At 53.8% G+C, this 46,754-nt stretch carries 37 protein-coding genes and 3 pseudogenes (1 of these 40 cut by a window edge); 16 read left to right on the top strand and 24 right to left on the bottom strand.

Annotation, left to right across the window (positions count from 1 at the left end):
* Positions 1-171: 171 nt before the first annotated feature.
* Positions 172-765: an NAAT family transporter YhgN gene (gene yhgN, locus M987_RS04190; protein ID WP_003861574.1), complete on the bottom strand. Its 594-nt coding sequence runs from the start codon at positions 763-765 to the stop codon at positions 172-174.
* Positions 766-942: 177 nt separating this feature from the next.
* Here yhgN and asd point away from each other — a divergent pair, with 177 nt between their 5' ends.
* The 6 genes from asd to glgP all read left to right on the top strand — a co-directional run bounded on the left by asd (position 943) and on the right by glgP (position 11,649).
* Positions 943-2,046, top strand: coding sequence for an aspartate-semialdehyde dehydrogenase (gene asd, locus M987_RS04180; RefSeq protein ID WP_014072142.1), 1,104 nt, complete (start codon positions 943-945; stop codon positions 2,044-2,046).
* A 234-nt stretch (positions 2,047-2,280) separates the two neighbouring features.
* Entirely contained in the window at positions 2,281-4,467 is a 2,187-nt protein-coding gene (gene glgB / locus M987_RS04175; RefSeq protein ID WP_014072141.1) for a 1,4-alpha-glucan branching enzyme, read from the top strand.
* On the top strand, positions 4,464-6,437 hold the full coding sequence (gene glgX / locus M987_RS04170; protein ID WP_014072140.1) for a glycogen debranching protein GlgX: 1,974 nt from the start codon (positions 4,464-4,466) through the stop codon (positions 6,435-6,437). Before glgB ends, glgX begins: the two co-directional genes overlap by 4 nt.
* A 17-nt stretch (positions 6,438-6,454) precedes the next feature.
* Entirely contained in the window at positions 6,455-7,750 is a 1,296-nt protein-coding gene (gene glgC / locus M987_RS04165; RefSeq protein ID WP_014072139.1) for a glucose-1-phosphate adenylyltransferase, read from the top strand.
* Entirely contained in the window at positions 7,750-9,183 is a 1,434-nt protein-coding gene (gene glgA, locus M987_RS04160) for a glycogen synthase GlgA (RefSeq protein WP_014072138.1), read from the top strand. The genes glgC and glgA overlap by 1 nt, the downstream gene beginning before the upstream one ends.
* A gap of 18 nt (positions 9,184-9,201) precedes the next feature.
* Positions 9,202-11,649 carry a glycogen phosphorylase gene (gene glgP / locus M987_RS04155; protein ID WP_014072137.1) on the top strand — a complete coding sequence of 816 codons (2,448 nt, stop codon included), beginning with the start codon at positions 9,202-9,204 and terminating at the stop codon, positions 11,647-11,649.
* A 91-nt stretch (positions 11,650-11,740) separates the two neighbouring features.
* Here the strand turns inward: glgP and glpD are convergent, their stop codons facing one another.
* Entirely contained in the window at positions 11,741-13,249 is a 1,509-nt protein-coding gene (gene glpD / locus M987_RS04150) for a glycerol-3-phosphate dehydrogenase (protein WP_014072136.1), read from the bottom strand.
* Positions 13,250-13,488: 239 nt separating this feature from the next.
* On the opposite strand from glpD, the gene glpE reads away from it, so the two are divergent.
* The 4 genes from glpE to M987_RS25165 all read left to right on the top strand — a co-directional run bounded on the left by glpE (position 13,489) and on the right by M987_RS25165 (position 15,808).
* Entirely contained in the window at positions 13,489-13,821 is a 333-nt protein-coding gene (gene glpE / locus M987_RS04140) for a thiosulfate sulfurtransferase GlpE (protein ID WP_014072135.1), read from the top strand.
* A 52-nt stretch (positions 13,822-13,873) separates the two neighbouring features.
* Positions 13,874-14,704, top strand: coding sequence for a rhomboid family intramembrane serine protease GlpG (gene glpG, locus M987_RS04135; protein WP_014072134.1), 831 nt, complete (start codon positions 13,874-13,876; stop codon positions 14,702-14,704).
* Positions 14,705-14,720: 16 nt separating this feature from the next.
* Entirely contained in the window at positions 14,721-15,479 is a 759-nt protein-coding gene (locus tag M987_RS04130; protein WP_008503060.1) for a DeoR/GlpR family transcriptional regulator, read from the top strand.
* 200 nt (positions 15,480-15,679) lie between these two features.
* Entirely contained in the window at positions 15,680-15,808 is a 129-nt protein-coding gene (locus M987_RS25165; protein ID WP_254916144.1) for a hypothetical protein, read from the top strand.
* A 40-nt stretch (positions 15,809-15,848) separates the two neighbouring features.
* Here the strand turns inward: M987_RS25165 and M987_RS04125 are convergent, their stop codons facing one another.
* The 13 genes and pseudogenes from M987_RS04125 to malT form a co-directional block, all read right to left on the bottom strand.
* Positions 15,849-16,286, bottom strand: coding sequence for a hypothetical protein (locus tag M987_RS04125; protein WP_014072133.1), 438 nt, complete (start codon positions 16,284-16,286; stop codon positions 15,849-15,851).
* Positions 16,287-16,439: 153 nt separating this feature from the next.
* Complete coding sequence (locus M987_RS04120) at positions 16,440-16,862, bottom strand: hypothetical protein (RefSeq protein ID WP_014072132.1); 423 nt, start codon at positions 16,860-16,862, stop codon at positions 16,440-16,442.
* A gap of 6 nt (positions 16,863-16,868) precedes the next feature.
* The gene (locus tag M987_RS04115) at positions 16,869-17,279 is read right to left on the bottom strand and encodes a hypothetical protein (protein WP_245551558.1); all 411 of its coding nucleotides are present in this window, start codon (positions 17,277-17,279) and stop codon (positions 16,869-16,871) included.
* A gap of 75 nt (positions 17,280-17,354) precedes the next feature.
* A pseudogene (locus tag M987_RS25005) lies at positions 17,355-17,459 on the bottom strand (RHS repeat-associated core domain-containing protein); the annotation flags it as partial.
* Positions 17,460-17,592: 133 nt separating this feature from the next.
* Positions 17,593-17,817: a hypothetical protein gene (locus tag M987_RS04110; RefSeq protein ID WP_014072131.1), complete on the bottom strand. Its 225-nt coding sequence runs from the start codon at positions 17,815-17,817 to the stop codon at positions 17,593-17,595.
* Positions 17,818-17,819: 2 nt separating this feature from the next.
* The gene (locus M987_RS24605; RefSeq protein WP_128738914.1) at positions 17,820-18,185 is read right to left on the bottom strand and encodes a hypothetical protein; all 366 of its coding nucleotides are present in this window, start codon (positions 18,183-18,185) and stop codon (positions 17,820-17,822) included.
* A 99-nt stretch (positions 18,186-18,284) separates the two neighbouring features.
* Positions 18,285-18,437: pseudogene (locus M987_RS24435) on the bottom strand (RHS repeat-associated core domain-containing protein); the annotation flags it as partial.
* A 1-nt stretch (position 18,438) separates the two neighbouring features.
* Positions 18,439-18,912, bottom strand: a complete 474-nt coding sequence (locus tag M987_RS04100; RefSeq protein WP_014072130.1) for a hypothetical protein — start codon at positions 18,910-18,912, stop codon at positions 18,439-18,441.
* Between the two features lie 8 nt (positions 18,913-18,920).
* Positions 18,921-22,247, bottom strand: coding sequence for an RHS repeat-associated core domain-containing protein (locus M987_RS04095; protein ID WP_162271214.1), 3,327 nt, complete (start codon positions 22,245-22,247; stop codon positions 18,921-18,923).
* Between the two features lie 21 nt (positions 22,248-22,268).
* Positions 22,269-22,730: pseudogene (locus M987_RS25250) on the bottom strand (DUF6531 domain-containing protein); the annotation flags it as partial.
* Between the two features lie 18 nt (positions 22,731-22,748).
* On the bottom strand, positions 22,749-23,900 hold the full coding sequence (locus M987_RS04090) for a hypothetical protein (protein ID WP_041162145.1): 1,152 nt from the start codon (positions 23,898-23,900) through the stop codon (positions 22,749-22,751).
* 2 nt (positions 23,901-23,902) lie between these two features.
* Positions 23,903-24,664 (bottom strand): DUF4123 domain-containing protein, encoded by a 762-nt coding sequence (locus tag M987_RS04085; protein WP_014072129.1) that lies wholly within the window; start codon positions 24,662-24,664, stop codon positions 23,903-23,905.
* A 200-nt stretch (positions 24,665-24,864) separates the two neighbouring features.
* Positions 24,865-27,570, bottom strand: a complete 2,706-nt coding sequence (malT, locus tag M987_RS04080) for an HTH-type transcriptional regulator MalT (protein WP_014072128.1) — start codon at positions 27,568-27,570, stop codon at positions 24,865-24,867.
* A gap of 583 nt (positions 27,571-28,153) precedes the next feature.
* Here malT and malP point away from each other — a divergent pair.
* Entirely contained in the window at positions 28,154-30,547 is a 2,394-nt protein-coding gene (malP, locus tag M987_RS04075; RefSeq protein WP_014072127.1) for a maltodextrin phosphorylase, read from the top strand.
* Positions 30,548-30,556: 9 nt separating this feature from the next.
* Positions 30,557-32,641, top strand: a complete 2,085-nt coding sequence (gene malQ / locus M987_RS04070; protein WP_014072126.1) for a 4-alpha-glucanotransferase — start codon at positions 30,557-30,559, stop codon at positions 32,639-32,641.
* Between the two features lie 80 nt (positions 32,642-32,721).
* On the opposite strand, the gene gntT is transcribed toward malQ, so the two are convergent.
* The 3 genes from gntT to gntX all read right to left on the bottom strand — a co-directional run bounded on the left by gntT (position 32,722) and on the right by gntX (position 35,738).
* Complete coding sequence (gntT, locus tag M987_RS04065; RefSeq protein WP_014072125.1) at positions 32,722-34,038, bottom strand: gluconate transporter; 1,317 nt, start codon at positions 34,036-34,038, stop codon at positions 32,722-32,724.
* 379 nt (positions 34,039-34,417) lie between these two features.
* Complete coding sequence (gene nfuA, locus M987_RS04060; protein WP_014072124.1) at positions 34,418-34,993, bottom strand: Fe-S biogenesis protein NfuA; 576 nt, start codon at positions 34,991-34,993, stop codon at positions 34,418-34,420.
* 61 nt (positions 34,994-35,054) lie between these two features.
* Complete coding sequence (gene gntX / locus M987_RS04055; RefSeq protein ID WP_041162143.1) at positions 35,055-35,738, bottom strand: DNA utilization protein GntX; 684 nt, start codon at positions 35,736-35,738, stop codon at positions 35,055-35,057.
* Positions 35,739-35,774: 36 nt separating this feature from the next.
* Between gntX and bioH the strand changes: the two genes are divergently transcribed.
* Positions 35,775-36,548 carry a pimeloyl-ACP methyl ester esterase BioH gene (gene bioH / locus M987_RS04050; RefSeq protein ID WP_014072122.1) on the top strand — a complete coding sequence of 258 codons (774 nt, stop codon included), beginning with the start codon at positions 35,775-35,777 and terminating at the stop codon, positions 36,546-36,548.
* A gap of 112 nt (positions 36,549-36,660) precedes the next feature.
* On the top strand, positions 36,661-36,930 hold the full coding sequence (locus M987_RS04045) for a YdgH/BhsA/McbA-like domain containing protein (protein ID WP_014072121.1): 270 nt from the start codon (positions 36,661-36,663) through the stop codon (positions 36,928-36,930).
* Positions 36,931-36,967: 37 nt separating this feature from the next.
* Here M987_RS04045 and feoC read toward each other — a convergent pair whose 3' ends face one another.
* From feoC to greB, 5 genes are all read right to left on the bottom strand, one after another.
* The gene (gene feoC, locus M987_RS04040; protein WP_014072120.1) at positions 36,968-37,204 is read right to left on the bottom strand and encodes a [Fe-S]-dependent transcriptional repressor FeoC; all 237 of its coding nucleotides are present in this window, start codon (positions 37,202-37,204) and stop codon (positions 36,968-36,970) included.
* 11 nt (positions 37,205-37,215) lie between these two features.
* Positions 37,216-39,534 carry a Fe(2+) transporter permease subunit FeoB gene (feoB, locus tag M987_RS04035; RefSeq protein WP_014072119.1) on the bottom strand — a complete coding sequence of 773 codons (2,319 nt, stop codon included), beginning with the start codon at positions 39,532-39,534 and terminating at the stop codon, positions 37,216-37,218.
* 30 nt (positions 39,535-39,564) lie between these two features.
* Positions 39,565-39,792 (bottom strand): ferrous iron transporter A, encoded by a 228-nt coding sequence (gene feoA / locus M987_RS04030; RefSeq protein ID WP_014072118.1) that lies wholly within the window; start codon positions 39,790-39,792, stop codon positions 39,565-39,567.
* A 301-nt stretch (positions 39,793-40,093) separates the two neighbouring features.
* Positions 40,094-42,424 carry a Tex family protein gene (locus tag M987_RS04025; protein ID WP_014072117.1) on the bottom strand — a complete coding sequence of 777 codons (2,331 nt, stop codon included), beginning with the start codon at positions 42,422-42,424 and terminating at the stop codon, positions 40,094-40,096.
* An 87-nt stretch (positions 42,425-42,511) separates the two neighbouring features.
* On the bottom strand, positions 42,512-42,985 hold the full coding sequence (greB, locus tag M987_RS04020) for a transcription elongation factor GreB (RefSeq protein WP_014072116.1): 474 nt from the start codon (positions 42,983-42,985) through the stop codon (positions 42,512-42,514).
* Positions 42,986-43,218: 233 nt separating this feature from the next.
* Here greB and ompR point away from each other — a divergent pair, with 233 nt between their 5' ends.
* Positions 43,219-43,938 carry an osmolarity response regulator transcription factor OmpR gene (gene ompR, locus M987_RS04015; protein WP_001157751.1) on the top strand — a complete coding sequence of 240 codons (720 nt, stop codon included), beginning with the start codon at positions 43,219-43,221 and terminating at the stop codon, positions 43,936-43,938.
* Positions 43,935-45,281 (top strand): two-component system sensor histidine kinase EnvZ, encoded by a 1,347-nt coding sequence (envZ, locus tag M987_RS04010; protein ID WP_014072115.1) that lies wholly within the window; start codon positions 43,935-43,937, stop codon positions 45,279-45,281. The genes ompR and envZ overlap by 4 nt, the downstream gene beginning before the upstream one ends.
* 86 nt (positions 45,282-45,367) lie before the next feature.
* Here envZ and pckA read toward each other — a convergent pair whose 3' ends face one another.
* Positions 45,368-46,754, bottom strand: partial view of a phosphoenolpyruvate carboxykinase (ATP) gene (gene pckA, locus M987_RS04005; RefSeq protein WP_014072114.1) — the 3' portion only. Its footprint extends 230 nt past the window's final position; 1,387 of the gene's 1,617 nt are visible here — the last part of the coding sequence; its start codon lies off the right edge, out of view; it ends in the stop codon at positions 45,368-45,370.

Raw genomic sequence — 46,754 nt, 5'->3', positions numbered from 1 at the left:
AAACGCTTCGGCGATTTTCAGCCGGACCATGGAGCCGCTAGTAGTCTTTTATTTCAATGGCGTAATGTCATCGCTGAATAAAGACAAAAATTACTGGGGAACCCTCAGCCCACAGGGAGGGGGAGCAAACACTAAAAACGGCAACGTGGTTGCCGTTTTGCTTTTACCTTGCTACCCCTTCATCCACGCCCGGATCCCGTCCAGGAACATCTGGGTCGCCATCATCACCAGAATCAGCCCCATCAAGCGCTCCAGCGCATTCACCCCTTTCTCGCCCAGCAGACGTAAAAACAGCGACGATTGCAGCAAAATAATAAACGTCCCGCCCCAGGCAATCAGCAGGGCAATCACCAGGTGGCTCATCTGGTTCGGATACTGATGCGACAGCAGCATCAGCGTCGCCAGAATCGTCGGCCCGGCGACCAGAGGGATCGCCAGCGGCACGATAAACGGCTCTTCACCCGCAGGCAGCCCGCTGCTGCTCCCTTCCGCGCTCGGGAAAATCATTTTGATGGCGATCAGGAACAGGATAATCCCGCCGGAAATAGAGACCGTTTCTGCGCGTAAATTCAGGAACGCGAGGATTTTTTCGCCCGCGAAAAGGAAGATAAACATCACCAGCAACGCAATCAGAAGCTCGCGGATCATAATTGCCCGGCGGCGCTTCGGCTCGGTGTGTTTAAGCACCGACATGAAGATAGGTAAGTTTCCGAGTGGATCCATAATCAGGATCAATAAAACCGCTGCGGAAATGATTTCACTCATCGTAAGTTATCCCTGATACTTTTTATGGTCATTCTGATAATTAGCTGCTTTTCTGATTGCCGGGCAATCATCGATTAATTTCGCTTGCGACTTTGGCAGCATTTTGTAATGTGAAGCATATCCCAGTTGAATACTGGTTTGCACAAACAGCACACACCTCTCCAGGAAAAAAATGCTATGAAAAACGTTGGTTTTATCGGTTGGCGCGGTATGGTCGGCTCTGTACTCATGCAACGCATGGTTGAAGAGCGCGATTTCGACGCTATCCGCCCGGTCTTCTTCTCCACTTCCCAGCTCGGCCAGGCTGCACCGTCCTTTGGTGGTACCACAGGCACGTTGCAGGATGCTTACGATCTGGAAGCGCTGAAGGCACTCGACATTATTGTCACGTGCCAGGGCGGCGATTATACCAACGAAATCTATCCAAAGCTGCGTGAAAGCGGCTGGCAGGGCTACTGGATTGACGCGGCCTCTTCGCTGCGTATGAAAGACGATGCCATCATCATTCTTGACCCGGTTAACCAGGACGTGATCACCGATGGCCTGAACAACGGCGTGAAAACCTTTGTCGGCGGTAACTGCACCGTCAGCCTGATGCTGATGTCTCTGGGCGGCCTGTTCGCTCAGGATCTGGTTGAGTGGGTATCTGTTGCAACCTATCAGGCGGCTTCCGGTGGCGGCGCGCGCCATATGCGCGAACTGCTGACCCAGATGGGCCAACTGCACCAGAGCGTTGCCAGTGAACTGGCAAACCCGGCGTCTGCGATTCTCGATATCGAGCGTAAAGTGACTCAGCTGACCCGCAGCGGCGAGCTGCCGGTGGATAACTTCGGCGTACCGCTGGCCGGTGGTCTGATCCCATGGATCGACAAACAGCTGGATAACGGCCAGACCCGCGAAGAGTGGAAAGGCCAGGCCGAGACCAACAAAATCCTCGCGACCGCGAACACTATTCCGGTTGACGGTCTGTGCGTGCGTATCGGCGCGCTGCGCTGCCACAGCCAGGCCTTCACCATTAAACTGAAAAAAGATGTGTCTATTCCGACTGTGGAAGAACTGCTGGCTGCGCACAACCCGTGGGCGAAAGTGGTGCCGAACGATCGTGACATCACCATGCGTGAACTGACCCCGGCGGCAGTCACCGGTACGCTGACCACCCCGGTTGGTCGTCTGCGTAAACTGAACATGGGGCCGGAATTCTTGTCCGCGTTCACCGTGGGTGACCAGCTGCTGTGGGGCGCCGCCGAGCCGCTGCGCAGAATGCTTCGCCAGCTGGCGTAATAATTTGTTAAATCTCAGGGGTGCATTGTCACCCCTTTTTTTGCGTACTACATGGAGTAAACGCGTATGTCTTATTTTTTATCAGGAGTCATTTAGAGCGTTGGCTATGCTTTAAGGGAGAGTCTTTCTTACCTGAGGGTAGGACGAAGCAGAGAGGAGCTTCGTTCAGGTCACATTAAAAATCGCACCCGGGCGCTTAAAAAGGGGCGATTACTAAAAAACAGGATGAATACCATGTCTGATCGTGTGGATAGAGACGTGATTAATGCGCTTATTGCGGGTCATTTTGCCGACCCTTTTTCCATTCTGGGAATGCACCGCACAGACGCCGGGCTGGAAGTCCGCGCACTGTTACCGGACGCCACAGAAGTGTGGGTCATTGAACCTAAAACCGGGCGTAAAGTGGGCAATCTGGAATGCCTTGATTCACGCGGCTTTTTTTCGGGCGTAATGCCTCGTCGTAAAAACCCTTTCCGTTATCAACTCGCCGTTATCTGGCACGGCCAGCAAAATCTCATTGATGATCCTTACAGCTTTGGTCCTCTTTTACAGGAGATGGACGCATGGCTGCTGTCTGAAGGGACCCATTTGCGCCCTTACGAAACGCTGGGGGCACATGCAGACACGATGGATGGCATCACGGGAACCCGTTTTTCCGTGTGGGCGCCGAACGCCCGGCGCGTGTCTGTCGTCGGCCAGTTCAACTACTGGGACGGCCGCCGTCATCCGATGCGTCTGCGCCGTGAAACCGGCATCTGGGAGCTGTTTATCCCCGGCGCACACAACGGCCAGCTCTACAAATTCGAGATGATTGACGCGCACGGAAAGCTGCGCATTAAAGCCGACCCGTACGCCTTCGAAGCGCAAATGCGCCCGGACACGGCATCGCTGATTTGCGGCCTGCCGGAAAAAGTTACCCAGAGCGAGGAGCGCAAGCGAGCGAACCGCTTTGATGCGCCTATTTCCGTGTATGAAGTGCATCTTGGATCATGGCGTCGCCACACCGATAACAATTTCTGGCTTAGCTACCGCGAACTGGCCGATCAGCTGGTGCCGTACGCCAAATGGATGGGCTTTACCCATCTGGAGCTTTTGCCGGTTAACGAACATCCTTTCGACGGTAGTTGGGGTTATCAACCCACCGGGCTGTATGCGCCAACACGCCGCTTTGGCACACGCGATGACTTCCGCTATTTCATCAGTGCCGCACACGCGGCCGGGCTGAACGTCATTCTCGACTGGGTGCCTGGCCATTTCCCGTCGGATGATTTTGGTCTGGCTGAATTTGATGGCACCCCTCTGTATGAGCACAGCGACCCGCGTGAAGGGTATCACCAGGACTGGAACACGCTGATCTACAACTACGGTCGCCGTGAAGTCACGAACTATCTGGTGGGTAATGCCCTGTACTGGATCGAACGTTTTGGTATTGATGCCCTGCGTGTCGATGCGGTGGCGTCGATGATCTATCGCGACTACAGCCGTAAAGAAGGGGAGTGGATCCCTAACGAATTTGGCGGACGCGAAAATCTGGAAGCCATTGAGTTCCTGCGCAGCACCAACCGCATTATTGGTGAGCAGGTTGAGGGCGCCGTCACGATGGCGGAAGAGTCGACCGACTTCGCGGGCGTATCTCGCCCTGCGTCAATGGGCGGCCTGGGCTTCTGGTACAAGTGGAACCTGGGCTGGATGCACGACACGCTCGACTACATGAAGCTCGATCCGGTTCATCGCCAGTATCACCACGATAAACTCACCTTCGGGATGCTCTACAACTACACCGAAAACTTCATGCTGCCGCTGTCGCACGACGAAGTGGTGCATGGTAAAAAATCCATTCTCGACCGGATGCCTGGCGACGCATGGCAGAAGTTTGCCAACCTGCGCGCCTACTACGGCTGGCTGTTTGCCTTCCCGGGCAAAAAACTGCTGTTTATGGGCAACGAGTTTGCTCAGGGGCGCGAGTGGAACCACGACGGGAGCCTTGACTGGCATCTGCTCGAAGGCGGAGATAACTGGCACCACGGCGTTCAGCGCCTGGTCCGTGACCTGAACCTGACCTATCGCCATCATAAAGCCCTGCACGAACTCGACTTCGAAGCATACGGTTTTGAGTGGCTGGTGGTGGACGATAACGAACGTTCGGTGCTGGCCTTTGTCCGTCGCGATAAAGCAGGTAATGAAATCATCGTCGTCAGCAACTTTACCCCTGTTCCTCGCCAGCATTACCGCTTCGGCATTAATCAGGCCGGCAAATGGCGCGAAATACTGAACACCGATTCCATGCACTACCACGGCAGTAACGTGGGTAACGGCGGGCTGGTGCAAAGTGATGAGATGGAAAGCCACGGACGCCCGAATTCACTGAGCCTGACGTTGCCGCCGCTGAGCACAATCTGGCTGGTTCGGGAGGGTGAATGACGCAACTCACGGCAGGTAGACCCGAGCCGCTCGGGGCGAGTTTTGACGGAAAGGGCGTGAACTTCACCCTCTTTTCCGCTCATGCGGAGCGGGTGGAACTGTGTGTGTTTGACGGGGAAGGTAACGAGCATCGCTACGACCTGCCCGCACGCACAGGAGATACCTGGCATGGCTACCTGGCCGGAGGGCGGCCAGGAATGCACTACGGTTTTCGCGTTCATGGCCCGTGGGAGCCGGGGCAAGGCCACTGGTTTAACCCGGCGAAGCTGTTGCTCGACCCTTGCGCACACCGCGTAGAAGGCGATCTGATTGACGACCCGGTTTTACACGTTGGCTACGGCGAACCCGACCACCGTGACAGCGCGCCCGTTGCGCCAAAAAGCGTGGTAGTCAACGAGCTCTACGACTGGGAAGGTGACGAACCGCCGCGCACCCCGTGGGGCAAAACCGTGATTTACGAGGCGCACGTCAAGGGGCTGACGTATCTGCACCCGTCGATCCCCAAAGAGATACGCGGTACCTATAAGGCGCTCGCGCATCCGGTGATGATTGCTTACCTGAAGCATCTGGGGATCACCGCGCTGGAGCTGCTGCCTGTAGCGCATTTCGCCAGCGAACCGCGCCTGCAACGGCTGGGGCTGAGCAACTACTGGGGTTACAACCCGCTGGCGATGTTTGCGCTTGAGCCGCGCTATGCGGTGCATCCTGATAAGGCGCGGGATGAATTCCGCGATGCGGTAAAGGCGCTGCATGAGGCGGGCATTGAGGTCATTCTGGATGTGGTGCTGAACCACACTGCTGAAAGCGATCTTGATGGCCCCACGCTCTCCCTGCGCGGAATTGATAACCGTAGCTATTATTGGATAAGGGAAGATGGCGATTACCACAACTGGACCGGTTGCGGTAACACGCTCAATCTCAGCCATCCGGCTGTGACCCACTATGCGTATGAATGCCTGAGGTATTGGGTTGAAACGTTCCATGTTGACGGCTTCCGTTTCGATTTAGCCTCGGTAATGGGGCGGACTCCAGCATTCAGCCAACAGGCGCCGCTGTTTGAGGCGATAAAAAACTGCCCGGTGCTCTCGCAGGTCAAACTGATTGCGGAGCCCTGGGACATTGGCGAAGGCGGTTATCAGGTGGGGAATTTCCCGCCGTTATTTGCCGAGTGGAACGATCATTACCGTGATGCCACGCGCCGCTTCTGGCTGGAACGAAGCGTGTCGCTGGGCGAATTTGCCGGACGCTTTGCGGCGTCCAGCGATCTGTTTAAACGCGATGGAAAAAAACCTTCTGCCACCGTCAACCTGGTGACGGCGCATGACGGTTTCACTCTGCGCGACTGCGTTTGTTTCAATCAGAAACACAATGAGGCAAACGGCGAAGAGAATCGCGATGGCACTAACAATAACCATAGCTTCAATCATGGTATAGAAGGGTTAGGCGGCAGTCAGGACATCATCGAGCGACGCCGCGCCAGCATCCATGCGCTGCTGACAACGCTGTTGCTGTCGCAAGGCACGCCGATGCTGTTGGCCGGTGATGAACATGGTCACAGCCAGCATGGCAACAACAATGCCTATTGCCAGGATAACACTCTCACCTGGCTGGAATGGGAACAGGCGAACAGCGGGCTGGTGCACTTTACGGCGGCACTGATCCATCTTCGCCAGACCATCCCCGCGCTGACGGCAAATCAGTGGTGGGAAGAGGGCGATGGCAATGTTGTCTGGTTAAACAAAGAGGCACAACCGCTGAGCGCACAAGAGTGGCAAAGCGGTGCGCCATGCCTGCAAATCCTGCTTTCGGAGCGCTGGCTTATCACGTTAAACGCCACGCAAGACGTGGTTAATTTTGTATTACCTGATGGGGCGTGGCACGCCATTCCCCCTTTTGCCGGAGAGGATAATCCGGTCGTAATGGCAGTCTGGCATGGGCCTGCGCACGGAGTGTGCGTGTTCCAGAGATGATAAAAAAGGAGTTAGTCATGGTTAGATTAGAGAAGAACGATCCCTTAATGTTGGCACGCCAGCTACCATTAAAAACAGTTGCCCTGATACTGGCTGGTGGCCGCGGTACCCGTCTTAAAGATTTGACCATCAAACGCGCCAAACCGGCCGTTCACTTTGGTGGTAAGTTCCGTATCATCGACTTCGCATTGTCCAACTGCCTTAACTCCGGCATTCGCCGAATTGGCGTCATTACTCAGTACCAGTCGCACACTCTGGTTCAGCATATTCAGCGTGGCTGGTCATTCTTCAGTGAAGAGATGAACGAGTTTGTCGATTTGCTTCCTGCTCAGCAGCGCGTTCACGGTGAAAACTGGTATCGCGGCACGGCGGATGCGGTAACGCAAAACCTCGACATTATTCGTCGCTACAGTGCGGAATACATCGTGATCCTCGCTGGAGACCATATCTACAAACAAGACTACTCCCACATGCTTATCGACCACGTCGAAAAAGGGGCACGTTGCACCGTGGCGTGTCTGCCTGTGCCCGTTGCTGAGGCGACGGCGTTTGGCGTCATGGATGTGGATGAAGATGACAAGATTATCGACTTTGTCGAAAAACCGGCGAATCCGCCGACCATGCCGAACGACCCAACCAAATCGCTCGCCAGTATGGGGATCTATGTCTTTGATGCAGATTATCTTTATGAGTTGCTCGAAGAGGACGATAAAGACGAAAACTCAAGCCATGACTTTGGTAAAGACATCATCCCGAAAATCACCAAAGCTGGCATGGCTTATGCACATCCATTCCCACTGTCCTGCGTCCAGTCTGACCCGAATTCGGAGCCGTACTGGCGCGATGTAGGAACGCTGGAAGCATACTGGAAAGCGAACCTGGATCTGGCATCGGTGACACCTGAGCTGGATATGTACGACCAGAACTGGCCAATTCGTACCCATATGGAATCCCTGCCGCCGGCGAAATTCGTTCAGGATCGCTCCGGCAGCCACGGCATGACGCTGAACTCGCTGGTTTCCGGCGGGTGCATTATCTCCGGCTCTGTGGTGGTGCAGTCCGTGTTGTTCCCGCGTGTGCGCGTGAACTCTTTCTGTAATATCGACTCGGCAGTATTACTGCCAGATGTCTGGGTAGGGCGCTCATGCCGTTTGCGCCGTTGCGTTATCGACCGCGCTTGCGTCATCCCTGAAGGCATGGTGATTGGCGAGAATGCGGAAGAAGATGCGCGTCGCTTCTACCGTTCAGAAGAAGGGATCGTGTTGGTAACACGGGAAATGCTGCGGAAATTGCACGTCAAACAGGAGCGCTAATGCAGGTCTTACATGTATGTTCAGAGATGTTCCCGTTATTAAAGACGGGCGGTCTGGCGGATGTTATTGGTGCATTACCTGCGGCGCAAATTGCCGGTGGTGTGGATGCCCGGGTCCTGTTACCCGCTTTTCCTGACATCCGGCGAGGTATTCCTGATGCTCAGGTCGTGACTCGCCGTGAAACCTTCGCCGGGCGCATCACGCTACTGTTTGGACATTACAATGGTGTGGGAATTTACCTGATTGACGCACCGCATTTATACGACAGACCAGGGAGTCCGTACCACGACACCAATCTGTTTGCTTACCCGGACAACGTGCAGCGCTTTGCGCTGCTCGGCTGGGTGGGGGCGGAGATGGCTATCGGGTTAGATCCTTTCTGGCGCCCGGATGTGGTTCACGCGCACGACTGGCACGCGGGGCTTGCTCCCGCGTACCTCGCCGCGATGGGCCACCCGGCCAAATCGGTCTTTACGGTGCACAACCTGGCGTATCAGGGCATGTATTACGCCCATCATATGAATGACATCGGGCTGCCATGGTCGTTCTATAACATGCACGGGCTGGAATTTGGCGGACAAATTTCCTTCCTGAAAGCGGGGCTGTACTACGCCGATCATATTACGGCGGTTAGCCCAACCTATGCCCGCGAAATCACCGAGGCAGAGTTTGGCTATGGTCTGGAAGGGCTGTTGCGCCAGCGTCATCGGGAAGGACGCTTGTCGGGGATTTTGAACGGCGTTGACGAGAAAATCTGGAGCCCGGAAACCGACCTCCTGCTGGCGTCTCGCTATGATCGTGATTCCGTAGAAGACAAAGCGGAAAACAAACGTCAGCTGCAAATCGCAATGGGGCTGAAGGTGAATGACAAAGTGCCGTTGTTCGCCGTGGTCAGCCGCCTGACCAGTCAGAAAGGGTTGGATCTGGTGCTGGAAGCGTTACCGGGATTACTGGAGCAAGGCGGGCAACTGGCGCTGCTGGGTGCAGGCGATCCGGTATTGCAGGAAGGTTTCCTCGCCGCGGCGGCGGAACACCCGGGCCAGGTAGGCGTGCAAATCGGTTATCACGAGGCGTTTTCGCACCGCATTATGGGCGGCGCGGACGTCATTCTGGTGCCGAGCCGTTTCGAACCTTGCGGCCTGACTCAGCTCTACGGCCTGAAGTATGGCACCTTACCGCTGGTGCGACGCACGGGCGGGCTGGCCGATACGGTGTCCGATAGTTCTCTGGAAAACCTGGCGGACGGAATTGCCAGCGGGTTTGTTTTTGAAGACAGTAATGCCTGGTCGCTTTTAAGGGCGATTCGGCGTGCTTTCGTTTTGTGGTCCCGTCCTTCTTTATGGCGTTACGTTCAACGCCAGGCGATGGCCATGGATTTTAGTTGGCACGTTGCGGCGCAGTCATACCGCGATCTCTATCAACGCTTGATGTAACGAGGCGGAGTCACAGATATGAATGCACCTTTTAGCTACTCTTCACCGACACTCAGCGTCGAGGCGTTAAAGCACTCCATCGCCTATAAGCTGATGTTCACCATTGGGAAAGATCCGGTCATTGCCAACAAGCACGAGTGGCTGAACGCCACGCTGTTTGCGGTGCGTGACCGTCTGGTAGAACGCTGGCTGCGCTCCAACCGCGCCCAGCTCTCACAAGAAACGCGTCAGGTTTACTACCTGTCGATGGAGTTTTTGATTGGCCGCACCCTTTCCAACGCACTGTTGTCGCTCGGTATTTATGACGACGTCAAAAATGCACTGGAAGAGATGGGGCTGGATTTAGAAGAGCTGATTGACGAAGAAAACGACCCAGGGCTTGGTAACGGTGGCCTGGGGCGCCTGGCGGCGTGCTTCCTGGACTCGCTGGCAACGCTGGCGCTGCCGGGGCGAGGCTACGGCATTCGCTATGACTACGGCATGTTCAAACAGAACATCGTTGACGGACGGCAGAAAGAATCCCCGGATTACTGGCTGGAATACGGCAACCCGTGGGAGTTCAAGCGTCACAACACCCGCTATAAAGTGCGCTTTGGCGGACGCATTCAGCAGGAAGGTAAAAAATCCCGCTGGGTTGAAACCGAAGAGATCCTGGCCGTGGCCTATGACCAGATTATCCCGGGCTACGACACCGACGCCACCAACACGCTGCGCCTGTGGAGCGCGCAGGCCAGTAGCGAAATCAACCTCGGTAAATTTAACCAGGGCGACTACTTTGCGGCGGTGGAGGATAAAAACCACTCCGAGAACGTGTCCCGTGTCCTTTACCCGGATGACTCAACCTACTCCGGGCGCGAGCTGCGTCTGCGTCAGGAGTATTTCCTGGTCTCCTCGACGGTTCAGGACATCCTGAGCCGTCACTATCAGCTGCACAAAACGTACAACAACCTGGCCGAAAAAACCGCCATCCACCTGAACGACACCCACCCGGTGTTGTCGATCCCTGAGCTGATGCGTCTGCTGATTGACGAACATAAGTTCAGCTGGGATGACGCGTTTGAAGTCACCTGTCAGGTGTTCTCTTATACCAACCACACGCTGATGAGCGAAGCGCTGGAAACCTGGCCGGTGGACATGCTGGGTAAGATCCTGCCGCGTCACTTGCAGATTATCTTTGAGATCAACGACTACTTCCTGAAAACTCTTCAGGAGCAGTACCCGAATGATACTGGCCTGCTGAGCCGCGCATCGATAATCGATGAGTCAAACGGTCGTCGCGTACGTATGGCCTGGCTGGCGGTGGTGATAAGCCATAAGGTGAACGGTGTGTCTGAGCTGCACTCGAACCTGATGGTGCAGTCGCTGTTTGCTGACTTTGCGAAAATCTTCCCGACACGTTTCTGCAACGTGACCAACGGCGTCACGCCGCGCCGCTGGCTGGCGCTGGCGAACCAGCCGTTGTCTGAGGTGCTGGACACGAACATCGGCCGCACATGGCGTACCGATCTGGGGCAGTTGAGCGAGCTTGAACAGCACATTGATTTCCCGACGGTGAACAAAGCCGTACGTGAAGCTAAGCTGTTGAATAAAAAACGCTTGTCGGTGTGGCTTGCGCTACACCTGAATGTGGTCGCCAACCCGAAAGCGCTGTTCGACGTGCAGATCAAACGTATCCACGAGTACAAGCGTCAGCTGATGAACGTGCTGCATGTGATTACGCACTACAACCGCATCAAGGCCGATCCGACAGCCGAGTGGGTTCCGCGCGTGAAGATCTTTGCCGGTAAGGCGGCTTCCGCTTACTACATGGCGAAACACATTATTCACCTCATCAACGATGTGGCGAAGGTGGTGAACCACGACCCGGATATTGGCGATAAGCTGAAGGTGGTGTTCATCCCGAACTACAGCGTGAGCCTGGCCCAGCTGATTATTCCGGCGGCGGATCTCTCCGAACAGATTTCCACGGCAGGGACGGAAGCCTCCGGGACCAGTAACATGAAGTTTGCCCTGAATGGCGCGTTGACCATCGGTACGCTGGACGGTGCAAACGTCGAAATGCTCGAACACGTGGGCGCGGGTAACATCTTCATCTTCGGTAATACGACGGAAGAGGTGGAGGAGCTGCGTAAGAAGGGTTACAAACCGCGTGAATATTACGAGCAGGACGAAGAGTTACGCCAGGTTCTGACGCAAATCGCGACCGGTTTGTTTAACCCGGAAGAGCCGAGCCGCTACCGTGACCTGGTGGATTCGCTGATTAACTTTGGCGATCACTATCAGGTGCTGGCGGATTACCGCAGCTATGTGGATTGCCAGGACAGGGTGGATGAGCTGTACCGTCAGCAAGAGAAGTGGACCAGTGCCGCGATGTATAACATCGCCAATATGGGATACTTCTCGTCAGACAGGACCATCAAAGAGTATGCCGATTCGATTTGGCATATTGATCCGGTGAGATTGTAAAAAGCAAAACGGCAACTTCGGTTGCCGTTTTTATTTTTTGCACCCTCTCCCTGTGGGAGAGGGCTGGGGTGAGGGCATCAGGCCACACCTGTTACGACGCTAACGACAGCTCACGCTTTCCCGCATGTTGCAGCAGCCACTGCGCCACGCGAGACTGCTGCTCTGCATTCAGCCACATCCCTTCTTTGGTGCGACGCCAGATTGCATCGTCCAGACGGCGAACCCATTCGTGCTCAACCAGATAGCGCAGCTCGGCTTCGTACAGCTCGTGCCCGAAATGTTCGCCCAGATCTGCAAGCTCTTTCGCCTCGCCCAGGATCCACTCGGTGTTGCTGCCGTAAGTACGGGCAAAGTGACGCGCCATCGATTCGGTGATGAACGGGTAACGACGACGCAGTTTCGCCGCAAAGTCATCGCGATTGCCGTCAATATCACCGCCAGGCAATACCGCGCCTTTCGTCCACGCCGGGCCAATGCCTTTGTAGTACGGCACCAGTTTTTCCAGCGCGTGCTCGGCCAGCTTGCGGTAGGTGGTGAGCTTGCCGCCGAACACCGACAGCAGCGGAGCCTGACCGTCTACATCATGGATATCGAGCGTATAGTCGCGGGTGATGGCCTGCGGAGAGTCTGACTCGTCATCGCACAGCGGACGCACGCCGGAGTATGTCCAGACGATATCGTTGCGTGCCAGCTGTTTCTTAAAGTGCGCGTTATAGACCTTCAGCAGGTAGTTGATCTCGCTTTCGTCGATTTCGACATTTTTCGGATCGCCTTTGTACTCTACGTCGGTGGTGCCGATGATGGAGAACTCGTCCATCCACGGGATCACAAACACAATGCGTTTATCTTCGTTTTGCAGGATGTAAGCCTGTTTCTGGGCATGAACGCGAGGCACGACGATATGGCTGCCTTTGATCAGGCGGATGCCGTACGGTGAACGTAAATGCATTCCTTCGTCGAAGAACTGTTTCACCCATGGGCCGGTAGCGTTGACCAGGCCGCGGGCTTTCCAGCTGAATTTCTCGCCGGTATCCACGTCTTCGGCTTCGACAATCCACAGGCCGTTTTCACGGCGGGCGGACGTGGCACGGGTGCGGGTTTTCACCTCACCACCTTTTTTCACCACCATCTGTGCGTTCGCCAGCACAAGACGCGCATCATCCACCCAACAGTCAGAATATTCGAATCCGCGCACGATTTCTGGCTTAAGGACCGATTCTGAGCCAAAACGCAAACCGCTCGAACCTGGCAGGCTGGTGCGTTTCCCCAGGTGATCATACATAAACAGACCAATTCGAATCATCCATGCCGGGCGAAGATGCGGACGATGAGGGAGACGGAAACGCATCGGGATGGCCAGGTGCGGAGCCATTTTCAGCAACACTTCGCGTTCGGCCAGCGCTTCACTGACCAGGCGGAATTCGTAGTGTTCCAGGTAGCGCAGGCCACCGTGGATCAGTTTGGAGCTGGCGGACGATGTTGCACACGCGAGATCGTTAGCTTCCAGCATCAGTACGGATAAACCGCGTCCTGCGGCATCGACCGCAATACCGGCACCGTTGATGCCACCGCCTATCACAATCAGATCTTTGGTTTCCATGTCACCCTCACACACTTTCGTTAAAGCTCAGAAATGTTCGATATCGCTCATAATAGCAAACGAACGCGCTTTTGGTAACATCAAAAAAACAATTTAGAGTGATATGGATAACATAATGGCGTTTACCCGCCGCCAGGACGTACACTACGGGGTAAAATCGCATTCTCCCTCTCCCGTGGGAGAGGGCCGAGGTGAGGGCAGCAGACCGCACCTAATCTGAACACTGTAAAGAGAACACCATGGATCACTTTGAATGTATTAACGTAGAAGAAGCCCATCAGAAGATGCACCAGGGAACGGCGGTGCTGGTGGATATCCGTGATCCACAGAGTTTTGCAATGGGCCACACGCCAGGCGCGTTCCATCTGACCAATGACACGCTGGGTGCGTTTATGCGCGATAACGACTTTGAAACGCCAGTGATGGTGATGTGCTACCACGGTAACAGCAGTAAAGGTGCCGCGCAGTATCTGCTCCAGCAGGGTTACGATGCGGTGTATAGCGTTGATGGTGGTTTCGATGCCTGGCATCGCCATTTCCCGGCAGAAGTTGAGCACGCGTTTGGCGGCTAAAACCATTCGCTCTATACTGTCCCCTTTTGTGTGGAAATAAGCGACTGTTGCAATGCTGATGATTACCTCTTTTACCAACCCGCGCGTTGCCCAGGCGTTTGTCGATTACATGGCGACGCAGGGCGTTATCCTGACCATTCAGCAACATACGCAAACGGATGTCTGGCTGGCAGACGAAAGCCAGGCTGAACGCGTAAATGCCGAACTGGTGCGCTTTCTTGAGAACCCTGGCGATCCGCGTTACCTGGCCGCCAGCTGGCAATCCGGCCAGACCGGCAGCGGGTTGCACTATCGTCGCTTTCCTTTTCTGGCTACCGTGCGCGAGCGCGCAGGGCCATTTACCCTGCTGCTGATGGCCGCCTGTATTCTGGTGTTCATCATCATGAATGTGGTGGGCGACCAGAGTGTGATGATAGCCCTCGCATGGCCGTACGATCCCTCTCTGGAGTTTGACGTCTGGCGCTACTTCACCCATGCGCTGATGCACTTCTCCGTGATGCATATCCTCTTTAACCTGCTGTGGTGGTGGTATCTCGGCGGCGCAGTGGAGAAGCGGCTTGGCAGCGGAAAACTGATTGTCATCACCCTGATTAGCGCCTTGTTAAGCGGGTATGTGCAGCACAAATTTAGCGGCCCGTGGTTTGGCGGTTTATCGGGCGTGGTTTATGCGCTGATGGGGTACGTCTGGCTCCGGGGTGAGCGTGACCCACAAAGCGGCATCTATCTGCAACGCGGTTTAATAACCTTTGCGTTAATATGGCTTATTGCCGGATGGTTTGATCTGTTTGGCATGTCTATCGCTAACGGCGCTCACGTTACCGGGCTGGCCGTTGGGCTGGCGATGGCTTTTGCCGACACGCTCCATGCGCGTAAACGAACATAATTTCCAGGGATATTTCATGAAACAAACACAACGTCATGACGCCATTATCGAACTGGTTAAAAAACAGGGATACGTTAGCACTGAGGAGCTGGTAGAGCAGTTTGCCGTCAGCCCCCAGACCATTCGCCGCGACCTGAACGACCTTGCCGATCAAAACCGTATTCTGCGCCACCACGGTGGGGCGGCGTTACCGTCCAGCTCGGTGAACACCTCGTGGCACGACCGTAAAGCGACGCAAACGGCAGAGAAAGAGCGAATTGCCCGTAAAGTCGCGAGCCAGATCCCGAATGGGGCTACGCTGTTTATTGATATTGGCACCACGCCTGAAGCGGTCGCGCACGCGCTGCTGGATCACGAAAACCTGCGCGTAGTGACCAACAACCTGAACGTGGCCAACACGCTGATGCAGAAAGACGATTTCCGCATCATCCTGGCAGGCGGTGAGCTGCGCAGCCGCGACGGTGGGATCATTGGTGAAGCGACGCTCGATTTTATCTCTCAGTTCCGTCTCGATTTCGGCATTCTTGGGATCAGCGGTATCGACAGCGACGGCTCGCTGCTGGAATTTGATTACCACGAAGTGCGCACCAAGCGCGCGATCATTGAAAACTCCCGCCATGTGATGCTGGTGGTGGACCATTCTAAATTTGGCCGTAACGCGATGGTGAACATGGGCAGCATCAGCATGGTGGATGCGGTGTACACCGACGTTATGCCGCCGGCGGGTGTGATGCAGGTGATTAAGGATAATAATTTGCAGCTGGAATTGTGCTGATTGTTTGCACTTATTTCTGAAAAACGTGTGCTTTTCCAGAATGAGTATGTGTTTTCGTCAAAATGGACTGATTGTTTCTGGCTTTAGGAGGCTTGCTGCGCCTGGTGGGGATGCCAGACGCGGTTACCCGTGGTGTCCCAGGTAAAACCGTCTTCCGGCTGGTCCTCCGGACGCTGGTGCGGCAGCTCAGCCTGTAGCAGATGACCAGTGTCATCATAACAGTAGCGGGCAGCGATCTGCTTCTGGTACTCGGTTATCAGCCGGTCAATGCGGTCGTACTGCCAGGCCCGACAGGTATTAATGGTTCAGGAGATGAAATGGACACTTGAGATAGCATCATCCTAATCTTATATTTAAAAATTGCGCATGTTATAAGATAGTTTCTTTATATGCTTCAGGTGCGATACGCCATACAGTACCATTGGGAAGTTGAGGCAAAAATAAAAAGCCTCCTAAATATTTGTTTTCAAATAGTGATGACTGCTTACCATCTTTGTCATCGAATTCATCATAGGCATAATAATATTTTTCATAATCAGGAATACACTGTATTTCATCCAGACTACATCCAATAAAATTTTTTATGAAAACTAATAAATCGATCTCATGAATGTCTGTTGACCACCAAATCCATCCTTCACCTTGTCCAACCATTCCTAACGGCTCAAATTCAATGTTAATAAAATAAGCCTCTAAATTTTGCTGTGAATTATGAAAGCTAAATGAAACAACTATTTGATTAAATTCCTCATTCAATATCTCACGATAGATACATTTCCCTGCATATTTTTCAATAGCTTTTGACATAATTATTTACCTGTTATAAGAATGACAGGTTTCAATCTTATACTAATGCTATCACGCAATGTTAAATTATAGTGTGCATTGTATCTATGTTTAGTTGGGCCACTAGAATGGATTTCAATTGTATCGTAGCGGTACTATAGGATGCTCTAGTAATTATATTGTATAATCTGTATATTTACCTGGCCAGGTTTTCCATTTGATATTTTTCGGCAAAGGAGGGAATAATATCTCGCCTCCTTTTAATTTGCTGTCAAATAAAATGGATTGTTGAGTTGCTTTCTCACTGGGGGTTATATCACACCAATATTTTTCATAACTAGGGAAAACTGTGATCTCTAAAATATCAACGCCAACAAAATCAATAATGAATTTGCGGATTTGATCGCCTGACATTTTTTCGGATACCCAACGCCAACCTTCTCCCTGATTAACCATTCCTAATGGGTCGAATTCAAGTTCTACTGCCCCCCCATCAAATGATACATGTATAATAATAGATAAAATTATTTCGTCAAATTCAATGGATACAGGTTCCTTATATATGTATTTCCCATTTATTTTTTGTATGTCATTCATATGTAATTATTCCTTTATTAAAATTGTAGCTTTATCTCGTTGTCCACGTAATGGGGCATTGTTATTACGTAAGGTAATGTTAAAGTGCGCATTATACATATGTCGAACTTCACCAGTGGTATGAACATATGTGTCATCACTTGGATTTTTCTGGTTAATTAAATCACCACGATAGGTACCGGGAGGATCAAAAGTACTAGGTATAAAATCACCACCACCACTAGGTTTTAGCTCCAGCATGTTATCCAAAATATTTCTGGAATCTGCTACACTATTGACCCAAATTTCTTCTCCATTACGTAGTTTTTCAATTTGTAAATCCAGCTTATCTTGCTGAATATAATCATCAAATTCTGGATGGGGAATTATTGGATTCTGGGTTCTATCATCGTCTGAATGTGCTCCCGAACCCGGCATCCCCTTCAGCCTCAGCGGATCAACCCACCCAACCGGATCCCCGTCCGCATACGCATACCCGTTCAGTCCACCAGCCAGCCCCACCGGGTCCGGCGTGATATACCGTCCGTGGCGCGGGTCGTAGTAACGGTGCAGATTGTAAAAGAGCCCGGTTTCGCGGTCTTCGTACTGACCAGGCAGGCGCAGGCAGTTATCTGCCCCCTCAACCAGATCTCGTTCGCGAAGTTACTCCAGTATTCTTGGTGACTCAGTATTCTGACAATCCATCCGAGCGCAGAATTGTTTTTTAGTTGTACAAACCGGAGCTATGAAGTTATCCGTAGATATTCATAAGTTCACTGATTAATTTTCTGTCATCTTCGGCTAGATTTTTTTTAGATAAATGACAGATCTCATAATGAACATACCTCATAGGTATACAATAATTATTTTCCTGAACTGATTTCATGATTCTTTCAATATCACTTGATTCTGAAAGATATTTCTTAAGCAATTCTAAAATGACAATCTCTGCTTGCTCTCTATTTTCAAGATTCATATCTACTCCGGTATGATATAAAGTGAGTGAAATTTTATTTCGCGTCGATCTGCATGAAGTTGCACTGCCATTCCCGACCTAAATTCAGGATATGCCATTGCAAAAGGTTCTAATTTCCCAGACGCCGGATTGTCTCCTCCCCAAAAAGGTATTCGAACTCTGGGAGTTCCTTTTTCATAGAGTTGTAATATATCAAATACTCCAACTAATCTTGCGTCACTCCATTCAGGGGAGACTTGATAAGCATCCCGTGCAGCTCTCCCTGAATCATATTTATCAAAGCCTATATATGTTGATGCCGCAGACATGTCGCTGAAAGTTGCATCTACACGATTGTTTACACTTCCTTCATCATCCAGATATCGCATATATCTATATCCAGTCGAAGGGAGGGTCGCTCCCGGCCCGTCAGGTCCTACATAAAAATCAGGACGTTATATATTGTCAAAACCGTTTTTATCTAATGGCGATAACCCCAGCGGATCAGCCCACCCAACCGGATCCCCGTCCGCATACGCATACCCGTTCAGCTCGCCCGCCAACCCCACCGGGTCCTGCGTAATATACCGCCCCAGCTCCGGCTGATAGTACCTGTTCAGATTGTAAAAGAGCCCAGCCTCCTCATGCCATCTTATATCCTATAAATCCTCGACCATTATTCCAGTTAATAGAACTCTCTATCTTATTAACTAATTCATTTTCATTTTTCATCAAGAGAAATTCATCAATGCCGTCTATAATATCTTCATCAAATGAAATTGCCATCCCCCATGTTTCTATTTCTGATAAATATTCCAATATGAATGTTTTGAATATATTATTATCTTTATAACCCTTGTTTAAATTTCTCTCCCATTCATATATGATATCATCATTTAATGAATAGATATAATAATTATCAAGTGATATGTGATTTGGAATTACTTTCTCATAAGGAGAGTGTATATCTTCCATGACAAAAGAAAGAGTATCTTTCCACTTAAATTCACGAGGAACACAAGGGAATTTTTCATCTCCCCACGTATGGTACTGTTCTTCTAATTCAAGAAGTTTATCATTTCTTTTAGGTAGAAATATGTCAACAAAGATATCCATAAACTATATCACCTTGGTGTAGTGTCAAAGGGTAATGTTTGGTTGCTTTTTGCTCTCAACCAAATTTTACCATTGAATATAAAGGGATGTTGGTGTGGATTATAAGGGTGATGATGAGGCGTGCCATGATTACCCCAATGCACTTCACTTAATGGTACAGGTTTACCATCAGCTAATGGCCACGTATCTGCCGGAAATTCAGCACTCTGGCGATATACGTCTCCAGTTTTTGTACTCACTTTCCCTCCTAAAGTAGTATGCGCCCGTCCTTCGGCATCGGGATGAGGTAATGGAATATCTTGTCCCTCGATTTTTTGTTTATCTAAAGAAATTGGATTACCATCACTATCTCTTGGTATATAAATATCATCTTTTGGCCTTTTGATCTCTGGTTCAGGAGTTCGATCTCCTGTTGGATTTGTCTCAAAACTTGGGCCCCCTTTTAATCCAAGTGGATCTATCCAACTTACCGGATTTCCATCAACGTAAGAGTAGAGATTCAACCCACCTTCAAGCCCCACCGGGTCCGGCGTGATATACCGCCCGTGGCGCGGGTCGTAGTAACGGTGCAGATTGTAAAAGAGCCCGGTTTCGCGATCTTCATACTGGCCCGGCAGGCGCAGGCAGTTATCTGCCCCCTCAGCCAGCCAGGCCTCGTCCGTGAGGTTGCCCCAGGCGAGCCGCTGTGCCCGCCAGACCGTTTCCCCTGCTGCATCCGTCAGCTCAACGGGCGCACCGGTGGTGTCCGTGCCGTACCACCACACCTGCGGAGTCTGCACCAGGGCATGGTGGTGCGTCTGCGCCAGCGGGATCCAGCTGCCGGGATGGTAAATATAGCCGCGATAGTCCCGTCTGCCGGAGAGCATTTCACCGGAGAGGCGGGTGCCGTGCCAGAAAAAGTACCGCGTTTCCCCGTGCGCGGTCTTTGATGTGCGCCGGTTCAGGACATCATAAGTATACGTGACCTGCTGCCCGTCGGGCAGCTCGCTGCGTACCAGACGGTGACGGCAGTCATAGTGATGGCGGGTAATGCCCCGGAAGCCGTGCTGCTCCGCCAGGCGGCCGAAGCGGTCAAAGGTCATGCGGGTGCCGCCGTATTTCAGCAGGCGGTTGCCGGTCACATCCTGCTGCGCCTGGTGGGGATGCCAGACGCGGTTACCCGTGGTGTCCCAGGTAAAACCGTCTTCCGGCTGGTCCTCCGGACGCCGGTGCGGCAGCTCAGCCTGCAGCAGACGGCCCGCGTCATCGTAGTGATAGCGTCGCGGGTCATCGCCGGAGATATCCGTCAGCCTGCCGTCAGGGGAATACTGAAACGCCTGCGTGTGGCGAACGGCGTCATTAAGGGTCTGCCGGTGCAGGGTGCGCCGCCCCCGGCTGTCGTACCGGTACTGGTGCAGCAGGCCGTTGCCCTGCTGCCAGGCGCTGAGTCGCGTTTTGCCGTCGTACTGCCAGCGGGCGAGGAGGGTGTCGCCGAGATGCAGCTGTGTCAGGCGTCCGGCGTCATAGCTGAACTGCTGCCACTGTCCGTCGGGCTGCATCACGCCGCTCAGGCGGCCCAGTTCATCGTAACGGTAGCGGGTGGTGACCTGCTCCTGGTACTCCGCCGTCAGACGCCCGAAGCGGTCATACTGCCAGGTCAGGGACGACGTATCGTCCCCGGCTTCAGTCATTCGCCCGCAGGCGTCATAGCGGCGGCGCAGTGTCTCCCCGTCCGGAAGGGTGGTGCAGACCAGGTGTCCGCCGGGGGCATAGTCATACGCGGTCACCCACGGCGGGGCGCTGTGGTCGTTGCCGTATTCCCGCTTCTCCTTCAGCCGCCCGGCCCGGTCGTATGACCACTGCGTTTTCACCCCGTCGAAGCGGATTTCCTCACACGGCAGCCCGTCTGCCTGGTAGCGCAGGCGGTGGGACTCCCCCTTCTGGTTAATGATTTCGCTGACCTGAAGGTGCACATTATCGTAGCGGTACTGCAGGGAGGTGCCGTCCGGCAGGCGCTTGCGGGTTAACAGATGCAGCGGGGCGTCGTAGTCATAGTGGGTGACCCGGCCCGCTTCATCCTGATGACGGGTGACTTTTCCCCAGGCGTTGTAACGCCAGTGTGCGGCCGTGCCGTCGGGGTGCGTCAGGCTGAGCAGCCGACCGGCGGCGTCATATTCATAACGGGTGAGGCTGCCGTACTCGTCCTGAACGGTGGCGGGATGAACGCAGCTTCCGTGGTAGGTATACTGACGCGTTCCGCTGCGGCGCGTTTCGGACTCGCAGCGGCCCAGCGCGTCGAAGCGAAAGCGGCGAACGTCGCCATCGGGAAGAGTAACCTGCGTGATGCATCCCTGCGGGGAGTACTGCCAGCGGGTACGCAGTCCCTCGGGGGTGATGGCTTCCGTGATGTCGCCGCCGGCATTGCGCCGATACTGCCAGACCCGGGCGTCACGTCCGTGCCCCTGCTGTTTTCTGACGACCGCACCGTTCAGCCAGGTGTAACGCACGCTCTGACCGTCCGGCAGCGTGACCAGGGCCAGTTCTCCCGTGTCGCTGTAAAAATAGCGTGTGGTGTCGCCTTCACCGTTGATAAAGGCAGTACACAGGCCGGCCTCATTATACCGCCACCGTTTTTGCGCCCCTGAAGCACTGGCCTCGAGGGTCTGCAGGCCGGCTTCATTGTGCTCATGGGTCTGCTGCGAGCCATCGACGCGGGTCAGGGTGACACGGCGGGCGGCGCTGTCGTAGGCGTAGCGCGTATCCAGCTGCGCAAAGTTGCCGTACTGCCGGGTACAGCGGACCTGGTTGCCTTCATCCTCCCACTCCCAGTGAAATTCCGCGCCGCCGGCAAGCTGGCGCGAAGTAATCACGTTATCCTGGCGGTAGCGGTAATGCTCCGTCTCGTCAGAAACATTGCGCACGGAAATTAACTGGCCGCTGTCGCTGTAGCCGTAGCGGGCGAGGAGATGTTCCGTCTGCCAGCCCTCGCCGTTATTGAGATTGAACTGATGTCTGACTTCCGATATCAGCGGAGCGGTTGCGGAGGCATACACGAAGGCCAGCCGCCAGCCCGCGCTGTTGCTGAGCGAGGCCAGCCGCCCGGAAGGGTCATAGCCCACGTGCAGCCGGTTGCCGTACCGGTCCTGAATCACGCTCAGCCTGGCCGTGTTGCCGTCGAGAATAAAAATATACTCCAGGCCGTTACCTCTGCTCAGGGCATAGCCGTCCCGGAGGGGCAGTCCGTTTACCCGGGCAAGGCTGAGCGAGGCACGCCCGGTAAGATTGAGAATGTGGGGGGCGCTCTCATCCGGCAGGGGGAAGACGGTGGTGCGGTGCTCATCATCGCGCCATTCCACGGTATCGCCATGAAACGTGAGCGTATGCGCGAGGCTGTGGGTCCAACCGTGCCCGAGTGGACCGTTAATGCCGGCGGCTGTGGAGCGGTAAAAACGTCGCCAGGGAAAGGCGGGGAGGCCCGGGAGGGTGCCGTCTTCAATGGCGAGCAGTTCTTCGCCGTTCAGGAGCGAAACCGGGTCACCATCGGTGGGGGTATCTTCATGAGGAGGTGTGTTTTTACCATCCGGCCCCCTGGCGGACTGGTTGTGAGGCTTTATTTCGATGCCGAGCGCCGTCTGGTGGGGGTTCTGATAGTCTGCGTTGAAGGAGATGTTTTCGGGGCGTGCCGGATCCCTGCTGAGTTCAGCGCTGTAACTTCTTTTCGTATTGAGATGACCCGCGTTCGGAATGCTGGCAGTCGTTTCCAGATGATGGGATGATTTGAGCGCTGTGCGTATATCATCGAGCAGGGTGTTTATTTTAAATGGAAATCCTTTTGCCATTTTTGTTGTCCTTGAGGATTATATTTTGGGTATATCAGAGGGCGTGGCAAACCCGCTCAGGTTGTCCAGGCCGTCAACCAGATATGTCATTATTCCTGCGGGTAGAATTAAATTAAGGATCACCATAATAAGTATCTGTCCAAATGCTTCCCCGATCGTATTAACAATGAGCTGTGGGGTAAGAAGGCTTATAAAATGCAGTAAGGTCTTGCCGACGATGTAGATCAGGATTTCATCGCTTAGCAACATAAGCGTATCTGATATTTGTTTTGTGCCGTTGTCGATTTGCTTCTGAAGTTCCTGTAAACCTTCTGCTGAAATATATTTACTGAGCGCATCCAGATTACAGTTTGTTATCCAGTCCCAGATCATTTTTACCGTATCGTACAATGCCATTATCTGGCTGAGCATCCCTGTGACAATATGAGACACGACCTGAACCAGATCCAGATTAGGGTTTTTGGCCCATTCCTCCCAGGCGGGATTTAACTCATTGTCCCACGTTTTTTGTAACCAGCCTGCACATGTATCGGCCACGCTGCGATAAGACTCCACGAGCTGATTAATCATCTCATCGCTGATGTCTGAGTTGATCACCAGCGCAAATTCATAACCTGCTTCACAGGCAGGAATGTTCAGGATTGCTTCACCCCGTGCGTCAAAATTCTGCGGAGCCCCTACAGGTGTTCCTCCGTTAATATTTATGTTTCGCCATTCCTGAAAACCAAGCGCGTTGATATCCTGAAAAAGCGCTCCCCGATAGCGCACCGGATTTGCATTCTTTTTTTGTTCTGCTGAAAACTTTAAAATCTGAAACTGCATGCCAGGTATTGGGATAAATTTCGCGGCTTCAAAGGCGTGTGTCAACGTAACAGTTTTTGCCGTATTTTTACTGCATTCCATCCAGGAACTAATTTTTTTCTTTTGTGTATTTTCAGTGGCTAATACCATATCACCTGATTTTACCTGCTGCTCCATATCCAGCAGGCTGCCCCAGAATTGATTTTTATTATCTGAGCGGTAGTTAGCTATCGAGTTTTTGATATCAGTAATCGCACTTTGATATTTCTCATTGGCTTCAGATAAAATATACTCGGGTGAATAGGGAACGGTAATGTAAATCAGCTTTCCCGAGGGGGAATAACTAGGGTAAGTGTAACCGTATGCCATTTTTATGCCCTTTCCAGTTCTGACATCACAATACTCAGCCAGTCATTCTTGCTGCACAGTTCTGGCGTCAGCAACTGGCTTAATCGCCTGGTAAGTTGTTTTTCTGGCCAGTTTAAAATGCGTTCAGGATAAACCTCACTTATCATTTTCAGTGCATTTAAAACTAATGGCATATTGTTTAATTTATTCATTGCATCGATTAAGTCTGGAGGGATTGATAATGGGAAACGGTGTTGCGGCACGCTCTCAGGAGACGTTATGAGATGATGTGTCTTACCATTCAACCAGTAATCAGAAAATGCGGGCAATATTTTTCCCCATTCATCACCATAATAATTGACATGATGAGAAAAAAAACCGGCATCCCAGTAGCGAAAGAAAACGGTATTGCCTTCAGGCATATTAACCTGCATAAGGTTTCGGAGCTGGGTAGCGATCTTCTCCGTCGATAACGATGAGCTGCCCAGCCAGCCCCAGCCACGATGATTTGCAGACTCTTTTTCGACCCAAAGGAGGAAGCGGCTGTACCGTGCCACGGGAACCAGCACAGGCATAACAGCACGCCATTCGGCATAACGAGTATTGCTGTAGAGACCAAAAGGCGTCACTGAACCATCATATTCATACCAGGCTTTTACGCCATGAGCGCCATTTGTATTGGCCAGAATGGCAAAAAGAGAACCAGAAGAGAGGGACTGAACCCATTTATTTACTGAAGTCGATGAAGTAATCTCAGTATTAATGGAATGCTTATTTATATTCATAATAAATATGGCTACCGCACTGGGTATTTATGAGGGAATAGTGTTTCTGTGGAGGGGTAAAGTCAACGGCGAGGAAATGTTTTCGGAATTTTAATATATTAAATATTGATCGTTGTGATGGGCTTATAGTTATCGGAAATGGTTTTTTTAATTAAAATAAAAAGTGCGAGGCTACCGCACTTTTTTATTTGAGAAGAAAGTTAGACCCCGTATCCCATCATCTTCAACAGCTGCTGCGCATGTTGCACCGCATCCTGACGATGCGCGACACCCAGCTTCTGATACAGATTTCGGATATGCGTTTTGATGGTGGTGGCCGCCACGGCCAGTTCACCGGCAATCTGCTCATTGCTGTAGCCTGAATAAATCAGCCCAAGCACCTGCCATTCACGCTGGGTGAGCGGGCTGGTGCGAATAAGCTCCGGCACTTCCGGATGATTCAGCAGACGTTCAACAAAGTTCTCATCAAAGTGCGCAAACTTGTGGCGATGGTGCTGGTTAATTTCACGCAGAATGCGCTGGGCGCGATGCTGATCCAGCTCCGGCAGCGTATTCAGCTGAATGAGCTGGCGCAGCTGCTGCGCCATCACTTCACCTTCAATCACAAAGTGGCTGATAAAGCCGGTACGGTTGGCAAGCTGTAACGCTTCCAGCAGCACACGCTGCGCATCGTTTTTACGCCCCGCCTGCCAGTAAAGCTGGTTAAGCAACAGCAGGTTGCGGTTCAGATCGCTCATCAGGCGCAGGCTGCGCGCGTTCTCGTTCAACTCTTCCAGGACTATTTCGGCAGGTTCAAACTCGCCGAGCAGGATCTGCACACGGGCAATATTGCGCCACTGGCTTTGCAGGAAGTGGTTATTGGCGAATTCCGGTTTTGGTGTCTGACGAAGCCAGTTGGCGGCGGATTTTTTGTCGCCGGTCATCTGCCAGTAAATCACCCGTACCTTATCGGCGTTTGATACCCAGTCGCTGTGGTACTGACCGTTACCGAGCAGGTTTTCCAGGCGGTTTAAATGATTGCGGGCGTTGTCCAGATCCCCGCGCGCCAGCGAGCACTGCACCAGCAGCGCCAGACACTGCAACTGCTGTTGCGGCTGGAAGCTGGAGAGAACATCCACGCCCTGACGGGCAGAGCTTTCTGCCTCATCCAGACGCGACCACGCCCACAGAAGCTGGGCGCGAATACGCAACAGGAACTCATGCATCGGCAGCTGTTCCAGATGCTGATCGCGAATGAGCTGGAAGGCTTTTTCCTGATTTTCCCAGGCAGCTTGCAGGAAACCCTGAGCAAACAGTATTTCGCTTTGCTGAATCAGGCTCCACAACGCGTAATGCCAGACATCGTGGCGACGCGCCATCTGTTCGGTTTGCTGCATCAGTGATAGCGAACGGGTGAGATCGCCTTTGCAGTGCAGCACTTCACCGTGTACCGATGTGGCCACGATACGGCTGTAGAAGTTTGCCAGCGGCAGCTCGTCGAGTGCCACCATTGCCAGGCGTTCAGCTTCGTCAGGATCGCCATCGTTGATCGCCACCTGTGCACGCAGCGCGTTGAACTCGCCGTGCAGGGTGGTATCCATGTCGCTTTCCATCTCCTGCTCGGCGCGTGCCAGCAGGGTGTTCACTTCGCTGTAGCGGTGCTGGCTCTGCATCAGCCAGGCTTGCAGTAACACCAGGCGCGGATTTTCCAGCAGGCTTTCCCACGGCAGCGCCTTCAGGGACTCTTCCAGCAGCGTCAGTTCGCTGTGGTTAAACAGCCCCCACGCATGATTGAGCAGAATATCGCGCAGCATACTGGCATCACCAGCGGCAAGCGCGTGATGGATGGCTTCGCTTGGGAAACCTTGTGCCATCCAGCTTTCAGCGGCGGCGCGGTGGATTTCCGGCAGTTCGACGGCAAGCTCCCACTGGCAACGCTGACGCAGGAAGCTGCCAAACAGCGGGTGATAGCTGAACCACTCGCCGGGGTCGTCCATGCGGGTCAGGAACAGGCCCTGGCGTTCAATCTCTTCAAGCTGAAGCTGGCCGTTCTCGCTGCCGGTGACGCGCACAATCAACGCGTCGTTCATGGAGCGGAGCAGGGAGCTTTTCAGCAGGAAATTACGGGTAGCGGGATCGACGCTATCCAGCACCTCATCCACCAGATAATCCGACAGATGGCTGGCGTTGATACCTGCCAGACGGCGCGCAGACTGATGTGTCGGGCTATTGTTCTGGCGTGCTGATAAGGCGATCAGCTGTAGCGCGGTTGCCCAGCCAGCCACGTCATCACACAGGCGGCTGCTTTCAGACGCCTCAATCGGGGATGTCAGACGGCAGTCGAAGAATTGTTTGGCTTCCTGGTGGGTAAAGGCGAGCTGTTGGCTGCCAACTTCCAGTAATTGGTCACGCACGCGCAGGTTGGCAATGCCCAGCTGCGGCAGGTTGCGCGACAGTACCACCAGGGTCAGGTTTTCCGGCTGATGGCGCAGGAAGAAGCGCATCGACTCGTGAATAACCGGATTGGTAATCAGATGGTAATCATCAATCACCACATAAAGTGGGCGATGCCATTCGGCCAGTTCGATAAATAGCTGTGAGAAAAGGGAGGACAGGCTGGCGTACTGGCGCTTTTGCACCATCACTTCGCTGGTGACGCAGTGCCCGTTGGTCGCCTGCTGAATAGCGGCAATCAAATAGCTGGCAAAACGCTCCTGCTGATTATCGCCCTCATCAAGGGAGTACCAGCCAAGATCGTTTTTTCCTGCGGCCCATTGCGAAATGAGCGTTGTTTTTCCATAGCCTGCCGGGCTCGTAACCAGCGCCAGTCGGAAATTATGCGCGCCGGAAAGTTTAGCCAACAGACGTTCGCGGACCACCGTATGGTCGAGACGAACCGGGCGACTTAATTTAGACGGAATCAACATAGTTTTCACTTCACTGTGGGAACGAGGAATTTTATTTTTTTTGCGCTTCGTAATTAATAGATATAAGGTCGGCCAGAAAGGGAACTATTGCAAGTTATGTCTGGGTTTTGTGCCTCTGAATTTGCACTCTGTCACAAAACATTCCAGTAATGAGGGAACTTTCTCAAAAAGGCTTACATGCCGCGTGGCTGCTGGATTTTATGCATTTAGTGCGAATAAACTGAAACTGGTTTCAGAAAGGTATAGTGACGTCAGAGTTAATAAAGTTTCGGTAAAGTTGAACAAGCTTAATAGTGTTCTTAGAGAACCTCTGAATGCAGAAATATTATTCTACGTAAGTAATCATTTCTGCGTGGATTAATTTCTTACGAAACTGCATTTCATTTTTTTGACACCCTTCCAGGTTATCTTTTCTCCATCCAGGCACACTCCGGCTATGCTCACTAAGTGGCCTTGATCACACTTTTATGCTCATCCCCACTACTCCTCCCTGTCTAATCCCCTACAGGATGAGGAAGAGGTGAAATGAGCCTGGCACACTAGCGCCAACATGTTTTTTCTCTCTACAGGATGCCGATTCCCTATGTCACAGCCTACCTTCAACAAAGCTCAATTCCAGGCTGCCCTGACGCGTCAGTGGCAGCGTTTTGGCCTTCATGCTGCAAACGACATGACGCCTCACCAGTGGTGGCAGGCAGTGAGCGGTGCGCTCGCAGAGCAACTGGATGCTCAGCCGGTGGCGAAGCCCGTTAAAGGCCAGCGTCACGTGAACTACATTTCAATGGAATTCCTGATTGGTCGTCTGACCGGCAACAACTTGCTGAACCTTGGCTGGTATCAGGACGTGGGTGATGTTCTGAAAGAGCACGACATCAACCTCACCGACCTGCTGGAAGAAGAGATTGACCCGGCGCTGGGTAACGGTGGTCTTGGTCGTCTGGCTGCCTGTTTCCTGGATTCCATGGCAACCGTGGGTCAGTCGGCGATTGGTTATGGCCTGAACTATCAATACGGTCTGTTCCGCCAGTCTTTTGCGGATGGTCATCAGATGGAAGCGCCAGACGACTGGCATCGCAATACTTACCCGTGGTTCCGCCACAATGCGCAGCTGGATGTACAGGTCGGCATTGGCGGCAAGGTGTCGAAACAAGGCCTCTGGGAGCCAGCGTTCACCATTACGGGTGAAGCCTGGGATCTGCCGGTGCTTGGCTACCGTAACGGTGTGGCGCAGCCACTGCGTTTGTGGCAGGCGAAGCACGCGCATCCATTTAACCTCACCAAATTCAACGATGGCGATTTCCTGCGTGCCGAGCAGCAGGGGATCGACGCCGAAAAACTGACAAAAGTGCTCTACCCGAACGACAACCATCTGGCGGGTAAAAAACTGCGTCTGATGCAGCAGTACTTCCAGTGTGCCTGCTCCGTGGCCGATATTCTGCGCCGTCACCATCTGGCGGGTCGCAAGCTGGCGCAACTGCCAGACTTCGAAGTGATCCAGCTGAACGACACGCACCCGACGATCGCTATCCCGGAACTGCTGCGCGTGCTGATCGACGAGCATCAGCTGAGCTGGGATGACGCCTGGGCGATCACCAGCCGTACCTTCGCTTACACCAACCACACCCTGATGCCAGAAGCACTGGAGTGCTGGGATGAGAAGCTGGTGAAAGCACTGCTGCCGCGTCATATGCAGCTAATCAACAAGATTAACGACAACTTTAAAGTGCTGGTGAAAAAGACCTGGCCGGGTGACAAAGAGGTTTGGGCGAAGCTGGCAGTGGTTCACGACAAACAGGTCCGCATGGCGAACATGTGCGTGGTGAGCGGCTTTGCGGTTAATGGCGTTGCTGCGCTGCACTCCGACCTGGTGGTGAAAGATCTGTTCCCGGAATATCACCAGCTGTGGCCAACCAAATTCCACAACGTGACCAACGGCATCACGCCGCGTCGCTGGATCAAGCAGTGCAACCCGCTGCTGGCAGGGCTGTTGGATAAAACCCTGAAGAAAGAGTGGGCCAACGATCTGGACCAGCTCATCAATCTGGAAAAATACGCCGACGACGCGAAATTCCGCGAGCAGTACCGCGCCATCAAACAGGAGAACAAAGTTCGCCTGGCGGCGTTTGTGAAAATGCGCACCGGGATTGAGATCAACCCGAATGCTATTTTCGACATCCAGATTAAACGCCTTCACGAATACAAACGTCAGCACCTGAACCTGCTGCACATTCTGGCACTGTACAAAGAGATCCGTGAAAACCCGAAAGCCGATCGGGTTCCACGCGTGTTCCTGTTCGGTGCGAAAGCGGCGCCGGGCTACTATCTGGCGAAAAACATTATTCTGGCAATCAACAAGGTTGCTGAAGCCATCAACAACGATCCGAAAGTGGGCGACAAGCTGAAAGTGGTGTTCCTGCCGGATTACTGTGTCTCTGCGGCGGAAATGCTGATCCCGGCGGCGGATATCTCTGAGCAGATCTCCACGGCAGGTAAAGAAGCTTCCGGTACTGGCAACATGAAGCTGGCGCTCAATGGTGCGCTGACTGTCGGTACGCTGGACGGGGCAAACGTCGAAATTGCCGAAAAAGTGGGTGAAGAGAACATCTTTATCTTCGGCAACACCGTTGAGCAGGTGAAAGCCATTAAGGCCAAAGGCTACGATCCGGTGAAATGGCGTAAGAAAGACAAAGTGCTCGATGCGGTACTGAAAGAGCTGGAGAGCGGTAAATACAGCGATGGCGACAAACATGCGTTTGACCAGATGCTGCACAGCATGGACAAACACGGTGGTGACCCGTATCTGGTGATGGCCGATTTCACAGCATATGTGGAAGCGCAAAAACAGGTCGACGTGCTGTATCGCGATCAGGAAGCCTGGACCCGCGCGTGCATTCTGAACACCGCACGTTGTGGGATGTTCAGCTCTGACCGCTCAATCCGCGATTATCAGGCTCGTATCTGGCAGGCAAAACGTTAAGGAAGCGCAATGGATAGCAAACGTCTGGACAGTGCCGCGCAGGCGGCGGGGATCAGCCTCAGTTACATCAATGCTCACGGCAAACCGCAATCTATTGGTGCGGACACCAAAAGACGTCTGCTGGATGCCATGCACAAAACCAAATCCGACGCGAAAGCGTCGGTTGTCCCGGTGCCGAATGTAAAGGTCTTTACCGCAGGCAAAAAGATGCCGCTGGCGGTGGAAGGTCGCGGCGAGTTTAGCTGGCTGCTCACCACCGAAGAGGGGCATCAGCATAAAGGCCATGCCACTGGAGGCAAGGCTCTTAACCTTCCGGCGAAGCTGCCGGAGGGCTACCACACATTAACGCTCACCCAGGACGACCAGCGTTTTCACTGCCGGGTGATCGTCGCGCCAAAACGTTGCTATGAGCCACAGGCGCTGCTGGAAGGCAAGAAACTGTGGGGAGCCTGCGTGCAGCTCTACACGCTGCGTTCCGACAGCAACTGGGGTATCGGTGATTTTGGCGATCTGAAAAAGATGCTGGCGGACGTGGGTGAACGTGGCGGCGCGTTTATCGGCCTCAACCCGATCCACGCTCTTTATCCGGCAAACCCGGAGAGTGCCAGCCCGTACAGCCCATCGTCTCGCCGCTGGCTGAACGTGATTTACATCGACGTTAACGCGTTAGATGATTTCAAAAACAGCAAAGAGGCGCAGGAGTGGTGGTCGCTGAGCACCACTCAGCAGGCACTGAAACAGGCGCGCAACGCTGACTGGGTGGATTACGCGACCGTCACCGCCCTGAAAATGGCGGCACTGCGTCTGGCGTGGAAAGGCTTTGCGAAGCGCGATGACGAACAGATGGCCGCTTTCCGTCAGTTTGTGACCCAGGAAGGTGAGAGCCTTTACTGGCAGGCGGCGTTTGATGCCTTACATGCTTATCAGGTAAAAGAAGACGAAATGCGCTGGGGCTGGCCGGTATGGCCGGAAGCGTACCAGACCGTCGACACGCCTGAAGTGAAAGCCTTTTGCAAAAAACAGGCTGATGAAGTGGATTTCTTCCTGTGGCTGCAATGGCTGGCGTACAGCCAGTTCGCGGCCTGCTGGCAGGTAAGCCAGGGCTACAAGATGCCTATCGGTCTCTACCGCGACCTGGCGGTAGGCGTGGCAGAGGGCGGGGCGGAAACCTGGTGTGACCGCGAACTTTACTGCCTGAAAGCCTCTGTGGGTGCACCACCGGATATTCTTGGCCCGCTTGGCCAGAATTGGGGATTGCCGCCGATGGATCCGCACGTGATGGCCGCGCGGGCTTACGAGCCGTTTATCGACCTGCTGCGCGCTAACATGCAGAACTGTGGTGCGCTGCGTATTGACCACGTGATGTCCGTGCTGCGTCTGTGGTGGATCCCGTATGGCGAAACGGCCGATCACGGGGCCTATGTTCAGTATCCGGTGGACGATCTGCTGTCGATCCTGGCGCTGGAGAGTAAACGTCATCAGTGCATGGTGATCGGCGAAGATCTCGGTACCGTGCCGGTTGAGATTGTCAGCAAGCTGCGTGATAGCGGCGTCTATTCCTACAAAGTGCTCTATTTTGAAAACGACCATGAGAAAACCTTCCGTGCGCCGAAAGCGTACCCGGAACAGTCAATGGCTGTCGCGACAACGCATGACCTTCCTACGCTGCGTGGTTATTGGGAAAGCGGTGATTTGACGCTCGGGAAAACGCTGGGTCTGTACCCGGACGAAGAGGTGTTACGCGGGTTGTATCAGGATCGTGAGCTGGCGAAACAGGGTCTGCTGGATGCATTGCACAAGCACGGTTGCCTGCCAAAACGGGCGGGGCATAAGGCTTCACTGATGGCGATGACGCCGACGCTTAACCGCGGGATGCAGCGTTATATTGCCGACAGCAACAGTGCTTTGCTGGGGTTGCAGCCGGAGGACTGGATAGACATGCCTGAGCCGGTGAACATTCCGGGCACCAGCTATCAGTACAAGAACTGGCGTCGTAAGTTGTCCGTATCGCTTGAGAAGATGTTTGCCGATGATGGGGTGAACAAGCTGATTAAGGATTTGGATAAGCGGCGAAAAGCAGCTGCGAAGAAGTGAAAAAAACCCGCCAGTGGCGGGTTTTTTTACATTAGTCTGAGTAGGTCGGGTAAGGCGAAGCCGCCACCCGACTTATGGCATCAGACAACCATATTCAACAGCAGAACCCCAACCAGGCCGCAGACGGAAATAATGGTTTCCAGCATTGACCAGGACTTGATGGTTTCACCGATAGTCAGGTTGAAGTACTCCTTGAACAGCCAGAAGCCTGGATCGTTTACGTGAGAGAAAATCACGCTACCGGAACCCACCGCAATCACCATCAGCTCCGGGCTGACGCCAGTGGTTGCAATCAACGGTGCCACGATACCACCGGCAGTGATTGCCGCGACGGTTGCAGAGCCCAACGCGATACGCAGAACCGCAGCGATAGACCAGGCCATAAACAGCGGAGAGACGTTGGTTTCATGCATCATTGCTGCGATGTATTTATCCACGCCACTGTCGACCAGAACCTGCTTGAACGCACCGCCACCGCCGATGATCAGGAGCATCATGGCAATAATTTTGATGGAAGAGGTCAGCGTGTCGTTGATCTGATCCATTGAACGCCCACGGTTCAGACCGAAGGTGAACATCGCAATCAGTACCGCAATCAGCGTCGCCATAACCGGGTCACCCAGGAATTCGGCAACGGACAGGAACGCGTGACCTTTTGGCAGGATCATCTCTGCGACAGCACGCATCGCCATCAGAATCACCGGCACCAGAGAGGTCCAGACGCTGACGCCAAAGCCTGGCATCTCTTCTTCAGTGAAGGTTTTCGCGCTGTACAGACCTTCCGGGATTGGCTTATCAATGCCTTTCAGGAAGCGCGCAAATACCGGGCCTGCCAGAATCACGGTTGGGATCGCCAGAATCGTACCGAACAGCAGGGTTTTACCCATATCGGCATGGAAAATGGTCGCGATAGCGGTTGGGCCCGGGTGCGGCGGCAGGAAGCCGTGCGTTACGGACAGCGCCGCAGCCATTGGCACACCGACGAACAGCAGAGGAATGTTTGCCGCCGCGGCGATGGTGAACACCAGTGGCAGCATCAGCACGAAGCCGACTTCATAGAACAGCGCGAAACCGACGGTAAAACCGGTTAATACCACTGCCCACTGAATATTTTTCTTACCGAATTTGGCGATAAGCGTGGTCGCAATACGCTGCGCACCACCACAATCCGCCAGCATTTTACCGAGCATGGCGCCGAAGCCCATGATCAGCGCCAGGCTGCCGAGCGTACCACCGACACCGGCTTTAATGGAGCTGATGACTTTCACCAGCGGCATCCCTTGCATCAGACCGACTGCAAGTGCCACCAGAACCAGAGCGATAAATCCGTTCATTTTGAAGCGGATCATCAAGAGCAGTAATAAGACTACACCGATAGCGACGATGACTAATGGCATGATTTACCTGGCCTTTGAATTGTTATGGGTAACGTCATTGTTTCAACGACAAGTTCCGATTGTCCCAACTGGGAACAGAGCGTTAACGGCACTAATACTGATGCCTGTGAAACTATTAAGTTTAGTCGGCTGTTATGAGGGTGCTTAGTGCCCACGAGAATGATACGGGTAACATGATGTGATTGAGAATCACCCTGGAGGGCAAAATTTAAAATATGGGACGCAGGTCAACATCTGGAGGTAAACGCAAAACGGTAACCATGAGGTTACCGTTTTTAATGTTTTCACCCTCTCCCGTGGGAGAGGGCCGGGGTGAGGGCATCAGACCGCACTGTTTTGTAGGCCCGGTAAGCGCAGCGCCACCGGGCAAGACGGGCACTTAGTAGTAAGAGTGCTCGCCGCGCTGGTGTTCGGTCAGGTCGCGCACGCCTTTCAGTTCAGGGAACTCGTTCAGCAACTGCTTCTCGATCCCTTCTTTCAGGGTCACATCGACCATTGAACAGCCGTTACAGCCGCCGCCAAACTGAAGGATCGCCAGACCATCTTCAGTGATTTCCATCAGCGAAACACGGCCGCCATGGCCTGCCAGCTGAGGATTAATCTGGGATTGCAGCAGATACTCAACGCGCTCCATTAGTGGCGCATCGTCAGACACTTTACGCATTTTCGCGTTTGGTGCTTTCAGGGTCAGCTGAGAGCCCAGTTGGTCTGTGACGAAGTCGATTTCCGCATCATCAAGATACGGCGCGCTCAGCTCATCTACGTAGGCGGTGAGCTGTTCAAATTTAAGGGCAGTGTCAGTTGCTTCCACAGCGTCCGGCGGACAATAAGAGACACCACATTCTGCATTCGGAGTGCCTGGATTGATCACAAACACGCGGATCTGCGTCCCTTCTTCCTGATTTGCCAGCAGTTTGGCAAAGTGCGCTTGTGCAGAATCGGAAATACGGATCATAGCTTTGGCCTAATAGTTGACTAAATTACCTGGGTATAATAATACGCCCATTGAAGAAGGGCTACAAGGTACGGCACAGACACCATACCTGAACAGACGCGGCACCGCTTCGCAAAAGCAGTCGGGAAAGTTCAGCAACGGTACTGCCCGTAGTGACGACATCATCCACAATCGCGATATGGAGGCCTTTCACCGCGAATTCAAGGCGAAAGGCATTTTTAAGGTTCTTTTTGCGCAGCCGTGCATTCAACCGGTGTTGTATTGCGGTGGCGTGGATGCGTTTAAGTGCAGACGCAGGGTAGCGACAACCCAGCCAGTGAGCGAGCGGCCGGCAGAGCAGGTCACTCTGGTTATAGCCGCGCCGCCAGTGCCGACGGGCGTGCAGCGGCACATTCACGATGCAGTCGACGCGTGGCAAATCGCGGCGGCGGCGCGCCTGTAAAATCGCCAGGAGCAACACACGGGCGAGCGGGATGGCCAGGGTGCTCTGACGAGAAAATTTAAACTGGTGAACCAGCCCACTCAGAGGTGGGACGTAATCCGTCACCGCCACTAATGCACTCCACGGCGGTGGCTTTTGCAGGCAACGCCCGCAAGGGATGTTCGGGTTTGTGGCAGGTAAACCGCACTGTGGACACCCGCAGGCAGGGCGCATCAGCGCGCGCGTACACACAGAGCAAATCCCCCATCGGCTCAGGGCAAGTGGCATTCGGCATAGCCAGCACAAGCCAGGCACTGTTAGCATGTGCAACCTCCTTGTGAAAAAAGAGAACAGTAACTGATGAAGACTCTGTGGTGGCAGACCGTAGGGACGGGAAATTGCCATCTTGTGCTGCTGCACGGATGGGGACTGAACGCCGAAGTATGGCATTGCGTAAGTGCGGAACTGGCCTCGCATTTTACGCTGCACCTGGTGGATCTTCCGGGGTTTGGCCGCAGCCACGGCTATCAAGCGATGTCGCTGGATGAGATGGCGCAGCACGTTCTGGATGCGGCGCCGCAAAACGCCATCTGGCTCGGCTGGAGTCTGGGTGGGCTGGTGGCAAGCCAGATTGCGCTGACCCACCCGGAACGCGTGCAGGCACTGGTGACGGTGGCCTCTTCGCCGTGCTTTAGCGCGCGCGACGCGTGGCCGGGCATTAAGCCTGACGTGCTGGCCGGGTTCCAGCAGCAACTGAGTGAAGATTTTCAGCGGACGGTGGAACGCTTCCTGGCGCTGCAAACCATGGGCACTGAAACGGCCCGACAGGACGCCCGTACGCTGAAAAATACCGTGTTGTCACTGCCGATGCCGGATGTTGAAGTCCTGAATGGTGGGCTGGAGATTTTAAAAACGGTCGATCTGCGTGAGCCGCTGGCAACGCTTGCCCTGCCACATCTGCGGATCTACGGTTATCTGGACGGGCTGGTGCCACGTAAAGTGGTTCCGTTGCTGGATACGCTGTGGCCGCAAAGCGAATCACATGTGGTGGCGAAAGCCGCGCACGCGCCGTTTATCTCACACCCCGCTGAGTTTTGTTCCGCTCTCGTTGCGTTAAGTCAACGTTTAAACTGATTATTTTCTATCCATCCTGGCAAAAGTTACGCACCGCAACAATACTCATCATATCGTTGCGGTCGAACTGCCTACGATAATCAAAACAACAATCCTATGGAGAGTCATGGCTATGAAACTTGTTACAGGTATTGTCACTTCTCTGGTTATTGGGTCACTGTCATTTGGCGTTTTTGCAGCGAAAGAGCTGGAAAAAGATAAGCTTGCTGGGATGAATCTGACCAAAATTGGTGAGATCACAACCTCTGACACCACCGCGCCAATGGACGCGAGAAAAGAGTTGTCTAAAAAGGCAGATGAGCTGGGCGGGACGTACTACGTTGTGACCAGTGCAGAAAAACAAACCAAAAACGTGCGCGCCACCGCGGACGTGTATAAGTAATAAAAACGCCGGGAAGCGCTCTGCTTGCCCGGCATTATTAACGAAGCGTCCACCACTCCCTGAGACAGGCTTTGCCTTCCGGGCAGCTTTTGCAACTGCCGGATAAACACCCATCCGCATCTTCCTGAATACGTATGGCTTTCCCCATCGCTTCCAGTCTTTCAAGCATGGCATCGATCATCGGTTGCGGCGTATGCAGGCTGAGGCTCAACTGCTTTGCCTCCATACGCCCTTGCAGCGCCAGTAAATCACGAACCTGAATCAACGATGCCATGGTGATTCTCCTTAGTGACAGTCGCCCGCCGGGCTGTTGCAGCAGTTAGCGGCAGTTTTGCGCGTAGCCAGCAGGTTGATGTCGACACGACTGCGCGCCCGGCGCAGCAGGCCCAGAACGATCACGTTGAACAAAATAACCGCCAGGATACAGACCAGGCTGTAGCGTGGATGCTGGCTGAAGTTGACGGTCTGATAGAAAATCGTCGACAGCGAATAAGCGATGTTCAGCCCCCACAATACGGAGAAGCCCATCCAGCCACGGCTGGACTCGCGGGCAATGGCCCCCATCACCGAGATGCACGGAATATAGAGCAGCACGAAGATCAGGTAGCTGTAGGCCGCTGATGCGCTGCCAAATTTCTCGCTCATCACACCCATCGCACCGGTCGCCATTTCGCCATCGCCTTTACTGGCTTCGATTGGGTTCGCCAGCACGCTCAGGCTGAAGGTGTCTTTCAGGCTCTGCCAGGTTTCTTCTGCGGCACCGAGCAGTTCGTTGCCCAGGCTAAATTCAGCAGGGTTGAACTCTTGTTCCTGAATGTTCTCTGCGGTGTAGAGCGTGTTCAGCGTACCGACCACGACCTCTTTTGCCATCGCGCCGGTGAACAGGCCGACGGTCGCCTGCCAGTTATCTTCATGCACACCAATCGGCTTGAAGACCGGCGTGATGACGCGGCTGACGGAGGCAAGGGCAGAGTCGTTGATGTTATCCGCCGCCTGGCCGCTCAGCGTGAAGCTGTTCAGCGCGCTCAGGAAGATGCTGACGATGACAATCACTTTACCGGCGCGCAGTACAAAGCCTTTCAGACGTTGCCAGGTCTGAATAATCAGGCTTTTCAGATGAGGAACGTGATACACCGGCAGCTCCATCACAAACGGCGAGGCTTCACCACGCATGATGGTGTGTTTGAGCATCAGCCCTGTGAGGATAGCCATAACGATGCCCAGCACATACAGCGAGAACACTGCCAGCGCACCTTGCTGGCCAAAGAAGGCGGCGGCAAAGACCGCGAAAATAGCCAGACGCGCGCCGCAGGACATAAATGGCGCCATCATGATGGTCATCAGGCGTTCACGCGGTGCATCCAGGGTGCGAGCGCCCATGACCGATGGCACGTTACAGCCGAAACCGACAATCAGCGGCACAAAGGATTTCCCCGGCAGACCCAGCGCCTGCATCAGGCGGTCCATCACGAAGGCCGCACGTGCCATGTAGCCGGAATCCTCAAGGAAGGAGAGGAACAGGTACATCATGCCGATTTGCGGAACCAGTGGCAGAACGGTGTTGATACCGCCACCAAGCCCCTGGGCAAGGAAAATGGTCAGCCATTCAGGGAAGTGCAGGGTGTATCCAATCCACTGAATACCATGGACAAATATTGCCACCGAGCCAGCATCAAAAATGGGCTGAAGCGCGCCCCCGATGTTGATAGCCAGCAGGAACATCAGGTACATCACCAGCAAGAACACCGGCAGGCCGAGGAAGCGGTTAATGACGATTTTGTCGACTGCGGCGGTGAATTTGCTTGGTTCTGCGGTCAGGGCGTTACTCACGACATCACAAATGGCGGCAATGGCCTGATAGCGGGCGTCCGCAATGTGTAGCGCGGGATCGTCTAGCTCGTCGTTAAGACGCGCCAGTGAAACATCAAGTTTATCGGCGGCGTTGCCTGAGTAGGCGCGGCTATAGATATCCCCTTCCAGCATTTGCAGGCCGAGCCACATGCGCTGTTTAGCGGGCATGTGTTGTTCCATTTCCTGCGCCAGCAGGCTGGCTTCGCGAAGCAGCGGTTGGGCATAGTGAACCAGCTCAACGCTGGTGTTCCCCACATGGCGGTCGATCGCCAGTTTCAGGGCATCTATGCCACGCGCGCGGGTGGAGACCAGCGGCACAACCGGGCAACCCAGACGGGCAGAGAGCGCATCGACATCAATGCGCAGGTGTTGCTTTTCCGCGATGTCGAGCATATTCAGCGCCACAATGCACGGAATACCCAGCTCAAGCAGTTGCAGCGTCAGATACAGGTTGCGCTCCAGATTGGAGGCATCCACCACGTTAATTAATAAATCCGCATCGCCGCTCAAAATATAGTGGCAGGCAATCTGCTCATCGAGCGAGGTTTGCGACGAGATAGTGGTTAATGAATAGGTTCCGGGCAGATCAACCAGCGTGACCTGATGGTCCGTTGTGGAAAACTGACCTTCTTTTCGTTCAACGGTGACACCCGCCCAATTTCCCACACGCTGACGAGCGCCAGTTAACTGGTTAAATAAGGTTGTCTTGCCGGAATTAGGATTGCCAATTAAGCCAATAGTTAATTTTTTCATTGCATTAGACTCACTGAAACCGCTGGCTTGTTATCGGGAAATAGCTTCGACTTCGATTAATGCGAGGTCTTTTTTACGCAGAACCAGGTTTACGCGTCGGGTTTCGATATGAACAGGATCACCCAGCGGGGCCACGCGCACGACCTGGAATGACGAGCCAGGTAACATGCCTAATGACAGCAGTTTTTGCCGATAAGCCGGGCTAATTTCACGGGTGAAGCCGGTAATTTTCCATGCACTGTCGGGAGTAAATTGCATAGTGCCTACTTAAAGAAGGAAAGGTTAAATAATCAACAATACGATGGTAATGAGAATTGTTTTTATCATCAATACATAAAATGTGACGGGATGCTAACGCGGGTATTAATTTGAAGGGGAATTGACCTGGCGCAATATTTAATGCAATTGGGTGTCACGCAGAATTAACATATTTGTTAATAAACTGATGAGGGTTGGTTTAAATACGGATATGCAATCGGTTTCATATTAGCCATTATTTTGCAGGCTAATTAATTTTCCCTCACGCTCTCAAAAAGAGAGGGTGAGGGAATTAACGACGTTACTTTTTCTTGCCCATTGCGGCTGCCAGCGCATCCATCATGGCGCTGTTACCCGCAGGCTGAGAATCACGGCCACGTGGTTTTGCGGCTTTGGCCGCAGGACGCTGCTGTTCGCGAGCGCCCCCGCCGTTGCCACGGCGCGCATTGGTTTCACCCGGTTGCTCGTCCAGACGCATGGTCAGGGCAATACGCTTACGTTGCAGGTCAACTTCCAGCACTTTCACTTTCACGATATCGCCCGCTTTGACCACGGTGTGTGGATCTTCAACGAACTTATCGGCCAGCGAAGAGATATGGACCAGGCCATCCTGATGCACGCCGATATCAACAAACGCACCAAAGTTGGTGACGTTAGTGACCGCACCTTCCAGTACCATGCCCGGCAGCAGGTCGTTCATGGTTTCGACGCCTTCAGCAAAGGTCGCGGTTTTAAACTCAGGACGCGGATCGCGGCCAGGTTTTTCCAGCTCTTTGATGATGTCGGTCACCGTCGGTACACCGAACTGTTCGTCGGTGAAATCAGCCGCTTTCAGGTTGCGCAGGGCGCTGTTGTCACCCATCAACTCTTTCAGCGCCTGTTGAGTGGCAGCCAGAATGCGCTCGACCACCGGATAGGCTTCCGGGTGCACGGTTGAGGCGTCCAGCGGGTTATCGCCGTGGTTGATGCGCAGGAAGCCCGCGCATTGCTCAAACGCTTTCGGCCCCAGACGGCTGACTTTCAGCAGCTGCTGACGGTTCTGGAACTGACCGTTCTCGTCACGCCAGGCGACGATGTTCTGCGCCATCATACGAGTTAAGCCCGCCACGCGGGTCAGCAGGGGAACGGAGGCGGTATTCAGATCTACACCGACGGCGTTAACGCAGTCTTCCACGACCGCATCCAGCTTGCGCGCCAGCTGCGTCTGGCTGACATCGTGCTGGTACTGGCCCACACCGATGGATTTCGGGTCGATCTTCACCAGCTCCGCCAGCGGGTCTTGCAGGCGGCGGGCAATAGAAACAGCGCCGCGCAGGGAAACGTCCAGATCCGGGAATTCCTGAGCTGCCAGTTCAGATGCGGAGTAAACAGACGCACCCGCTTCACTGACGATCACCTTCTGGGCAGTGACTTTCGGGAACTGTTTCTGCACGTCGAGGTAGAAACGCTCGGTTTCACGGGATGCGGTCCCGTTACCGATAGCAACCAGTTCAACGTTGTACTTCTCGCACAGTGCCGCAACCGCGACAGCCGCTTTCGCAGCCTGGCCGGTGTGTGGGTAAATGGTGTCGGTAGCCACCAGTTTGCCGGTTCCGTCAACCACCGCCACTTTCACGCCGGTACGCAGGCCCGGATCGAGGCCCATGGTGGCGCGCAGGCCAGCAGGTGCGGCCATCAGCAGGTCGTGCAGGTTACGGGCAAATACGTTAATCGCTTCGTCTTCGGCGCGCTCGCGCACGGTACCCATTAGCTCGGTTTCGAGGTGCATCAGCACCTTGATACGCCACGTCCAGCTCACCACGCCTTTACGCCAGCTATCCGCCGGGGCGTTGTTCAGACGCAGGCCGAGGTGATCGATAATGATCTGCTCGCAGTGGCTCTCTTTTGGCGGCTCATCGAACTGCGGATCGGCATTCAGGGAAAGCTGCAACACACCTTCGTTGCGGCCACGGAACATCGCCAGCGCACGGTGAGAAGGTGTGGTTGAAATCGGCTCGTGGTGATCGAAATAGTCGCGGAACTTCGCGCCTTCTTCCTCTTTACCGCTCACCACGGTTGACACCAGGTGCGCGTTTTTCCACAGATAGTCACGTACTTTAGAGAGCAGCGCGGCGTCTTCGGCGAAGCGCTCCATCAGGATATAACGCGCGCCATCAAGAGTAGCTTTGGTGTCCGCCACGCCTTTGTCGGCGTCGATAAATTTGGCGGCTTCGGTTTCCGGGTCGTGGGATGGGGTGTTCCACAGCAGCTCGGCCAGCGGCTCCAGACCGGCTTCAATCGCAATCTGCCCGCGCGTGCGGCGTTTCGGTTTATACGGCAGATAGAGATCTTCTAATTCGGTTTTGCTCAGCGTGCCGTTAATGGCTTTTTCCAGGTCGCTGGTCAGCTTGCCTTGTTCGCCAATGGATTTGAGGATCGCCTGACGCCGGTCTTCCAGCTCGCGCAGATAACCCAGGCGGGTTTCCAGATTACGCAGCTGAGTATCATCCAGACCGCCAGTGACTTCCTTACGATAACGTGCAATAAACGGCACGGTGTTCCCTTCATCAAGCAGGCGAACGGCAGCTTCTACCTGTTCAGCTCTGGCCTGAATATCACCCGCAATAATGCGGCAGAGCGAATCATTCATCATGGCTTTATCATCTGTTGAGTCGAAAAATCAGGGGATAGTTATACGGGCTGACACGGCAAAATGCCAGCCGTGGAGGGCGCTCTCGGACTATTTAACGTACTCAATCTCATTCACGTACCAGCTGGCTTCGCCGGCAGGTGTCTGCACAACGGCCAAATCGCCCACTTCCTTTTTCAGCAGCGCGCGGGCCATTGGCGAGTCGATCGAGATGTAATCCTTACGACCAAAAATTTCATCGTAGCCGACAATGCGAAAACGCAGGGTATTGCCGTCATCATTTTCAATTTCAACCCATGCGCCGAAGAACACTTTGCCCTCCTGTTGCGGGGAGTAATCGACGATTTTGAGGTTCTCAAGGCATTTGGTCAGGTAACGTACCCGACGGTCTATCTCACGCAGGCGTTTTTTGTTGTACTGGTAGTCAGCATTTTCGCTGCGATCGCCAAGGCTTGCCGCCCAGGTGACTTTTTTGGTCACTTCCGGGCGCTCTTCTCGCCACAGGTAATCCATCTCTTTTTTGAGTTTTTCGTACCCTTCGCGGGTGATCAGGGGCGTTTTCATGGTGTGACCTTCAGACTCGACTTCATTGCAGACGTTGCGCACATTACGTATCAAATATATTAACAGACAGCGTTAATAATGATTTATGTGATGAAATGTGCAGATAAGCTGCTGTTAAATATGCTTTGTAACAATTTCGACTAGAATTTATACCAGAATTAGCTGGTCGAACACGTGCACTTTTTTAGAATACGCTGTTACAAAGACTATCCGAACCTTTGGGAGTACACATAATGCAAGAGAACTACAAAATTCTGGTCGTGGATGACGACATGCGCCTGCGCGCGCTGCTGGAACGTTATCTGACCGAGCAGGGCTTCCAGGTTCGTAGCGTCGCGAACGCTGAACAAATGGACCGTCTGCTGACCCGTGAATCTTTTCACCTGATGGTTCTCGACCTGATGCTGCCTGGCGAAGATGGGCTTTCCATCTGCCGCCGTCTGCGTAGCCAGAGCAACCCAATGCCGATCATTATGGTGACGGCGAAAGGTGAAGAGGTTGACCGTATCGTGGGCCTGGAAATCGGTGCCGACGACTACATTCCAAAACCGTTTAACCCGCGTGAACTGCTGGCGCGTATTCGCGCTGTGCTGCGCCGTCAGGCGAACGAACTGCCTGGTGCGCCGTCTCAGGAAGAAGCGGTTATCGCGTTCGGTAAGTTTAAACTGAATCTCGGTACGCGTGAGATGTTCCGTGAAGATGAGCCAATGCCTCTCACCAGCGGCGAGTTCGCGGTCCTGAAAGCGCTGGTCAGCCATCCGCGTGAGCCGCTGTCCCGTGACAAACTGATGAACCTGGCGCGTGGGCGTGAATACTCCGCGATGGAACGCTCTATCGACGTGCAGATTTCTCGTCTGCGCCGCATGGTGGAAGAAGATCCGGCGCATCCTCGTTATATTCAGACCGTCTGGGGTCTGGGCTACGTGTTCGTGCCGGACGGCTCTAAAGCATGAGGCGAATGCGCTTCTCGCCGCGAAGTTCATTTGCCCGCACGCTGTTACTGATCGTCACCTTGCTGTTCGTCAGCCTGGTGACGACCTACCTGGTGGTGCTGAACTTTGCGATCCTGCCCAGCCTCCAGCAGTTTAATAAGGTCCTGGCGTACGAAGTGCGTATGCTGATGACCGATAAACTGCAACTGGAGGATGGCACACAGCTGGTGGTTCCTCCGGCGTTTCGTCGTGAGATTTACCGCGAGCTGGGTATTTCGCTCTATTCCAATGAAGCGGCGGAAGATGCAGGCCTGCGCTGGGCGCAACACTACGAATTCCTGAGTCAACAGATGGCGCAGCAGCTGGGTGGCCCAACGGAAGTCCGCGTTGAGGTCAACAAAAGCTCGCCGGTTGTCTGGTTGAAAACCTGGCTCTCACCCAATATCTGGGTGCGAGTCCCGCTGACCGAAATCCATCAGGGCGATTTCTCGCCACTGTTCCGCTATACCCTGGCCATCATGCTGCTGGCGATAGGGGGCGCGTGGCTGTTCATCCGCATACAAAACCGACCACTGGTCGACCTGGAGCACGCGGCGCTTCAGGTCGGTAAAGGGATTATTCCACCGCCGCTGCGTGAATATGGCGCATCGGAAGTGCGTTCGGTTACGCGCGCCTTCAACCATATGGCGGCTGGCGTGAAACAGCTGGCGGATGATCGTACGCTGCTGATGGCGGGTGTCAGTCATGATCTGCGCACCCCGCTGACGCGTATTCGTCTGGCTACCGAGATGATGGGCGAAGAGGATGGTTATCTCGCGGAGTCTATTAACAAAGACATCGAAGAGTGTAATGCCATCATCGAGCAGTTCATTGATTACCTTCGCACCGGGCAGGAGATGCCGATGGAAATGGCGGATCTGAATGCGGTGCTGGGTGAAGTGGTGGCGGCGGAAAGCGGCTACGAGCGTGAAATTGATACTGACCTTCAGGTGGGTGAGATTCAGGTACGAATGCATCCGCTCTCCATCAAACGCGCTGTCGCCAATATGGTGGTCAATGCGGCGCGTTACGGGAATGGCTGGATCAAGGTCAGCAGTGGCTCAGAGCTCAACCGCGCCTGGTTCCAGGTTGAGGATGACGGCCCTGGCATTAAGCCTGAGCAGCGTAAGCATCTGTTCCAGCCGTTTGTGCGAGGCGATAGCGCGCGCAGCACCAGCGGAACGGGCTTAGGTCTGGCGATTGTGCAGCGTATTATCGATAACCATAACGGTTTGCTGGAGATTGGAACCAGCGAGCGGGGCGGTTTGAGTATTCGTGCATGGTTGCCGGTACCGGTCACGCGGGGGCAGGTGAAAGAGGGTTAGTGCGGTCTGATGCCCTCACCCCGGCCCTCTCCCACGGGGAGAGGGAGAAAACATTAAAAAAGGCAACTTATGTTGCCTTTTTACTTTTACCTTGGTCCCGCACTCACCAGCGCAGCCCCTGCTGGGGTATCGGTATACTTCTCAAAGTTCTCAATAAACAGCTTCGCCAGCGATTCCGCTTTCTCACGCCATTGTTCTGGTGAACCGTAGGTATTACGCGGGTCAAGGATATGCGTATCCACGCCCGGCAGTTCCGTTGGGATCGCCAGATCAAACATCGGCAGGGTGAAGGTTTCAGCGTCATCCAGAGAGCCATCCAGGATCGCATCGATAATGGCGCGAGTATCTTTGATAGAGATACGTTTGCCCGTGCCGTTCCAGCCAGTGTTAACCAGATACGCCTGCGCGCCGGATGCCTGCATACGTTTCACCAGCACTTCAGCGTATTGCGTTGGGTGCAGTGACAGGAACGCTGCGCCAAAGCAGGCGGAGAAGGTTGGCGTTGGCTCCGTCACACCGCGCTCAGTACCGGCCAGTTTAGCCGTAAACCCTGAGAGGAAGTGGTACTGCGTCTGGCTGGCGGTCAGGCGAGACACTGGAGGCAACACGCCGAACGCATCCGCAGTCAGGAAAATAACCTTCGTAGCATGACCCGCTTTCGACACCGGCTTCACAATGTTTTCGATGTGGTTGATTGGGTAGGAGACACGGGTATTTTCGGTTTTGGATGCATCGTCGAAATCGATGGTGCCATCGGCACGCACGGTGACGTTTTCCAGCAACGCATCGCGACGGATGGCGTGGTAAATGTCCGGTTCGGCTTCCTCAGACAAACGAATCGTCTTGGCGTAGCAGCCGCCTTCGAAGTTAAACACGCCATCGTCATCCCAGCCGTGTTCATCATCGCCAATCAGGCGACGTTTCGGATCGGTGGAAAGCGTGGTTTTCCCGGTACCTGACAGGCCAAAGAACACGGCCACATCACCTTTCTCGCCAACGTTCGCGGAACAGTGCATGGATGCAATGCCCTGCAATGGCAGAAGATAGTTCATCACCGAGAACATCCCTTTCTTCATCTCACCGCCGTACCAGGTACCGCCAATCAGCTGGATACGCTCGGTCAGGTTGAAGGCAATGAAGTTCTCTGAATTCAGGCCTTGTTCTTTCCACTGCGGGTTAGTGCATTTCGCACCGTTCATCACGATGAAATCCGGGGTGAAATCCTGTAATTCTTCGTCGGTTGGACGAATAAACATGTTTTTCACGAAATGCGCCTGCCAGGCCACTTCAGTGATAAAACGGACGGAAAGACGGGTGTCGGCGTTAGCGCCACAGAAGGCATCGATAATGAACAGACGCTTGCCGGAGAGTTGATGGGTGACGAGCCCTTTCAGATGCTGCCAGGTTTCAGGGGAGAGCGGTTTGTTGTCGTTCTTCCCTTTGCCTTTATCTGCCCACCACAGCGTATCGCGG

The sequence above is a fragment of the Enterobacter soli ATCC BAA-2102 genome (genome assembly GCF_001654845.1).
GTDB lineage: Bacteria > Pseudomonadota > Gammaproteobacteria > Enterobacterales > Enterobacteriaceae > Enterobacter > Enterobacter soli.
This window is presented reverse-complemented; position numbering and strand designations above follow the sequence as displayed.

Bases quoted from the DNA above. Each gene is read 5' to 3' on its own strand.
- feoA (WP_014072118.1), bottom strand. From the start codon at position 39,792: ATGCAATTTACTCCCGACAGTGCATGGAAAATTACCGGCTTCACCCGT.
- asd (WP_014072142.1), top strand. From the start codon at position 943: ATGAAAAACGTTGGTTTTATCGGTTGGCGCGGTATGGTCGGCTCTGTA.
- M987_RS04100 (WP_014072130.1), bottom strand. From the start codon at position 18,912: ATGGATATCTTTGTTGACATATTTCTACCTAAAAGAAATGATAAACTT.
- malQ (WP_014072126.1), top strand. From the start codon at position 30,557: ATGGATAGCAAACGTCTGGACAGTGCCGCGCAGGCGGCGGGGATCAGC.
- M987_RS04045 (WP_014072121.1), top strand. From the start codon at position 36,661: ATGAAACTTGTTACAGGTATTGTCACTTCTCTGGTTATTGGGTCACTG.
- gntT (WP_014072125.1), bottom strand. From the start codon at position 34,038: ATGCCATTAGTCATCGTCGCTATCGGTGTAGTCTTATTACTGCTCTTG.
- glpG (WP_014072134.1), top strand. From the start codon at position 13,874: ATGCTGATGATTACCTCTTTTACCAACCCGCGCGTTGCCCAGGCGTTT.
- malP (WP_014072127.1), top strand. From the start codon at position 28,154: ATGTCACAGCCTACCTTCAACAAAGCTCAATTCCAGGCTGCCCTGACG.
- glgB (WP_014072141.1), top strand. From the start codon at position 2,281: ATGTCTGATCGTGTGGATAGAGACGTGATTAATGCGCTTATTGCGGGT.
- M987_RS04125 (WP_014072133.1), bottom strand. From the start codon at position 16,286: ATGTCAAAAGCTATTGAAAAATATGCAGGGAAATGTATCTATCGTGAG.
- glpE (WP_014072135.1), top strand. From the start codon at position 13,489: ATGGATCACTTTGAATGTATTAACGTAGAAGAAGCCCATCAGAAGATG.
- M987_RS04110 (WP_014072131.1), bottom strand. From the start codon at position 17,817: ATGAATCTTGAAAATAGAGAGCAAGCAGAGATTGTCATTTTAGAATTG.
- feoC (WP_014072120.1), bottom strand. From the start codon at position 37,204: ATGGCATCGTTGATTCAGGTTCGTGATTTACTGGCGCTGCAAGGGCGT.
- nfuA (WP_014072124.1), bottom strand. From the start codon at position 34,993: ATGATCCGTATTTCCGATTCTGCACAAGCGCACTTTGCCAAACTGCTG.
- gntX (WP_041162143.1), bottom strand. From the start codon at position 35,738: ATGCTAACAGTGCCTGGCTTGTGCTGGCTATGCCGAATGCCACTTGCC.
- glgC (WP_014072139.1), top strand. From the start codon at position 6,455: ATGGTTAGATTAGAGAAGAACGATCCCTTAATGTTGGCACGCCAGCTA.
- M987_RS04085 (WP_014072129.1), bottom strand. From the start codon at position 24,664: ATGAATATAAATAAGCATTCCATTAATACTGAGATTACTTCATCGACT.
- malT (WP_014072128.1), bottom strand. From the start codon at position 27,570: ATGTTGATTCCGTCTAAATTAAGTCGCCCGGTTCGTCTCGACCATACG.
- M987_RS24605 (WP_128738914.1), bottom strand. From the start codon at position 18,185: ATGCGATATCTGGATGATGAAGGAAGTGTAAACAATCGTGTAGATGCA.
- glgX (WP_014072140.1), top strand. From the start codon at position 4,464: ATGACGCAACTCACGGCAGGTAGACCCGAGCCGCTCGGGGCGAGTTTT.
- M987_RS04130 (WP_008503060.1), top strand. From the start codon at position 14,721: ATGAAACAAACACAACGTCATGACGCCATTATCGAACTGGTTAAAAAA.
- M987_RS04025 (WP_014072117.1), bottom strand. From the start codon at position 42,424: ATGATGAATGATTCGCTCTGCCGCATTATTGCGGGTGATATTCAGGCC.
- glpD (WP_014072136.1), bottom strand. From the start codon at position 13,249: ATGGAAACCAAAGATCTGATTGTGATAGGCGGTGGCATCAACGGTGCC.
- M987_RS04115 (WP_245551558.1), bottom strand. From the start codon at position 17,279: ATGCCGGGTTCGGGAGCACATTCAGACGATGATAGAACCCAGAATCCA.
- glgA (WP_014072138.1), top strand. From the start codon at position 7,750: ATGCAGGTCTTACATGTATGTTCAGAGATGTTCCCGTTATTAAAGACG.
- glgP (WP_014072137.1), top strand. From the start codon at position 9,202: ATGAATGCACCTTTTAGCTACTCTTCACCGACACTCAGCGTCGAGGCG.
- bioH (WP_014072122.1), top strand. From the start codon at position 35,775: ATGAAGACTCTGTGGTGGCAGACCGTAGGGACGGGAAATTGCCATCTT.
- greB (WP_014072116.1), bottom strand. From the start codon at position 42,985: ATGAAAACGCCCCTGATCACCCGCGAAGGGTACGAAAAACTCAAAAAA.
- M987_RS04120 (WP_014072132.1), bottom strand. From the start codon at position 16,862: ATGAATGACATACAAAAAATAAATGGGAAATACATATATAAGGAACCT.
- envZ (WP_014072115.1), top strand. From the start codon at position 43,935: ATGAGGCGAATGCGCTTCTCGCCGCGAAGTTCATTTGCCCGCACGCTG.
- ompR (WP_001157751.1), top strand. From the start codon at position 43,219: ATGCAAGAGAACTACAAAATTCTGGTCGTGGATGACGACATGCGCCTG.
- feoB (WP_014072119.1), bottom strand. From the start codon at position 39,534: ATGAAAAAATTAACTATTGGCTTAATTGGCAATCCTAATTCCGGCAAG.
- M987_RS25165 (WP_254916144.1), top strand. From the start codon at position 15,680: ATGACCAGTGTCATCATAACAGTAGCGGGCAGCGATCTGCTTCTGGTA.
- yhgN (WP_003861574.1), bottom strand. From the start codon at position 765: ATGAGTGAAATCATTTCCGCAGCGGTTTTATTGATCCTGATTATGGAT.
- M987_RS04090 (WP_041162145.1), bottom strand. From the start codon at position 23,900: ATGGCATACGGTTACACTTACCCTAGTTATTCCCCCTCGGGAAAGCTG.